Annotated in this window: 54 protein-coding genes (2 of these 54 running past the window's edge); 28 read left to right on the forward strand and 26 right to left on the reverse strand. The window is 64.5% G+C overall.

The features are described from left to right. The 5 genes from G5S35_RS29425 to G5S35_RS29445 all read left to right on the forward strand — a co-directional run. A protein-coding gene (locus G5S35_RS29425; protein ID WP_065061587.1) for a PadR family transcriptional regulator crosses the window boundary here: on the forward strand, window positions 1-205 show its 3' portion. Its footprint begins 137 nt before the window's first position; 205 of the gene's 342 nt are visible here — the last part of the coding sequence; the start codon falls outside the window, past its left edge; it ends in the stop codon at window positions 203-205. Next, window positions 202-1,332 carry a DUF1700 domain-containing protein gene (locus G5S35_RS29430; RefSeq protein WP_183039650.1) on the forward strand — a complete coding sequence of 377 codons (1,131 nt, stop codon included), beginning with the start codon at window positions 202-204 and terminating at the stop codon, window positions 1,330-1,332. Before G5S35_RS29425 ends, G5S35_RS29430 begins: the two co-directional genes overlap by 4 nt. A 14-nt stretch (window positions 1,333-1,346) precedes the next feature. After that, entirely contained in the window at window positions 1,347-2,102 is a 756-nt protein-coding gene (locus G5S35_RS29435; protein ID WP_237181582.1) for a hypothetical protein, read from the forward strand. Between the two features lie 64 nt (window positions 2,103-2,166). After that, window positions 2,167-2,853: a signal peptidase I gene (gene lepB / locus G5S35_RS29440; protein ID WP_183039651.1), complete on the forward strand. Its 687-nt coding sequence runs from the start codon at window positions 2,167-2,169 to the stop codon at window positions 2,851-2,853. A gap of 182 nt (window positions 2,854-3,035) precedes the next feature. Further along, a complete protein-coding gene (locus G5S35_RS29445; protein WP_420874539.1) occupies window positions 3,036-3,509 on the forward strand; it encodes a GNAT family N-acetyltransferase in 474 nt (157 codons plus the stop codon). Window positions 3,510-3,550: 41 nt separating this feature from the next. Here the strand turns inward: G5S35_RS29445 and G5S35_RS29450 are convergent, their stop codons facing one another. The 12 genes from G5S35_RS29450 to G5S35_RS29505 form a co-directional block, all read right to left on the reverse strand. Then, window positions 3,551-4,969, reverse strand: a complete 1,419-nt coding sequence (locus G5S35_RS29450) for a DEAD/DEAH box helicase (protein ID WP_183039652.1) — start codon at window positions 4,967-4,969, stop codon at window positions 3,551-3,553. A 107-nt stretch (window positions 4,970-5,076) separates the two neighbouring features. Next, complete coding sequence (locus G5S35_RS29455) at window positions 5,077-5,829, reverse strand: SDR family NAD(P)-dependent oxidoreductase (protein ID WP_183039653.1); 753 nt, start codon at window positions 5,827-5,829, stop codon at window positions 5,077-5,079. Window positions 5,830-5,867: 38 nt separating this feature from the next. Beyond that, the gene (locus G5S35_RS29460; protein ID WP_074983433.1) at window positions 5,868-7,001 is read right to left on the reverse strand and encodes an FAD-dependent oxidoreductase; all 1,134 of its coding nucleotides are present in this window, start codon (window positions 6,999-7,001) and stop codon (window positions 5,868-5,870) included. Between the two features lie 71 nt (window positions 7,002-7,072). Beyond that, window positions 7,073-8,236, reverse strand: coding sequence for an alpha/beta hydrolase family protein (locus tag G5S35_RS29465; RefSeq protein ID WP_183039654.1), 1,164 nt, complete (start codon window positions 8,234-8,236; stop codon window positions 7,073-7,075). Between the two features lie 13 nt (window positions 8,237-8,249). Continuing rightward, the gene (locus G5S35_RS29470; protein ID WP_065061580.1) at window positions 8,250-8,615 is read right to left on the reverse strand and encodes a Rieske (2Fe-2S) protein; all 366 of its coding nucleotides are present in this window, start codon (window positions 8,613-8,615) and stop codon (window positions 8,250-8,252) included. Further along, window positions 8,612-9,544, reverse strand: a complete 933-nt coding sequence (locus G5S35_RS29475) for a VOC family protein (protein ID WP_065061579.1) — start codon at window positions 9,542-9,544, stop codon at window positions 8,612-8,614. The genes G5S35_RS29470 and G5S35_RS29475 overlap by 4 nt, the downstream gene beginning before the upstream one ends. A 59-nt stretch (window positions 9,545-9,603) precedes the next feature. Next, complete coding sequence (locus G5S35_RS29480; RefSeq protein WP_110327490.1) at window positions 9,604-10,548, reverse strand: NAD-dependent epimerase/dehydratase family protein; 945 nt, start codon at window positions 10,546-10,548, stop codon at window positions 9,604-9,606. Next, window positions 10,545-12,410, reverse strand: a complete 1,866-nt coding sequence (locus tag G5S35_RS29485; protein WP_176079960.1) for a phytoene desaturase family protein — start codon at window positions 12,408-12,410, stop codon at window positions 10,545-10,547. Before G5S35_RS29485 ends, G5S35_RS29480 begins: the two co-directional genes overlap by 4 nt. Then, on the reverse strand, window positions 12,407-13,432 hold the full coding sequence (locus G5S35_RS29490) for a fumarylacetoacetate hydrolase family protein (protein ID WP_183039655.1): 1,026 nt from the start codon (window positions 13,430-13,432) through the stop codon (window positions 12,407-12,409). The genes G5S35_RS29485 and G5S35_RS29490 overlap by 4 nt, the downstream gene beginning before the upstream one ends. A gap of 38 nt (window positions 13,433-13,470) precedes the next feature. After that, a complete protein-coding gene (locus tag G5S35_RS29495) occupies window positions 13,471-14,241 on the reverse strand; it encodes an SDR family NAD(P)-dependent oxidoreductase (protein ID WP_183039656.1) in 771 nt (256 codons plus the stop codon). After that, on the reverse strand, window positions 14,238-15,320 hold the full coding sequence (locus tag G5S35_RS29500) for an SMP-30/gluconolactonase/LRE family protein (RefSeq protein ID WP_065061574.1): 1,083 nt from the start codon (window positions 15,318-15,320) through the stop codon (window positions 14,238-14,240). Before G5S35_RS29500 ends, G5S35_RS29495 begins: the two co-directional genes overlap by 4 nt. Window positions 15,321-15,414: 94 nt before the next feature. After that, window positions 15,415-15,879, reverse strand: a complete 465-nt coding sequence (locus G5S35_RS29505; RefSeq protein WP_183039657.1) for a VOC family protein — start codon at window positions 15,877-15,879, stop codon at window positions 15,415-15,417. Window positions 15,880-16,032: 153 nt separating this feature from the next. On the opposite strand from G5S35_RS29505, the gene G5S35_RS29510 reads away from it, so the two are divergent. From G5S35_RS29510 to G5S35_RS29525, 4 genes are all read left to right on the forward strand, one after another. Further along, window positions 16,033-16,974, forward strand: coding sequence for a LysR family transcriptional regulator (locus tag G5S35_RS29510; protein WP_074983445.1), 942 nt, complete (start codon window positions 16,033-16,035; stop codon window positions 16,972-16,974). A gap of 182 nt (window positions 16,975-17,156) precedes the next feature. After that, window positions 17,157-18,386 carry an MFS transporter gene (locus tag G5S35_RS29515; RefSeq protein WP_074983447.1) on the forward strand — a complete coding sequence of 410 codons (1,230 nt, stop codon included), beginning with the start codon at window positions 17,157-17,159 and terminating at the stop codon, window positions 18,384-18,386. Between the two features lie 17 nt (window positions 18,387-18,403). Further along, the gene (locus G5S35_RS29520) at window positions 18,404-19,210 is read left to right on the forward strand and encodes an SDR family NAD(P)-dependent oxidoreductase (RefSeq protein ID WP_183039658.1); all 807 of its coding nucleotides are present in this window, start codon (window positions 18,404-18,406) and stop codon (window positions 19,208-19,210) included. A gap of 109 nt (window positions 19,211-19,319) precedes the next feature. Further along, entirely contained in the window at window positions 19,320-20,801 is a 1,482-nt protein-coding gene (locus G5S35_RS29525; protein ID WP_183039659.1) for a carbohydrate porin, read from the forward strand. 252 nt (window positions 20,802-21,053) lie between these two features. On the opposite strand, the gene G5S35_RS29530 is transcribed toward G5S35_RS29525, so the two are convergent. The 3 genes from G5S35_RS29530 to G5S35_RS29540 all read right to left on the reverse strand — a co-directional run bounded on the left by G5S35_RS29530 (window position 21,054) and on the right by G5S35_RS29540 (window position 22,725). Then, window positions 21,054-21,518 carry a pyridoxamine 5'-phosphate oxidase family protein gene (locus G5S35_RS29530; RefSeq protein ID WP_074983452.1) on the reverse strand — a complete coding sequence of 155 codons (465 nt, stop codon included), beginning with the start codon at window positions 21,516-21,518 and terminating at the stop codon, window positions 21,054-21,056. A 69-nt stretch (window positions 21,519-21,587) separates the two neighbouring features. Continuing rightward, complete coding sequence (locus tag G5S35_RS29535; protein WP_065061568.1) at window positions 21,588-22,004, reverse strand: GFA family protein; 417 nt, start codon at window positions 22,002-22,004, stop codon at window positions 21,588-21,590. Window positions 22,005-22,071: 67 nt separating this feature from the next. Next, complete coding sequence (locus G5S35_RS29540; protein WP_237181585.1) at window positions 22,072-22,725, reverse strand: glutathione S-transferase; 654 nt, start codon at window positions 22,723-22,725, stop codon at window positions 22,072-22,074. Window positions 22,726-22,869: 144 nt separating this feature from the next. Here G5S35_RS29540 and G5S35_RS29545 point away from each other — a divergent pair, with 144 nt between their 5' ends. Further along, window positions 22,870-23,445 carry a TetR/AcrR family transcriptional regulator gene (locus G5S35_RS29545; RefSeq protein ID WP_183040042.1) on the forward strand — a complete coding sequence of 192 codons (576 nt, stop codon included), beginning with the start codon at window positions 22,870-22,872 and terminating at the stop codon, window positions 23,443-23,445. A gap of 20 nt (window positions 23,446-23,465) precedes the next feature. Here G5S35_RS29545 and soxR read toward each other — a convergent pair whose 3' ends face one another. Further along, window positions 23,466-23,951: a redox-sensitive transcriptional activator SoxR gene (gene soxR, locus G5S35_RS29550; protein WP_110327484.1), complete on the reverse strand. Its 486-nt coding sequence runs from the start codon at window positions 23,949-23,951 to the stop codon at window positions 23,466-23,468. Window positions 23,952-24,036: 85 nt separating this feature from the next. Here soxR and G5S35_RS29555 point away from each other — a divergent pair, with 85 nt between their 5' ends. Continuing rightward, window positions 24,037-25,041, forward strand: coding sequence for a questin oxidase family protein (locus G5S35_RS29555; protein WP_183039661.1), 1,005 nt, complete (start codon window positions 24,037-24,039; stop codon window positions 25,039-25,041). Between the two features lie 23 nt (window positions 25,042-25,064). On the opposite strand, the gene cyoE is transcribed toward G5S35_RS29555, so the two are convergent. After that, window positions 25,065-25,958: a heme o synthase gene (gene cyoE, locus G5S35_RS29560; RefSeq protein ID WP_074983458.1), complete on the reverse strand. Its 894-nt coding sequence runs from the start codon at window positions 25,956-25,958 to the stop codon at window positions 25,065-25,067. A gap of 329 nt (window positions 25,959-26,287) precedes the next feature. On the opposite strand from cyoE, the gene G5S35_RS29565 reads away from it, so the two are divergent. Both G5S35_RS29565 and G5S35_RS29570 read left to right on the forward strand, forming a co-directional pair. Then, window positions 26,288-27,679, forward strand: coding sequence for a hypothetical protein (locus G5S35_RS29565; protein ID WP_183039662.1), 1,392 nt, complete (start codon window positions 26,288-26,290; stop codon window positions 27,677-27,679). Between the two features lie 11 nt (window positions 27,680-27,690). Continuing rightward, on the forward strand, window positions 27,691-30,597 hold the full coding sequence (locus G5S35_RS29570; protein ID WP_237181587.1) for a tetratricopeptide repeat protein: 2,907 nt from the start codon (window positions 27,691-27,693) through the stop codon (window positions 30,595-30,597). Between the two features lie 9 nt (window positions 30,598-30,606). Here G5S35_RS29570 and G5S35_RS29575 read toward each other — a convergent pair whose 3' ends face one another. The 3 genes from G5S35_RS29575 to G5S35_RS29585 all read right to left on the reverse strand — a co-directional run bounded on the left by G5S35_RS29575 (window position 30,607) and on the right by G5S35_RS29585 (window position 33,016). Continuing rightward, the gene (locus G5S35_RS29575; protein ID WP_110327481.1) at window positions 30,607-30,945 is read right to left on the reverse strand and encodes a DMT family transporter; all 339 of its coding nucleotides are present in this window, start codon (window positions 30,943-30,945) and stop codon (window positions 30,607-30,609) included. A 190-nt stretch (window positions 30,946-31,135) separates the two neighbouring features. Further along, window positions 31,136-31,927: an MHYT domain-containing protein gene (locus tag G5S35_RS29580; RefSeq protein WP_183039664.1), complete on the reverse strand. Its 792-nt coding sequence runs from the start codon at window positions 31,925-31,927 to the stop codon at window positions 31,136-31,138. Window positions 31,928-32,242: 315 nt separating this feature from the next. Next, a complete protein-coding gene (locus tag G5S35_RS29585; protein ID WP_183039665.1) occupies window positions 32,243-33,016 on the reverse strand; it encodes an AraC family transcriptional regulator in 774 nt (257 codons plus the stop codon). Between the two features lie 64 nt (window positions 33,017-33,080). Between G5S35_RS29585 and G5S35_RS29590 the strand changes: the two genes are divergently transcribed. Genes G5S35_RS29590 through G5S35_RS29600 form a run of 3 tightly spaced genes read left to right on the forward strand, consistent with a single transcriptional unit; the run spans window position 33,081 to window position 37,364 of the window. Further along, window positions 33,081-34,610 (forward strand): efflux transporter outer membrane subunit, encoded by a 1,530-nt coding sequence (locus tag G5S35_RS29590; RefSeq protein WP_237181589.1) that lies wholly within the window; start codon window positions 33,081-33,083, stop codon window positions 34,608-34,610. 37 nt (window positions 34,611-34,647) lie between these two features. Next, window positions 34,648-35,772, forward strand: coding sequence for an HlyD family secretion protein (locus G5S35_RS29595; protein ID WP_065062520.1), 1,125 nt, complete (start codon window positions 34,648-34,650; stop codon window positions 35,770-35,772). Beyond that, window positions 35,769-37,364, forward strand: coding sequence for an MDR family MFS transporter (locus G5S35_RS29600; RefSeq protein ID WP_183039666.1), 1,596 nt, complete (start codon window positions 35,769-35,771; stop codon window positions 37,362-37,364). Before G5S35_RS29595 ends, G5S35_RS29600 begins: the two co-directional genes overlap by 4 nt. A gap of 19 nt (window positions 37,365-37,383) precedes the next feature. Here G5S35_RS29600 and G5S35_RS29605 read toward each other — a convergent pair whose 3' ends face one another. Together G5S35_RS29605 and G5S35_RS29610 are read right to left on the reverse strand one after the other, a co-directional pair. After that, the gene (locus tag G5S35_RS29605; protein WP_237181591.1) at window positions 37,384-38,598 is read right to left on the reverse strand and encodes an MFS transporter; all 1,215 of its coding nucleotides are present in this window, start codon (window positions 38,596-38,598) and stop codon (window positions 37,384-37,386) included. Beyond that, the gene (locus tag G5S35_RS29610; protein WP_074983469.1) at window positions 38,595-39,128 is read right to left on the reverse strand and encodes a MarR family winged helix-turn-helix transcriptional regulator; all 534 of its coding nucleotides are present in this window, start codon (window positions 39,126-39,128) and stop codon (window positions 38,595-38,597) included. The genes G5S35_RS29605 and G5S35_RS29610 overlap by 4 nt, the downstream gene beginning before the upstream one ends. A gap of 268 nt (window positions 39,129-39,396) precedes the next feature. On the opposite strand from G5S35_RS29610, the gene G5S35_RS29615 reads away from it, so the two are divergent. From G5S35_RS29615 to G5S35_RS29630, 4 genes are all read left to right on the forward strand, one after another. Next, a complete protein-coding gene (locus G5S35_RS29615) occupies window positions 39,397-40,116 on the forward strand; it encodes a gluconate 2-dehydrogenase subunit 3 family protein (protein WP_074983471.1) in 720 nt (239 codons plus the stop codon). A 76-nt stretch (window positions 40,117-40,192) separates the two neighbouring features. After that, the gene (locus G5S35_RS29620) at window positions 40,193-41,962 is read left to right on the forward strand and encodes a GMC family oxidoreductase (RefSeq protein WP_065062551.1); all 1,770 of its coding nucleotides are present in this window, start codon (window positions 40,193-40,195) and stop codon (window positions 41,960-41,962) included. 5 nt (window positions 41,963-41,967) lie between these two features. Next, a complete protein-coding gene (locus G5S35_RS29625) occupies window positions 41,968-43,281 on the forward strand; it encodes a cytochrome c (RefSeq protein WP_183039668.1) in 1,314 nt (437 codons plus the stop codon). A 201-nt stretch (window positions 43,282-43,482) separates the two neighbouring features. Beyond that, the gene (locus G5S35_RS29630; protein WP_065062512.1) at window positions 43,483-45,039 is read left to right on the forward strand and encodes a methyl-accepting chemotaxis protein; all 1,557 of its coding nucleotides are present in this window, start codon (window positions 43,483-43,485) and stop codon (window positions 45,037-45,039) included. A gap of 61 nt (window positions 45,040-45,100) precedes the next feature. On the opposite strand, the gene G5S35_RS29635 is transcribed toward G5S35_RS29630, so the two are convergent. After that, the gene (locus tag G5S35_RS29635) at window positions 45,101-46,006 is read right to left on the reverse strand and encodes a LysR family transcriptional regulator (protein ID WP_065062510.1); all 906 of its coding nucleotides are present in this window, start codon (window positions 46,004-46,006) and stop codon (window positions 45,101-45,103) included. Window positions 46,007-46,077: 71 nt separating this feature from the next. Between G5S35_RS29635 and G5S35_RS29640 the strand changes: the two genes are divergently transcribed. Next, complete coding sequence (locus G5S35_RS29640; RefSeq protein WP_082992110.1) at window positions 46,078-47,316, forward strand: MFS transporter; 1,239 nt, start codon at window positions 46,078-46,080, stop codon at window positions 47,314-47,316. A gap of 13 nt (window positions 47,317-47,329) precedes the next feature. Here the strand turns inward: G5S35_RS29640 and G5S35_RS29645 are convergent, their stop codons facing one another. After that, window positions 47,330-48,247 (reverse strand): LysR substrate-binding domain-containing protein, encoded by a 918-nt coding sequence (locus G5S35_RS29645; protein ID WP_183039669.1) that lies wholly within the window; start codon window positions 48,245-48,247, stop codon window positions 47,330-47,332. Between the two features lie 162 nt (window positions 48,248-48,409). Between G5S35_RS29645 and G5S35_RS29650 the strand changes: the two genes are divergently transcribed. Then, on the forward strand, window positions 48,410-48,955 hold the full coding sequence (locus G5S35_RS29650; RefSeq protein ID WP_183039670.1) for a sugar ABC transporter: 546 nt from the start codon (window positions 48,410-48,412) through the stop codon (window positions 48,953-48,955). On the opposite strand, the gene G5S35_RS40345 is transcribed toward G5S35_RS29650, so the two are convergent. Continuing rightward, window positions 48,910-49,455, reverse strand: coding sequence for a hypothetical protein (locus tag G5S35_RS40345; protein ID WP_420874540.1), 546 nt, complete (start codon window positions 49,453-49,455; stop codon window positions 48,910-48,912). The genes G5S35_RS29650 and G5S35_RS40345 overlap by 46 nt on opposite strands. Between G5S35_RS40345 and G5S35_RS29660 the strand changes: the two genes are divergently transcribed. Beyond that, entirely contained in the window at window positions 49,432-50,172 is a 741-nt protein-coding gene (locus G5S35_RS29660; RefSeq protein WP_420874541.1) for an MBL fold metallo-hydrolase, read from the forward strand. The genes G5S35_RS40345 and G5S35_RS29660 overlap by 24 nt on opposite strands. A gap of 17 nt (window positions 50,173-50,189) precedes the next feature. Here G5S35_RS29660 and G5S35_RS29665 read toward each other — a convergent pair whose 3' ends face one another. Next, entirely contained in the window at window positions 50,190-52,391 is a 2,202-nt protein-coding gene (locus G5S35_RS29665; protein ID WP_183039673.1) for a TonB-dependent receptor, read from the reverse strand. 263 nt (window positions 52,392-52,654) lie between these two features. Between G5S35_RS29665 and G5S35_RS29670 the strand changes: the two genes are divergently transcribed. From G5S35_RS29670 to G5S35_RS29690, 5 genes are all read left to right on the forward strand, one after another. Beyond that, on the forward strand, window positions 52,655-53,302 hold the full coding sequence (locus tag G5S35_RS29670; RefSeq protein WP_080180517.1) for a helix-turn-helix domain-containing protein: 648 nt from the start codon (window positions 52,655-52,657) through the stop codon (window positions 53,300-53,302). Window positions 53,303-53,312: 10 nt separating this feature from the next. Beyond that, entirely contained in the window at window positions 53,313-53,804 is a 492-nt protein-coding gene (locus tag G5S35_RS29675) for an Lrp/AsnC family transcriptional regulator (RefSeq protein WP_183039674.1), read from the forward strand. 284 nt (window positions 53,805-54,088) lie between these two features. Further along, window positions 54,089-54,886, forward strand: coding sequence for a transporter substrate-binding domain-containing protein (locus G5S35_RS29680; RefSeq protein ID WP_074983488.1), 798 nt, complete (start codon window positions 54,089-54,091; stop codon window positions 54,884-54,886). A gap of 73 nt (window positions 54,887-54,959) precedes the next feature. Next, window positions 54,960-55,607, forward strand: a complete 648-nt coding sequence (locus tag G5S35_RS29685; protein WP_237181593.1) for an ABC transporter permease — start codon at window positions 54,960-54,962, stop codon at window positions 55,605-55,607. Further along, window positions 55,604-55,993: the 5' portion of an ABC transporter permease gene (locus tag G5S35_RS29690; RefSeq protein WP_183039676.1), read on the forward strand. 303 nt of this gene lie beyond the right edge of the window; only the first 390 of its 693 coding nucleotides appear in the window; its start codon is at window positions 55,604-55,606; its stop codon lies beyond the right edge, outside the window. Before G5S35_RS29685 ends, G5S35_RS29690 begins: the two co-directional genes overlap by 4 nt.

Below are 55,993 nucleotides of genomic sequence, written 5' to 3' on the forward strand. Positions count from 1 at the left end.
GATGCGCCGCCTGCAGGCGGAAGCCTGGGTGTCCACGTATTTCGTCGAGTCGAGTTCCGGACCGCCGCGCAAGTATTACTCGCTGACGGCGGCGGGGCGCAGCAGCCTCGCGAGCATGGAAGAGGAATGGCGCAGTTTCGTCGATGAAGTCAACGGTGTGCTCGGGTTGCCGGGCGCGCCTCTCAAAACAGGGGGCAAGCAATGACGCAGGACGCATTCATCCAGCAGTTGCGGCATGAACTGCGAAGTTTGCCGAAGCATGTCGTCGACGACATCGTCGCCGACTATCGCGAGTACATCGGTGACGCACTCGCGGCCGGACGCAGCGAAGCCGACGTGATTGCGGCGCTCGGCGATCCCGTGAAACTGGCGCGCGAACTGCGTGCGCAGGCGAGCTTCCGGCAGTGGGAAACGCGCCGCTCGTTCGGCAATCTGCTGCGCGTGATCGTGTCGATCGCGGGCCTCGGACTCGTGCAACTGTTTCTGCTCGTGCCGTTCATTTTCTACCTGACGCTGCTCACGTGCGGCTACGTGCTCTCGGCGACGATGCTCGTCACCGGGCTCGCGACCGTGGTGCTGCTCAGCAGTCATCACGCGTTCGGCTGGCCGTCGACGGACCGCATTCCTTTCAGCTTTCAGGGCAGCAGCCAGGACAGCAGCGAGAGCGCGGACGATGGCGCCGAATCGCAGCGTCGGGCGGATGGCGACGCCGCGATGCTCAAGCGCGTCAACGTGCCGGACTTTCGCGTCGACGGCGATCGCTTCGTGCTGCAACCGCAGCCCGGTACGCACATGTCGATCGTGACCACATCGGGCAACGTCGAATTGCGCAACGAAAACGGCAAACTGCACGTCACGTCGACGGGCGGCGCGACGGCCGGGTTCGACGTGAAGGGCGACGTGTGGACGATTCCGCGTGCCAACGTCGTCGCGCTCGACATCGGCACCGGAAGCGGCGACACGCTCTCGGCCGCGCGAATGGGCGGCAGCGCGGGCGATATGGCGTGGGAAGTCAAGAGCGACGGCGAGCACGTGTCGTTTGTCGAGGGCGGCAAGGACGGCCCGCGACTCGCGGTGCACAGCGAAGGCGACTCGGTGGTGATCGACAAGAATCACGTCGCCATCGATAGCGGCGACGATCACGTGCTCATCGTCGGTCCGCATGGATCGAGCATCGGCGCGCTGCTTTACGGCGTCGCGATGCTGGCGGGCGGCGCGCTCGGTTTGTGGCTCTGCGTGTGGCTCACGCGCTTCACCTGGCGCGGCCTCGTGCGCTATGTGCGGCGTCACGCCGAGCGCATCGCCGAACGTCTCGAACACGGCGCGGCCTGACGCACGCGAGCGCAGTGAACATCGACAACGCAGTCTTTTTCTTCGAACAGGACATCGTCATGAATCTGCACTTTCTCTCCAGCACCGCGCCGGTTGCGCGCGCCGATCACCATCGCATTCGTCGCGTGCAGGCCGCGCGTTGTTTTGCCTGGCTTGCTCAAGGTTTTGCGGTCGCGCGTCTGCGGCCCGTGGCGTGGCTTTTCGCGCTGCTTGCTTGCGCCGATCTTGTCACGCTGTTCGAACTCGCGCCGCGTCTGAGCGTGCTGGCGCCGCTCGTCGCGCCGCTGGCGATGGCCATGTTCGTGCTGATGCAGGAGCGTGCCGATCACGCGCGTCCCTGGACGTTCGGCGAGACGTGGGGCGCGGTCGATGAGCATCGCGATGCCTTGCTTGCTGTCGGCGTGGCGGCTGCGGCGATGGCGAGCGCCGGTTATTTCGCGGCAACCATGCTGGCGCACATGCATGGGCTGCGCGCGTGGGCCTGGCTGGCTGCGCTGCCGTTCTATGGGGTTGCGTTCGCGTCGTTCTGGTTCGCGCCCGCGTTGATCGTGCTGCGCAACCGCACGCCGCTCGACGCGATGATGACGAGTGCGCGCGCCGTTGCGCGCAACTGGCCGGTCGCGTTGATTTACGCGGCGGTGATGGGGGCTTATGCGTTCGCGGTGTCGGCGATGCCGATGACGTTGAGCGGCGTGGTCGTTACGCCGGTGCTGGCTGTGTTGATCTTGCTCGGCGCGTATGCGAGCTATCGCGATCTGCTGGGTGAGTGAATGCGGTGTCGGTTTGCGGCTTCATGTCCTGTTGTGTTGAGCTGTCTTATGGAGGCGAAAGTCCATGCGTCTGATCGGAAAAGTTTGGAAAGAACATAAAGGCTTCGTTGCGTTTCTGCTGCTGATGACGGTTTTCCGGAGTGCCATTGCGGATTGGAATGTGGTGCCCAGCGGCTCGATGCTCCCGACGATTCAAGTGGGAGATCGAATTCTCGTGGACAAGATGGCGTACGACATTCGCTTTCCGCTGACGCATTTGAGTCTTGTGCGCCTTCATAATCCCCAGCGAGGCGATATCGTCACGATCCAGTCGGCGGCAGCGCACGAATTGCTGGTCAAGCGCGTCATTGGACTGCCGGGCGACACCGTTGCCATGCGCGATAACGTCCTCTTTATCAACGGTTCGCGCGTGAGCTACCGGGAGATTCAGCTCGATGAGCACGCGAATGATGCGACGTCGCGCGGCGAGTACTACACGGAAGTGATCAGCGGGGCTGCGCACACTATCCGTCTGTCACCGGATGCACCGAGTCCTCGCGATTCATTTGGGCCGCTTGTCGTGCCACCCGGAAAATATCTGATGCTAGGTGACAACCGGGACTACAGCGCCGATTCCCGATACTTCGGTTTCTTCCCGCGCGAGGAAATCATGGGCAAAGCGGAGCGCGTCGCTTACTCGTTGAATCCTGCACATTATTTTTTCCCGCGCTACGACCGTTTCGGCAGGCCGCTCGACGCACCACAAGGATGAACGTTGCGTGGTGGCAGTGTCCGGCGGCTGACCAATTAGCAGGAAGCGAGCTCACTAAACCACCTCACCGAGTCGCCCATTGCTTAAAGCCAATCGCCGATGCCATGCCGCTTCCCACATTTCACACCGACCGTCTGACACTCCGGCCGCGTACGCTACAGGACTTCGACGCGTGCCTCGCGATGGATCGCGATCCCGAAGTCGTTCGATTCGTCGTTGGCCCGTGGAGCGATCTTCAGGCGCACAAGCGCTTTCTTCACTCGCGCATTGAAGCGCGTTTCGGCGAGGGACTGGGTTACTGGTCGATTTTCGCGAAGCGCGATCCCGAGCGCTTTCTCGGCTGGGTCTTGCTCATCCCGTACGATGCCGTCGGCCCCGAGTTTGAAATCGGCTGGCGTTTAAACCGGGCGGCGTGGGGGCAGGGATATGCGACGGAGGCCGCACGTCCCGTCCTCATTCACGCGCTTCGCACGCTCGCGCTGCCGGAGATCGTCGCGGACATTCATCCGGAGAATCGCGCGTCGATCCATGTCGCGTCGAAGTTGCGGATGACGCATCGCGGCGATGGCATCGACGACGGCGTGCCGTACAGCCGCTACGCCATCACGCGAGACGAATTTCAACGGGAGAGCGACGGCGGCACGAACCGCCTTTAACTCAGCCGCACGATACGCCGATCCATCGATCTGCGCTGGAATCAGCGCTTCCCACGCCCACCGGCAGGTTTCCCCGAAGGCTTACCGCCGGTTTTCCCCACAGGCTTACGCGCCCCACCCGAACCCGCCGCAGACTTCTTGGCAGCAGGCTTGGCGCGCGGTTTCTGCGTGCTGAACGGATTCACCCAGCCCGGGCCCGGACCGTCGCCCGGCTGCGCCTGTTTGCCCGGCAGAACCCCGGCGACCACCTGCGGCACCTTGGCTTTCTTCGGTTTTTTCGGTTTCTTGAGGATTTCCCCGCTCGCGCTGGTTTCCGGCACGCGATGATCGGCGAGGAAGCCCGGTTCCTCTTCGCGACGCAGCGTTTGTCTAATCAGCGCTTCGATCGCGGCCAGTTGCGGCGCTTCATCGGCGCACACGAGCGACACCGCCACGCCGCTGGCGCCCGCGCGGCCGGTCCGGCCAATACGGTGCACATAGTCTTGCGCGACGATCGGCAGATCGACGTTGATCACCAGCGGCAGATCGTCGATATCGAGTCCGCGCGCGGCCACATCGGTGGCCACCAGCATCTGCACTTCACGCGCCTTGAAGCGCTCCAGCGCGCGCAGACGCGCCGGTTGCGGTTTGTCGCCGTGAATCGTATCGACCGAATAGCCGGCTTTTTCCAGCAAGGTCGCGAGGTAATCGACACCGTTGCGCGTCTTGACGAACACCAGCGCGTTCTGCCACTTGTTGCGCGCCACGAGGTGCATGAAGAGTTCGGGCTTGTTGCGCTTGTCGACCGTCACGACCCATTGCTTGATCTTGCTGGCCGTCGCATTGGGCGGGCTGACGCTGATATCGACCGGATTGCGCAGAATGCCCGCCGCCATGGTGCGGACTTCCTCGCTGAAGGTCGCGGAGAACAGCAGCGTCTGGCGTCTCGCGGGCACCGCTTCGAAGACCGCGTTCAGTTCGCGCGCAAAGCCAAGGTCGAGCATGCGATCGGCTTCATCGAGCACGAGCGTCTGCACCTGATCGAACTGCACGGCGTTCTGACGATGAAGATCCAGCAGACGGCCAGGCGTGGCGACGAGCACGTCCACGCCTTTGCGCAGCTTCATCATCTGCGGATTGATGCTCACGCCGCCGTAAGCGGCGAGGAATCGCAGGTCGAGGCCTTTGCCGTATTCGATAAAGCCCTGCACCAGCTGCTCGGCGAGTTCGCGCGTCGGCACGAGCACCAGCACGCGCGCGCGATTGCTCGACACCGCCGGGCCGTTCTGCACCAGCCGTTGCAGCAGCGGCAGCGCGAAACCGGCCGTCTTGCCGGTGCCGGTCTGCGCGGCGGCCACGACGTCCTTGCCGCTGAGCACGGCGGGAATCGCCTTGACCTGCACCGGCGTGGGCGTCTGGTAATTGAGATCCCGCAGAGTGCGCTGCAAGGGATCGATCAGGCCTAGCGTGGCGAAGGACATGGGGCAGTTTCCGGACTAAAACCGCAATTCTAGCGGTTACCGCGCCGATTGCGACGCGCGCCGCGTATCGACGCGCATCGCGCATGCCGTTTTTTGCGCCGTCGCCCTCAGAAGCCGAAGCCGCCGCCATCCACGTTCAGCACCTGGCCGGTGACGAAGCGCGCGTCGTCGGAAACGAGAAAGGCCAGTGCGCCGGTCAGGTCGTCGGGTTCCTCGGTGCGCGGAATGAACTGTCGCGCCCGCACCGCTTCGAAGGCTTCGGCGGGCAGATTCGCCGCGCTGCCGGGATGACGCGTCAAGCCCGGCGAAATGGCGTTCGCGGTCACGCCGTGCGCGCCGAGTTCGGACGCGAGCGCGCGCGTGAGGCCGATCACCGCCATCTTGCTGCTCGCGTAGGCGCTCATGCCGGGCGGCGGTCCCCACACGGTGCTCGACGCGAGATTGACAATGCGGCCCCAGCCGCGCTCGACCATCCCGGCCGAAAAGGCCTGGGCGAGCAGGAAGGGCGCGTCGACGTTGACGGTCATGATCTGCCGCCACAGCGAGGCGGTGATGGTGGCGAGCGGCGCCATCGGCATGAAGGCCGCGTTGTTGACGAGCACGTCGACCTTGCCGGTGCGCTCGATCACTTCGGCGGCGAAGCGGGCGATGTCGTCGGGTTCGCTCAGGTCACAGGCGAGCGCGATGGCGCGGCCACCGGCGGCGTCGATGCGCGCGGCCAGCGCATCGCACGGCGCGCGATCGGTCAGTACGAGTGTGTGGCCGCTGGCGGCGAGGCGCCACGCGAAGGCTTCGCCGAGGCCGCCGGCGGCGCCCGTGACGACCGCCACGCGGCCGTTTTCGGGTGAAAAATCGCTCATGGTGAATTCCTTGGTTTCAAGCGGGCAGATGACGTGATTCACAACGGATCGCGCAACGCCTGCTGCGCCGCGACCATGATGCGCGTGTGCTCGTCGCGCGAGCCGCCTTCGCGCTCGATCTCGCCCAGCCGCCCCGACGCCGACACAACGAGCCGCGCGCGGTCGTAATGGCGGCCCGCGTAGGCGAGCAGCGCGCCTTCGAGCGAATGGCGCCGGCGCAGTTCGTCGGCGAGCACGAGCGCGCCTTCCACGGCGATGCCCGCGCCCGAGGCGAGATGCGGCGTGGTCGCGTGCACGGCGTCGCCGAGCAGCACCACGCGGCCGCGATGCCACGGTCCCTCGATCATATGCCCCGCGAGCGGACGATACAAAACGCGGTGATCGTCGAGCGTGCCGTCGAGCAGCCCTTCGCGCAGCCTCGCGAGCGGGCCGTCGAATTCTTCGAGCAGATCGGCGAGCAGTTGCGGCCACTTGTCCGGCGCGAGGAAATCCATGCCTTCGCGTTTGTCGAGCACGAACAGATAGCACTGCGTCGCGCTGATCGGATTCATGCCCGCCTTGGTGGTCTTGCCCATGTAGATCGTCGAGTTCTCGCGTTCGCGCGGCACCACCGCGCGCCACGATCCCTGGCCCGTGAAGCGCGGCCCCGCGAAATCGGGCTTGACGTGGCGGCGCACCGCGGAATTGACGCCGTCCGCGCCAATCACGAGGTCGTAACGCGCGCGCGTGCCGTCCGTGAAGACGACGTCGACGCCTTCTTCATCCTGCGCGAGCGTTTCGAAACTCACGCCGAGGCGCACGTTCGCGCCCGCGCGCTGCGTGGCGTCCGCGAGGATCGCGGCGAGCGCACTGCGCATGATGCCGGCCGCGCCCGGCAGATCGTCCGCGCCGTGCGCCGAGGCGATCGGCACGGTGGCCGTGAGCTGACCGCTTGCGTCGCAGATATCGACGGCGCGCCACGAACCGCCCACGCGCAGCACGTCGGCGACCACGCCGACTTCGCGCAGCGCCCGCAGCGTCGGTCCGCTGATGGTGATGCCCGCGCCGTCGGGCGCCCACTGCGGATTGAGTTCGACGAGATCGACCTCGATGTCCTGGCGGCGCAGCATGATCGCCGCGCACATGCCGCCGATGCCGCCTCCCACGATCAAGACCTTGTTGACGAGTGCCATGGTGTCTCTCTGTGTTTTATCGTTGCGTAATGACTGGATAGGTCTGAATGGAGCGACGAAGAACGCGCGCCTCAGGCGAGCGTGCCGCCCAGTTGTTCCGCGAGCCAGTCCGCGATGCGGTTGCCGGCGTTGAGCGGATTGTCGAGCGAGCTGTGTTCGACGCCGCCTTCGCGCGCGGTGAAAACGAAGAGATCCTTCTTCGGGCTGTTGATCAACTGATCGAAGGTTTCGTGCGCATATTTGAGCGGAATCTGGCGATCGTTTTCGCCGTGCGTCACCAGAAACGGCACGCGAATGCGATCGAGCACGCCGTTCAGATGCATGAATTCGGCCTTGGCGAAAAAGTCATCCTGATCCTTCGCGCCGAACACCCATTGCACGTGCTTCCAGTAATGCGGCACGGGATTTTCGCCTTCGCGTTTCAGACGTGCGTGCTGCACGGCGCGCCAGTCGTGATTGGCGCCCCAGACCGCGCCGCACGCGAAGCGCGGCTCGAACGCGACCGCGCGCGGACAGTAATAGCCGCCCAGCGACACACCGAGTGCGCCAATGCGCTGCGGGTCCACTTCCTCGTGCGCTTCGAGCCAATCGACGATCGGCGCGGCCCAGACCTCCGTGTTGTGCACGGCAGGCAGTTCTTGCAAACGCAGCGCTTCGCCCGTGCCCGGCTGATCGACGAACAGCGCGGAGAGGCCGCGTCGCGCGAACATCGTGCCCATCACGCTCTTTTGCAGCATCTCCTTGGTCGAATCGAGTCCGTTCATGACGACGACGATCGGCGCGCGCTGGCCCGCTTGCAGCCCTTCGGCGCGCACGTAGAGCGCGGCAAGATGCGTGTCGCCATACGGGATGTCGACGCGCACGCAATTCTCGCGGCCGAGCGTGCGGCCGCGTTCGAACTGTTCGAGCGAACGCTGATAGATCGCGAGGCGCGCTTCGAAACCGTGTGCCTGCATGCGTTCGGCGATGCCGTAATACAGGCCCGCACGCGCGTATTTTTCGCCGGCGGACAGCGTGTGGCCGCGCGCGAGATCGTCGTCGGCGAGGGCGCTGAGCTGATCGGCGCCGGCCTTCCACGCTTCATAGAAAGCCACCGTGCCGGGATCGTCGCCCGCGAGCGCCGCGTCGCGCAGCGGCGCGCACATGGCGTCGACTTCGCCGATATTGCCGCCGTGCGTGAGCGCGATCATCGTCGAAAGGCTCCACACGTAATTGGTCGGAAAGTACTGGAACATGGTGATAGTCCGTTTAAATGTCGAAGACCGAGGGCAGGTCGGCGGCGATCCATACTTCGCCGTCGACAACGCGCGCGGGTACCTTGATGAGCGACTTGCCGGTGCACGGCCCGGCGAAACACAGGCCCGTGCGGATGTCGAAATGCGCGGAGTGCGCGTAGCAGACGATGTGCTGTCCGTCGCCGGACAGAAAGCGGTCCTGGCGATATTCCATCGGCCGATGTTCGTGCGGGCAGTCGTTGAGCCAGACGAATACTTCGTCGCCCTGACGCACGACGCACAGACGATCGTCGAAGCCTTCGCGCAGCATGCCGCGCGCGCCGCCGTCGGGCAGCGCGTCGAGCGTGCAGAGCAGGCGCTCTCCGGCGTGCGTGGTCATTCGCCGGGCGCCCACTTGTTGCGGGCGTCGAACAGGAAGATCTGCGAGTTGTCGGAACCCGGATCGACGGCGCGCGGCGTCCAGCTCGCGTCGTGCAGGTCCATGTCCGCGTCGAACTCGATCGTCGCGCCGAACGGGCTGTTGAAATACCAGAAGAAGTTGCTGCCCAGAATATGGCGGCCCGGCCCCCAGAAGCTCTTGTAGCCCTTCTTCACGAAGTTCCAGCCGTGCTGCAGCACTTCGGCGGGCGAGCCCAGATGGAACGTGAAGTGATTGCAGCCGATCATGTGATCGTTCTGGCTTTCGATCATGAAGAGCGTGTGATGATCGTTCGTGCCCGCCGGCCGCATGAACGGGCCGAGATGATTGAAGCGGTCGGTCACGACGAAACCAAGGCGCGCATAGAACGCTTCCGCCTTCTGCACGTCGTCCACGAAATACACGACGTGCGAGAGCGTGCGCGGCTTGATGACTTCATCGGGATTCGCAGCGCAGTCGTTGGGCGCGCGACCGGCGGGTTGCCCCGGCACGTTGAAGCCCAGATAGCGCGCGTCATAGGCGCGGCGTTGCGTGACCATGAAGGCGACGCCGAAGCCCGCATCGTCCATGCAATGCACGGTGCCGTCGGCGTCCATGCGCACGTCGCGCTCCGCTTCGAGATGCGCGCGGATCGTGGCGAGCGTGTCCGCGTTGTCGACGCCGTAGACCGTTTCGCGCAAACAAGGCGTGGCGGCTTTCGGCGGCAGCGGCGGCAGGCGCGGGTCGTCGGCGGGGCGCATGACGAGGCCCGTGCCGTCGAGTGCGGTGAAGACGCCGCCGTGCGCGGGATCGTATTCGACTTCGTCGAGACCATAGTCGTGCAGGTACTGGCGGGCTCCCGCCATGTCGTCGATGCCGAAGACGAGATATTCGAGTCCAACGATCTGCATAATCAGGAATCCTTTTCATTGGTATCGCAGCGATTCAGTGGCGCAGCGATGCCGGGTATTCAATGGGCGATGGCGCGGGCGATCAGTTGTTCGACCGTGCCGTCGTGGCGCAGGCCGAGTTGTTCGGCTTCGGGCGTCAGCAGCGGCGGATAGGCGGCGAACAGCCGCTCGATGAACGGGTCGGGCGCGTAGGTCACGAGCGCCTTGCGTGACTCGCCGAAGCGCGCGGCGAGCGCGTCGACCACTTCGGCGATGGTGAGGCGCAGCACCGGCATCTGATAGCTGCGCCGCGCGTTGAAGCGTTCCGCGTCGACGGTCGCCGCATGCAGCAGATTGTCGACGCACGCGCCCACCGAGATCCACCACGCCACGCCTTCGGGCGAGACCGGCACCGTGATCGCCTCGTTGGCGGCGAGTTTCCAGAACAGCTGGCTCATGAACGCCGACATCATGCCCGCGCCGTCGCCCGGTCGCGCCACCACGCCGGGCAGGCGCAGCGAGCAGCCCTGCACCCAGCCGAGGCGCGTGGCGTCGGCGACCAGCGCTTCGCCCGTCAGCTTGTGCGCGCCGTAGCTCAATGCGGGCGCGGGCAGCGTGCGTTCGTCGACGACCTCGGGCAGTTGCTCGCCGTAGACGGCCACCGTGCTCGCGAAGACGAAGCGCGGCGGCCGGGCCTGACCGCGCAGATCTTCGAGCAGGCCGAGCGTGGCGTCGAGATTGATCGTGCGGCCGAGCGCGTAGTCGCGTTCCGCCGCGCCGCCGGGAATGCTCGCGAGATGGAACACGGCATCGACGGGCGCTGCGTAGGCTTGCGCGCGCACGCTCGCGTCGGCGATGCTGCCCGCGAGTTGCGTCACGCGTGCATCGGCGTGCGGCGCATCGAATGCGATATCGAGCAGCGTGAGTGTCGACACCGCGCGTGCGCCGAGGCCGTCGGCGAGCAGACGTTTGACGAGCGCGCGCCCGACGAACCCCTGTGCACCGGTAACGACGACATGGCTCATTGCGCGTCTCCCTTGCGGAACGGCAGCGTGGCGAGGAACGCCAGGCGCGTGGCGCCGAGCATCTTGAGGCCCGCGCGCGCGGAAGACGCGTCGAGGCGCGCTTCCATCGGCATGGTGCCGAAGCTCTTGCCCTTGATGACGAGTTCGTTGCCGACGCGTTCCAGCGACTCCACGTGCATCAGTTCCTCGTCGGCGGGACCGCGCAGCACCATGCCGGCTTTCTTCGGCGCGTGGCCGTTCGCCGTCGCGGGCACGCCGCTGTCCTGGCGCGCGCCCTTCGCGACGCTGCCGAAGTCCATGCCGAGCTGCTCGAACATCTTGATGGCGGTGGCGCGGCCCGCGCCGTACACGCCGCCGCCCGGATGCTGGAACGGTCCCGCGAGATAGAGGCGCTCGACGCCCGGCACGGTGAACTGGCCGAGGTCCGGCGTGGGGCGATGCCCCGCGCTTTGATAGAAGTAGGGCGCCACGCCGTGCAGATCGCCGCGCATCATGCTGTTCGGGCTCGAGCGTTCGAGATCGACAGGACTGACGATGCTGCGCGCGACGATGTTATCGCTCGTCAGGTTCGAAACGAACCGGCGGTAATGCGCGAGCGAGAGATCGCCGATCTCTTCCTTGAACTCGTCCCAGTGACGCTCGGACCAGCGCGTGTCCTTCACGTTGTACGGCGCGAACGTGATGCCATGGAACATGCCCTTGCCCGCGGGCACGCGCGTCTTGTCGCCGATGCTTTCGTCGCCGCCCGCGCACAGACGGCGCTCGGTGATGAGACCGCGCTTGAGGTCGTCGAAATCGGCGAGCATCTCGTCGAGCTTGTCCGTGGCCATGAATTCGAGCATGGTCGCGTAGCCCACTTCTTCGCCCGCGTAATAGCGCGCGTTTTCCTTGAGATCGTAGTGGCTCACCATGATCGAGAACGGCGCGAGCGTGGCGCGTTCCGCGCGCTTCAACACGGGCTCGGGCACGCCTTCCACGAAGCGGCGGATCACATGCGGATGAAGCGCGCCGATCACGGCGTCCTTCGCCACGATGGTCTCGCCACTCGCGAGCTGCACGCCGCTGGCGCGACCCGCGCTCGTGAGAATCTTCGCGACTTCGGCGTTGCAGCGCACTTCGCCGCCATACGATTCGATGCAGCGCACCAGCGATTCGGTGAGCTTGCCGCTGCCGCCGATCGGCTGCGAAACGCCGTACGTATGGATGATGCCGGGCATCAGCAGCACGCCCATGCCGGTGCCGAGTTCGTTGGGCGCCTGCAGGTTTTCGCTCACGAGACGCAGCAGATGAATCTTGATCTTGTCGCTCTCGTAGAGTTGATTGACGAGATCGAGGCAGTCGCGGTTCATGTAGTCGAGCATGAGGCGGCCTTCGTCGCTGCGGTCGAGCATGGCGACGAGTTCGCCGAGCGGCGGCGGCGGCGAGTAGAGGCCGGGCATGAACATCTGCAGGACCTGCTGGCTCATCTTCACGAATTCGCGGTACGTGTCGGCGTCTTTCTGCGAGACCTTCGCGAAGCATTCGCAGGTCTTGTCGAGATCCTTGTACGTGAACAGCACCGATTGATCGGGAAAGATCGTGGCGTGCGGCACCGGCGAATAGTGGTATTTCAGGCCATGTTCCGAGAGCAGGCCGAGTTCGTCCTGGCGCAGCATCGGATTGCCCTGAATCATGATGTGCACGCTCGAGTGCTCGTCGTGCCAGTAGCCCGGCGTGTTCAGCTCGCGCGTGCTCACGCCGCCGCCCGGCCACGCCTTGCGTTCGAGCACGAGGACTTTCTTGCCGGCTTTCGCGAGATACGCGGCGGCGACGAGGCCATTGTGGCCCGCGCCCATCGCGACGATGTCGTATTGCGTGGTCATGCGCCTGCTCCTGCAATGGCGTGGTGGGCGGACTGCTGAACGTAGTCCGCCTGAATGTAGCGATGATCGATGGCGCCGAAGATCGATTGACCGTCGTGGCCCTTCATGTCGAAACGCAGACGTTCGCCGAAACGCATCCACGGCGTGCGCGATTCGCCGTGTTCGAGCATTTCGATCGCGCGTTGCTCCGCGAGGCAGGCGGAACCCGTCGCGTGATAATCGACGTTCGAGAAGGTGCCCGAACCGAGCAGCATGCCCGCGCGCAGATTGCGGTTGTACGCGATATACGCGATCAATTCGTGAAAGCCGAAGCTCATTTCGCGGCCATTCGGCGCGCCGAAGCGCTCGCCGTTGCGCGCGACTTCCATGTCGAGCTGCACGCGGCCGTCCTGCCAGGCGTCGCCGAGTTCGTCGGGCGTGACGGCAACCGGCGCGAACGCCGTGGCGGGCTTGGCGAGAATGAAGCCGAAGCCCATGCCCAGCTCGCGAAACAGATGCTTGCGCATGCTCACGTCGTTGAAGAGCACGACGAGGCGTACGTGGGAGAGTGCGTCGGCGGCGCGCGTGCCCATCGGCACGTCGCCGAGAATCACGCCCACTTCGCCTTCGAAGTCGCATTGATCGGCTTCGTCGGGGAACGCGTAGTCGCCGTGCGGGCCCACGAAATCGTCGGCCTGACGCTGGATCAGCACGGGAATCGACGGGTCCGACTTCTTCTCCGGATGGTAGGCCTGCGTCATGATGCGGCCGTGATTGAGGAACGCGGAGGCGTCGATGAAGTGATGCGTGCGCGGCAGCGGCGCGCTGCACGCCTGCGCGTCGAAGTCGAACGCGTTCGCCGCGCGGCCGGCGTTGAGCGCGTCGTAAAGCGCCTGCAATGCGGCTTGCGTGTGCGCCCAGTCGTCGAGAGCGGCGCGCAGTGTCGGCGCGATGGCGTCGGCGCGAACCGCGCGGCGCAGATCGCGCGAGACGACGATCAGCGCCCCATCGGGATGACCGTTGTTGAGCGACGCGAGTTTCATGGTGTCTGTCTCCTTCGATGTCTTGTCGGTTGATGCGATCAGCGCAGCGGGCGGCCGCCGTCGACGGGCAGCACGCAGCCGGTGGTGAAGCGCAGATCGCGCGCGGCGACTAGCACCGCCTGCGCGATTTCCTGCGGGTCGGCGAGGCGGCCGAGCGGCGTGCGCGCGGCCTGCTCGTCGCGCCACGCGGTGTCCATCGACTTCACGAATTCGGTGTCGACGAGTCCCGGCGACACCGACACCACGCGGATGCGCGGCGCGAGCGCACGCGCCAGCGACTTCGTGAGATTGTCGAGCGCGGCCTTCGAGGCGCAATAGATCACGTTGCTGCCCATCGCGGTCTGCGCGGCGATCGACGAAATATTGACGACGACCGCGCCGCCCGCGAGCGTGCTGCGGTCGAGCAGCGGACGCAGCGCGCGCACCATCGCGAACGGGCCGCGCACGTTGGTGGCGAGCACGTCGTCGATGAGCGCGTCGGGCATGCCGTCGAGGTCGTCGTGCGCGACGAAGCGCGTGGTGCCCGCGCAATTCACGAGCACGTCGCAGCGGTTGTAGCGCGTGGCCACGTCGTCGGCGAGGCGCTTGAGCGCGGCGGTGTCGGTCACGGGCGCGGCGAGGGCGCTATGGCCTTCGCCGTCGAGTTGCGCGACGAGCGCATGCGCCGCGTCGGCCGAACTGCGATAACCGGCGACGACGGCGCAACCGGCGAGCGCGAGCGAGCGGCAGATCTGCTCGCCGAGGCCGCCCGTCGCGCCGGTGACGAGCGCGACGGGGCGCTCGCCGTTAAGGGTGGTGAACTTCGTCATGACGTTGCGTGCTTGTCGTGTGTGTCGTGCGTTTCGTGCGTAGCGTTCGTCGCCGAACGGTTCCAGTGCGCGAGCGGCAAACCCGGCACCGGCGAGCGGAAGCTCGCCAGCGTCGTGCCGCCGAGGCTGCCGAGATACACCGTGCGCAGATCGGGGCCGCCGAACGTGAGGCTCGCCATCATCGGCGCGAGCGTGCCGCGGCACGCGCCCATCAGCTCGGGCGTGGTCGTGCCGTCGCGATAGTGCGTTTCGTAGCGCGCGAAAGCCTCGGGATTGCCGTCGTCGAGCAGCGTGAGCACTTCGCCTTCGGGCGTGAGCGCAATGAGCTTCTCGTTGAGGATCAGCGTGATCCAGAGATTGCCGTGCGCGTCGAACGCGAAGCCGTCGGGAAAGCCGCCGAGATCGGGCGGCCCGTAGATCTCGCGATCGGTGAGCGAGCCGTCGTCCTGCACGCGCAGACGCGAAATGCGGCGCGCGTTGGTTTCGACCACGTAGAGCCATGCCTCGTCGGCGTCGAGCCGGATCTCGTTGGTGCCCACGAAGCCGTCCGCGACGATGCGGATGCCGTGTTCGTCGATCAGGCCTACGTAACCGTCGGCGGTCTTCTCGTTGATCGAGCGCGTCCACGGCACCTGGCGCGTGGTCACCGTGAACCAGATACGGCCGCGCGAGTCGGTTAGCACGAAATTGGTCTTGCCGAGCGGCGCGCCGTCGAGGCGGTCGTAGAGCGTGCGCGAAGCGCCGTCGCGCGTCATCAGTTCGATGGCGTCGGTGCCGAAGTTGGCGATCACGATATGGCCTTCGGCGTCGAACGCGAGACCGTTGGGCAGCGTGCCGCCCATCACGAGTTGCTGGGCGTCGCCGGACGCGGGCGCGGTGTTCTGCGTGCTGTGCTGCGCGATCAGTGTTTGCGTGCCGTCGGGCGCGATGCGCATGACGCCGCCGCGCGCGTCGGCGGTCCAGAGCGTGCCGTCGGGTTCGGCGAGGATGCATTCGGGGCGCAGCAGATCGCGGCCAACCTGGCGAATCTCGTCGCGGTTGACTTGCCAGCCGTGCAGCGGATTAGTCGATGTCGTCATGGGTGCGTGAATACGTCAACGTGTCAGCAAGATTGGGTAAGGCAGCGCGATCCGGCCCGCAGCGTGAACGCCGGCGCGCATGCAAATTCAGCGTTCAGCACGCGTTACGATTGATGGCGATCGGGGCGAACGGTTCGAGCAACTCGATCAGATTGCCGCCCGCGTCGCGAATAAAGGCCGTGGGATTGCCGTCGACGTTCAGTTCGAACGCGATATCCGCGCCCGCTTCGCGCAACGCGGCCACCGCGCCCGGCACGTCGGGTACTTCGAAACACATGTGCTTGTTGCCGTGCGTGCGCAGATCGAGATTGGGCACGCGGCGATCGTCGGGCAGGGGCGCGGCGCCCGGCACTTCGAAGATCTCGATGCGGTATTGCTCGCGGCGCACGAAAGCGATACGCGCGGGAATCTTGTCGATGTAAAGCTGCTGTTCGAGCGTGAAGCCGAGCATGCGGCCGTACCAGGCGACGGCGGCGTCGAGATCGGGCACGCTGATGCCGAAATGATGGGGTCGCAACGAGGAAAGCAGCGGCTGCTGCGTGCACGGCGCGGTCTGCATGCGGGTTGTCTCCGGCTTGTTGCCGGCCGCTCGGGGCGGCACGGCGAATCGTTTGTATAGCCGTACTGTAGAGGGATTCAATTGTCGAAACCATCAATTCCTAGTGGAAACACGCATTGATGGGATCGGATGCTCGCGGGATAGTCACGCCCCATGAGACTGGGTCACTTCGACATGAATCTGCTGGTCGCGCTCGATGCGCTGCTCGACACGCGCAGCGTCACGCGCGCGAGCGAGCGGCTGCACATTGGCGCGTCGGCAACGAGCAGCGCGCTGGGCCGCTTGCGCGAGTATTTCAACGATCCGCTGCTGATGCAGGTGGGGCGGCGCATGGAACTCACGCCGCTGGGGCGCAGTCTTGCGCAACCGGTGCGCGAGATTCTGCTGACCGTGCAATCGACGGTGGTGGCGCGGCTCGAATTCGATCCGGCGCAGGCGCGGCGCAACTTCGTGATTCGCGCGTCGGACTATCTCACCACGGTCTTGTTGATCGACGTGGTGCAGCGTCTGCAACGCGAAGCGCCCGGCATTACGCTGCACATCGCCAACATGGCCGACGACGTGCCCGAGCGCCTCGATCGCGGCGAGGTGGATTTCGTGATTTATCCGAGCGTGTCGGTCAATCCCGATCATCCGTCCCAGGCGCTGTTCGAAGAGACGTTCAGCTGCGTGGTGTGGGAAGGCAATCCGCTCGTGGGCGAGACGCTCACGCCGCAGCAATACGCGGAATTGGGGCACGTGGCCGCCACCTTCGGCGACAGCCGCAGCGCGAGTTTCGAAGGCTTCGTGATGGCCAATCGCGGCATCTCGCGCACGATCGAAGTGACGACCACAAACTTCAACACGCTGCCGCAACTCGTGATCGGCACCACGCGCATCGCGACCGTGCATACGCGGCTCGCGAAAATCTACGCGCATTTCCTTCCCTTACGCGTGCTGCCCTTGCCGATGGAGCTGCCGCGTCTCGTCGAAGTCATGCAGTGGCACGCGATCAACAACGGCGACCCCGCGCACGCGTGGATGCGCCGCGTGTTGCAGGAACAGGCGCAGGCGAGTGCGGACGCGCCGGGCGCGGCGCTGCTGCAACGCGGCTGAAGCCGGTACGCGTCGATTCGACGGCATCAAATGGTCTTGTCGACGCAATCTGATTGTGTCGTAACGTCGCGGCCGGAATCATTCGTCTCACACAAACAGGAAGTTCGCGGTTCTGCCGGACGCGCCATGCGCGCACGGCTCGACATCGCGGACTCTATTCAAAGAGAAACGGAGACGACCCCATGCATGTGCAAACTCCAGGCCGCGACGGCGCGCCGGTGCGCCGCGAAGCCCACTTCCTTCATGCGCTGATTCTGCTGAGCACGGTGATTTGCGGCACGCTTGCGCCGACCGTGATTGGCCCCGTGCTGCCCGCGATGCAGCAGCATTTCGCCAACGTGCCCGGCATCGAAACGCTGGTGCCGGTGGTGGTGACCATGCCGATGTTCGTGCTCGGCGCGCTGGCGATGGTGATCGGCGCGGTCAGCGACAAGATCGGCCGCAAGCGCGTGCTGGTCGGCGCGCTGGTGCTCTACGCGATCGCGGGCACCGCGCCGCTGTATCTCGACTCGATCCAGGCGATTCTCGCGAGCCGCGCGCTGGTCGGCCTGGCCGAAGCGGCGGCGATGACCGTGAGCACGTCGTTTATCGGCGACTATTTTACGGGCGCGAAGCGCGACCGCTACGCGGCGTTGCAGGTCACGGTGGCCTCGACTTCGGCGTTCGTCTTCAATCTGATGGGCGGCGTGCTGGGCGCGTATGGCTGGCGTGCGCCGTTCGTCGCGTACGCACTGCCGTTGCTGCTCGCGCCGCTCGTGCAGATTTTTATCTGGGACACGCAGGGCGGCCGCGATCTGCGCGAAGCCCACGCGCATGCCGCCGACGAGACCACGTTCCGTCCGTGGCTGCTCGCGCTGATCTGTCTCGCGGCCTTTGGCGTGGGCATGGTGTTCATGGTCGTGCCGGTGCATCTGTCGTTCATGCTCGTGCAACTCGGCGTGCATTCGACGGGCGCCATCGGTTTTGCGTATGCGATGAACAGCGTTGGCATCATCGCGGGCACGCTCGGCTTCGGCTGGTTTATCGCGAGTCGTTTTTCGGTGCTGCAGCAGTTCGTGCTCGGCACGATCGTCTGCGGGCTCGGCTTCGTCTGCATGGGCACGGCGCACGACCAAACCGTGCTCACGCTGGGCGGCGCGATCAACGGCGTGGGTTGCGGCATCGTGCTGCCCGCGCTGGTGAGCTGGGGTCTGCGCTCGCTGCCGTTCTCGCGGCGCGGCTTCGGGACCGGCGCGTTCACGGCGGCGCAGTTCATCGGCTATTTTTGCAGCCCGATCGTCGTGATGGCGATGGTCATGCACTCGGGTTCGCGCTTCGCCGTCGTGCAGTCGTGGGGGCTCGCGCTGTTCGTGCTCGCTGCGGTGTGCGTGGGCGGCTCGCTGCTGCGCGTGCGTCGTCTGAAGCTCGGTTGAGCGATCCGGAGACGCGCATGACTACCGCTTTCAAACCGGCGCTGCCGATTCAGCGCGGCGAGCGCCTGCGTGGCAAGACCGCGCTGGTGACGGGGATCGGCAACGGCATCGGCAAGGGTTGCGCGATGCTGTTCGCGGCGCAAGGCGCGCGCGTGGTGGGCTGCGATATCGACGCCGACGCCGCGCAATGCACCGTGAACGAAGCGCGCGAACACGGCTGGACGATCGACAGCCTGCATCCCTGCGATCTGACCGCGCCGCGCGAGGCGGGGCGGCTCGTGGAGTTCGCCGTCGAGCGTCATGGCGGCGTCGATGTGCTCGTCAATGCGGCGGCGTTCGGCGCGTTCGCGTGGATCGGCGAAATGGACTACGAAACGCAGTGGCGCAAGACGCTCACGGGCGAACTCGATATCGTGTTTCTGCTGTGCCAGGCCGCGTGGCCCGCGCTGATCGCGCGCGGTGGCGGATCGGTCATTAACTTCGCTTCGGCGAACGCTTCGCATGCGCTCGAAGGGTCGCCCGCGCTCGCGCACTGCGCGGGCAAGGGCGGCGTGCTGGCCATGACGCGGCAGCTCGCGATGGAAGGCGCGCCGCATGGCATCCGCGCCAATACGGTTTCACCCGCGCTCGTCGAAACCGAGGCCACGCGCCGTCACATGCAGGCACAGCCCGAACTGATGGCGCGCGTGCTCGGCAAGCTGATGGCCCGCCGCGTGGGGCAGCCCGAGGACATCGCATGGTGCGCGTTGTTCCTCGCGTCGGACGAATCCGCCTGGGTGACCGGCGCGGAATTTCCCGTCGACGGCGGCGCGACCGCCTGGTAGTGGTCAGGCGGCGATCAGCCTTTTCTAGAAGTTCTCATTGAATCCGGAACGCGCCCGTCACGAGGCGCGACGGAACGCGTTTTGCCACAAAAATCTGGAGACGATAATAATGACGATTCATCGGTTTGGAATCCTGATTAAACGAGAAATCAACGCATGGCGTCTTTCGTCGATGTCGCTCGCGATAGCGGCGATGCTGGCGAGCGGCGCGGTCTTCGCGCAGACGGCACCGACCACGTCAACCGGCCCAGACAGTGCCGACGACGCAGCCCCTTCGGCCAATGCATCGAAGTCAGCGAAACAAGCGACGCCAGCGAAGCCCGCACTGACGCTCGCTGCCAGCGACGGCACGGTCAAACAGGCGTCCACGGATCGGCCGTCGGTGCAGCAGGGCATTCCGTCGACCAATCAACTCGGCGTTTCGCACATCGGCGACGCGGCGCCCGCGCCGGCGTCGAGCCCGCGTCAGGGACCGCTCGCCGGCATCGGCCAGAAGCTCAACGACTGGGGCTTCACGCCCACGCTCAATCTCGTGCAGATGTATCTCACGAACCCGAGCGTCGGCCAGCAAACGGGCAATCACGAAGCGCTGACTTTCATCTCGGTGGGCGGCGATTTCGACATGGAGAAGATCGCGGGCTTTCCAGGCGCGACGATCCACTTTCAGCAGCTCTTCGTGCCGTTCACGAACAATCTCGCGTGGGGCACCCAGGTGGGCGACGTGCTCGCGGGGCAGCCCGGCCCGTACGTGCCGCAGGTTTCGCATCTGGGCATCTTCACGTGGGAGCAGAAGGCGTTTCACGACAAGCTCGATGTGGAGTTCGGCAAGACCAATGCGGGCGCGTATTTCGGCGCGCCGGTGTGCAATCAGGGCTTCGGTTGCCAGAGCGCGATCCTGCAGAACAGCGCGGGGATGAATCCGCCTGTCTACGTGAACTGGGGCGGCCGCGCGCGCTACAACATCACGCCCGCGTGGTCGGTGCAGGCGGGGCTGTTCCGCTCGAATCCCGCGTATCCGTTCACGAACGGCTGGGAATGGACCAACAGCGTGCCCGACAGCAACGTGTGGCTCGCGAGCACTGCCTATCGCACGACATATCAGAGCGATCCCTATCCCAAGAGCTATGAGCTGATGCTCTACTACAACACGCGCACGCAGACGGACCCGCTCACGGAGGAAACGCACAAGGGCACCTCGGGCATGTACTTCGGCGGGCGTCAGGTGGTGTGGCGCGCCGATGGTGGCCTCGCGGGCGCACCGGACCCGACGGCCGTCTCGCTGTTCGCGACGGCCACCGGCAGCTTCGATTCGCGGTCGAGCTACGGCATCGCGATGACCGGCAGTGCGGGCGTGATTGTGGAGGCGCCGCTGCGTAGCCGTCCGCACGACAGCTTCTCGCTTTCGCTGAACTGGGCGACGCTGACGCCGCACGAGCAGGAATATCTGAAACAGGAGAATCTCGCTGCGGGCGGCACGGGCTATACGGTCGGACGCACGCAGTACGGCCTCAAGCTCGACGCCAATATCGCCGTCACGCGCAGCATCATTCTGAGCCCCTATGTCATGCGGACGTGGAACACGAGCACGTAGGGCAATCCGGCCTACGCGGCGACGCCGAAGAACGGTTTCGTGGCGGGCATCGTCGCGGCCGTTTTCTTCGACAAGATGCTCGGCCTGACCGATCACTGATCATTCATCGCGGAGCGGTCTAAGTATCTGAGTATCGACGTATCGATGTATCGGCGGACAGCGGTGCGTGGTGGCGCGCCGGTTGTCCGCCCTGATTCTGCAATCTGCAGTCTGAATGGAATCGCAGAAGCGCCGCGCGTCTTGATCGGCTGTTCAGTCCGTATCCGGTCGCACGCCGTAGCTTTTCATGGCCGACTCGACTTGTCGCGCTTCGGACGTCTCGGGATAAAGCCGATAACTCGGCGCAATAATCGGCTCGACGCAATCAATCTCGATGGCGAAAAGCGAGCGGAAAGGAAAACGCGGTCCGGCGAGTTGCGTCAATGGCAACGCGAGCGTGGCGAATGCCTCATCGCTCTCGTGCAGCAGTCGGGCTTGCCCTTTTAGCTTGAATCCCTTTTGAACAAACGGATCGACAAAGCTCACGCAGACGTTCGGGTTGTGCGCGATGTTTTCCGCGCTGCCCGGCGATGCGAGATTGGCCATCAACACAACATTCGGCCCGTGCGCGCAGAATATTTCCTTGGGCGAGACATTCGGCGCGCCGTTGGCATCGGCGGTCGCCAGCCAGCAGAGCACGCTTTTTTTCATGGAAGCCAGAACCGCGTCGTTCAACATCGTCGACTCCTGTGGGGTGGAAATCGCATTGTCGGCGATACGGGTGGCGACGTCGACGGTTCGGCTGCGTTAGCGCCCGGACGGCCGTTCAGGCTGCCACTCGGGATAACGCGGGATAGCTTCGCCGTCGACCAGCCACGGCGCGTCGTGCGAGGTCCAGATATGCATGGCCGGTTTGTGGCCGGGGTCCTCGTCGAGCGTGGGCACGCGCAGGATCACATGCGGTTGCAGCGGCCGCTCGGCAATGAGATGTGTGCCGCAAGCCGAACAGAAATGGCGAAACTTGCCTGCGGACGATTCGAAACTGCGCAGCAGTGCTTCACCGGCGGTCCAGCGAAAATGATCGCGCGCGACGCGCGCCGTCGTGGCGAACGCGGCAGCGTGCGCCTTGCGGCAAGTCCGGCAATGACAATGTCCGATGGGCGAGTCGAGTGAATCGATTTCGTATTTCACCGATCCGCACAGACAGCTACCTGAAAATGGCATGAAGGCTCCACGTTGGGCGATTGAGTCATCAATCTTTGAATTGTACGTGGAGCGTAGCCGTCCTCGCTCAGTTGTACGCCGGCTGCTTGCTGACACTCGGCCGTTCGCGCATCCTTGCATACCACGCTCGCAGCGCTTCGCACTCGTCGGGTACCGGCAACTTGACGATCGACGCGAAAACCAGACCGCCGATCACTGTGATATCGGCCATCGAAAACGTATCGCCCGCGATAAACGGCTGCGTGGTCAGCACGTCATTGAAATAACGCATGCCTCTCAGTGCTTTGTCGCGCTGACGAAATCCCCATTCGGCGTTTTGATAGTGCTCGACGTCGGGCCCGAGTCCGGGCGTGGCGTGATGGAAATACACGCTGATGGCGTCGAGCAATTCCAGTTCGGCGCGCTTGCTCATCATGTGAATCAGGCCTTTCTCGCGCGCGGTTCTGCCGGTCAGGATGGGTGCTTCGCCTAGCGTATCGAGATATTCGGTGATGGCCGTGCATTCGGCGATGCAGGTGCCGTCTTCGAGTTCGAGAACCGGCAGCGTGCCCGAATAGTTCTTCGCGCGGATGAATTCGGGCCGCTTGTGTTCGCCCGTGTAGAGATCGACCATCACAAATCTTACCTGCGAATCGAGTCCTGTCTCGGCCAGCGCGATACGAACGCGCGTGGGGTACGGACCTTTGGGGAAATCGTAGATCGTCATGGTGCTCGCCGTCATGCTTGCCTCTCGCTGAGTGGGGATAAGGACGCCATCGCTCGTTCTGAAACGATCGCTCTAAAATCTACCTAACGTTTGTTAGGTTTACGATAGAGAGTACAATGCGGCTTGTCAACGGGCATTTCGGATTGCGGAGGCAGGGTGGTGAAGATCGATTCAGGCGCGAATTCGCGGGAGCGCATCCTGGCGGCGGCGACGCAGATTGCACAGGCGCACGGCTACGGCGGGCTGAATTTTCGCGATCTCGCCGAGGCGGTCGGCATTCGGGCCGCGAGTATCTACCATCATTTCGAAAACAAGGCTGATCTCGGCGCGGCGGTCGCGCGGCGCTATTGGGAGGATTGCGCGGCGTCGCTGGAGGCGTCGCTGGCCAGCGCTGCCGAGCCGATCGATTGCCTGCGCCGTTATCCGGACACCTTCCGCAAGGCGCTGAAGAACGACAATCGCATCTGCCTGTGCAGTTTCATGGCCGCCGAATCCGACGATCTGCCGGCAGTGGTGATGCAGGAGGTCAAGACCTTCGCGGACGTGAACGTGGCATGGCTCGGCAAGGTGCTCACCGCTGCACGCGTGGTCAGTCCCGCCGAGAGCGAGGCGCGCGCCCGCGCCATTTTTGCGGCCATCGCCGGGGCGCAATTGATTGCCCGCAGTCGCGGCGATATTGCCGTGTACGACGACCTGATCGCGAGTTATCGCGCCGCGGGTTTATTGCCTGGGTAATTGCCCGTGTAATAGCGCTTTTATTTTTTCTTCGCGTCGATCTCTTCGGCCAGCACGGCGCGCGACGTATCGCCCATCAGATAGCGCGCGCCGCTGCCGCGACGACGCGCGACGTCGTCCGGATTGTAGAGCGAGCACGATTTCAGCGAGAGGCAACCGCAGCCCACGCAGGACGCCAGCTGATCGCGCAAGGCGATGAGCCCGTCGATGCGTTCCTGAATGAGGGGCTGCCACGCACGCGAGAGACGCGTCCAGTCCGCTTTCGTGGGCGTGCGCTGATTGGGCAGCGCGTCGAGCGCCGACCGGATGTCCGCGAGATTCAGGCCAACGGCCTGCGCCGCGCGGATAAAACCCACCCGACGCAGCATGTCCCGTCGATACAGTCGGTGCCCGCCGCCCGTGCGCGTGCTGCTGATCAGCCCTTGATCTTCATAGAAGCGGATCGCGCTGGCCGCTACGCCGGCGCGCTTCGCCAGTTCGCCAATCGTAAGCGTTGTTTCGGTCATGCGTTTTTCGCGCGGAGTTTCTTGACTTCAAGTGTACTTGAACTTTGACAATGCCATTTCCCTTCACGGTTCGAGAGACGTCCCCATGCGCAGCGATTCTGTCCGCAGCACCTTGAACGCATTGCTCGACGCCAATGCGCGCTTCGATCTCGGCGCGAAAGGCACGACCAATCATTGTCCGATGGCGCTCGTTGCGCTCGCGGAAATGGGCGCGTCGTCGGCGCGGCTCAGCGCGTTTTTCGACAGGTGGGCATCCACGTATGCATTGAGCGCGCCGCTGGTGGTGACGCGTATCGATCGGCGGGAATGGAAAACGCATCTGGGAACGCGCGCGGCATTCGGCGCATTGCGCCTGTGTTTTCTCGACTGGATCGCCGATACGGGTCCTGCGTCGGTTATCGCGAGTGTATTAAGCGAAGTGCGTTTCGCGCCTGCAACGCAGGCTTTTCATTCGATCATCCGGCTCGCGTATGGGATCGAAGCCGGGCATGCCGGCGAAATCGCATCGGGACTGGCGTCGTTGATTGCGTCGCATCTGCCGATCGATATTCGCGCCGACTCGAAACGTCGCGAGGCGGCAAGTATCGGCGAAGGATTCGATCAGGTCGGCGAGGCCTTTCGCGGCGTGTCGTTTGCGCAGAACACGATTACCTCGCGCGTGCTGGCAGTTGCCGACGATCCGCGGTTTGCGTCGGCGGTTCTCGCGTTGCCGCTGCGCGCAGGCGTGCTCGATGAGATCGCGCGCGCGACTATCGACGCCTATTGGCGCAGGCCGGATTTCACGCTGCTGCACACGGTCACGGTAACGCGTGCGGCGCGCATCGTCTTTGCGTTGCTGGACGCACGCCTCGTCGAGCAATTGATGCCGGACTTCTGGATCGCGCTCTGCGCCGCTTACGCAACGGTTGGCGAACGCGCGCAAACGGACACGCGCGTCGTGGATCCTCATATCGAATGGCGCGACGTCTGCAAAAAAGCAATCGCATCCGACGACGATCACGTGATCAAAATGAGCTACACGTGTTGGTGCGAAGACCGGCGCGATCCCTCGCCGCTTTATCTCGCCTCGGCGGCGAGGCTGGTGTCGTAGCGCAGCGCGATGCGCCGCCTTCCTCACGTAATCAGTCGATGATCGATTAACAGCACCGCGAACAGAAGCGTCAGATAAATAATCGAATAACGAAACATCGATTTCGCAAGCGCGTCCGAATAATGTCGATAAAGCCGGACGGCATACATGAGAAACGCCGCGCTCAAAATGATCGCGCAAATCAGATAGAGACTGCCGCTCATGCCGGTCAGCCAGGGCATGACCGCGACGGCGCACAGCAGGATCGAATAGAGCAGGATTTGCAGCTGCGTGAAGCGGATGCCGTGCGTGACCGGCAGCATCGGCAGACCGGATTTCCGATAATCTTCGCGGCGATACAGCGCGAGCGCCCAGAAGTGGGGCGGCGTCCAGACGAACACGATCAGCACGAGCAGCCAGGCGTCGGCGGGCAGCGTATTGGTGACGGCCGCCCAGCCGAGCGCGGGCGGCATCGCGCCCGACAAGCCGCCGATCACAATGTTTTGCGGCGTCGCGGGCTTGAGGATCGCGGTGTAGATCAGCGCATAGCCGATGAACGTCGCGATCGTGAGCCACATCGTGAACACATTGGTGCAGGTCGCCAGCAGGAACGCGCCCGCTGCGCCGAGCGTGAGCGAAAACACCGCGATTTCGGCGGGCGCGATCGCGCCTTGCGCGGAGGCGCGATGACGCGTGCGATTCATGCGTGCGTCGATCTTCAGTTCGAGCAGGCAGTTGAACGCGAACGCCGCGCCCGCGAGCAGCCAGATGCCCAGCGTGCCGCCCACGAGCACGCGCCACGGCACCGATCCCGGCGTCGACAGAAACATGCCGATGACGGCGGAGAAAACGGCGAGGTTGGCGATGCGGGGCTTCGTGAGTGCGAGGAACTGCGAAAAGCGGGTCGGAGGGCGTTGGGCGATTGATTCAGATTGCATAGGCGTGGTGTCGACTTCGGCGCGGGTTCGCTTCGAGTTGCGGGTTCGGGACGCGCGGGCGGTCAGGGTCAGGAGGGTTCGGCGACGGCATCGCGATCAATCCTGAAATAGTAAGGAAGGCCGTCTCAAAAGTCTGCCGATGTGCTTTACGCTTGATATTCATCATGCTCAGGCATTGTTGTGGCCGAAAAAGATGAGCAGTTTTGTCGCAGTCGAAGAAAGCCGCACGAAACGCTCAAGTCCCGTCACTCTCCTGCCGATATGCCGTTTGGCCGCCTGCGCGTCGCAGGCCGCTCCCGTTTTATTTCCGCAGCGCACATTCGAACAACATGAAGCTAAAGACCAGACTTTCCGGGGCGATGTTGATTTTCACGGCGTTCAGCGCCCACGCGCTGGACATGCGCAGTGCGCAACCCGCCGCGCCGATATCGGCATCGGAAACGCAGGCCACGCCGACGATTGCCCAGGCCGCCCTGGCCCAGGAGCGTCTGCGCCAGATGCTCGTCAAGAACGGATTCGATCCGGACTCGCCGAAGGGCCAGTCGATGATGAAGTTCTTCGCGCGGCTCGCCACCGACGAAGCTTTCCGCGTCAAGTTCACCCAGTTCACGAAAGCGGGCGACCCGTTCGGCGGCCAGTTGTCGCCCGACGACCGCGTGCGCGTGCTGCGCCTGTTGAGTCACCTGGCGCAGGGTCCGAAGAACGACTGCGCCGTGTTGCAGGCCGACGGGAAGAACTTCATCGTGCTGGCGAACGCGCTCTCCCCGCAGGGTCTCCAGGATCTGCTCGACGCCTTCGAAATCATTGTCGCCGACGACGAGGGCACATCGAGCGACGAACACTACACGCTCGCGGAACTGCTCGACGCCGAAGCCGAAGTCGAATCGGTCCTCGACGCCAAATTGACAGTGCAGCCCGATGTGAAGGAACAGGCCGCCATTTGCCAGGTGATGGGCAGCGGCCTCGACGCAATCAACGACTTGCCTGGCGCATCGCGTGAGCGCGCGACCTACGCGATCTTCCATATGCTGGGCAGCAAGACGTCGCCGCGCGCGAGCGTGCAGGCAGATCCCTTCGCCTATCTCGACGACATGTTCGACGAGCGGCGCATGCCCGACGCCCTGCGCGGCAAACTGCCCGCGAACGGCAGCCATCCGATGCCGTACTCGCGCCTCGTGATCGACGGCGAATGGCGGCATCAGTCGGTGCCCAACCAGCCGTCGCCGTTCACGGACACATACGTGAACCGCCGCAACAACGGCGTCGTGGCCGAAGTGGTGACACCGGTCGTCACGAGCGGTTCGCCGGGCTGGTCGCACTTCTACCTGAGCTACGGCGTTCAGGATCTGCTGACGCAAAACGTCGGCACGCGCGTACTCACGCGCCTCGGCACGCTCAAGGACGGCGCGGCCATCGATGCCGCGAGCCGGCCGATGCTCGAAGGGCGCACGCTGGAGATGCCCGTGCCGCTGCCGTCGGAGGACGGCGAGACCGCGCGCTCCTGCCAGGTCGGCAAGACGGTGCCCGCCTCGACGATCTTCAGGACGTTCGAAGGCGATGCCGTCGATCTGCACTGCCAGTACGTGACGAAGAAGGGGAAGACGACGCGCTACGATGCCGCGCTGCTGATGAGCTACGGCATTCAGTTGTGGAAGTCGTACGACAGCGAAGACGGCCACACCGACGTGGTCATCCGGAACGTGACGATCCAGCAACCATGAAGGCGCGACGATTGAGACGTAAAGCGGCGCGCCGGGAAGCGGGTGCGTTGGGGCTGACTGCGCTTTTTGCCGCGGTCGCCGCATTGGCCACGTTCGCCGGTCAGCCCGGCACGGCGGCGGCGTTGCCCGCGCCGCCGCGCGCGGCGTCGGCGGCGTGGCTGGCGGGCAGCGGTTTTCCGGCGCTCGATGCCGTGCGGGTGGTCGACGATCCCACCACGCCTTGCGTGCTGATGCTCGACTATCGCGCCTGGGCGGCGTCGCTGTTCGACAAGCCGAAGGACGAGCGCGCGCGCTGCATGCTCGAGGCGGCGAACGGCAATCTGTCCGCGCGGGCGATCTACGGCCAGATGGTGGCCTACGGTTACGGCGGACCGCGCGAGACCGATCGCGGTCTCGCGATGCTCGAATCGGCGGCGCTCGACGGCTCGGTGCTCGCGCGCCGCATGCTCGGCAATCTTTATCGCGACGGCAGCGTGGTGCCCGCGGATCTGCCAGGCGCGCGCCGCTGGTTCGAATCCGCCGCTGCGCGGGGCGATGCGATTTCAGCCGACGTGCTCGGCGCGATGAGCGCGAACGGCGAAGGCCAGCCCGTCGACAACGAAAAAGCGTATCGCTACTTCGTGCAGGCCGCGGAAGCAGGCTCGGCGAACGGCGCGGCCAACGCGGCGCAATTCGCCGCCATCGGGCGCGGCGTGCCGCGCGATCCCGAACTCGCGGCTTCGTGGATGATCCGCGGCGCAACCGGCGGCGATCCGCTCGCGCAACTGCTGCTCGGCCTCGCGCTGCTGCAGGGCAACGGCGTGCCGCGTAACCCCGAAAACGGCGTGGGATGGCTGCGCGAAGCCGTGCGTCAAGGCAACGTCGGCGCCGAGGCGGTGCTGGGCGATGCGTATCTGAGCGGCGTCGGCGTGCCGCGCGATGCGCGCCGCGGCTTCGAACTGATGGCGCGCGCGGCGGCTAGCGGCTCGGTCTACGCGCAGCGCCGCATGGGCAATCTTTACGCGGCCGGAACGGGCGTCACGAAGAATCTCGCGCAGGCGCGCGCGTGGTATCGCAAGGCCGCGCTCGAAGGCGATGCCGCCGCGCGCTTCGCCCTGTCGAATCTCTATCGCACGGGCGGCGGTGGTCCCGTCGATCTGGACGCGGCCAACGGCTGGATGCGCGGCGCGGCCGAGGCGGGGCTGGCGACGGCGCAGAACGACCTCGGCGTGATGTTGCGCGAAGGCTGGGGCACGCACAAAGACCCGGCCGAAGCGCGCGTCTGGTTCGAGAAAGCGCGCGCGCAAGGGCTGGGCGTGGCGTCGCTGAATCTCGCGATCTATGCCGCGCGCGGCGTGGGCGAGCCGGTCGATTTCGCGAAGGCGTACCGGCTCGCGAGCGAGGGCGCGGAGCGCGGCAACGCGGATGCGGCGGTCTCGGCGGCCGCGCTGGCATGGATCGGGCGAGGCACGCCCGTCGACAAGGCGCGCGCGATGGCCTGGTATCGCGAGGCGGCGGATCAGGGCAACGTCGAGGCCGCGCGCTGGATCGGCAATCAATATCTCGCGGGCGCCGCGGTGCCGCGCGACGAGGCGCTCGGCCTGCACTATCTCGTGCTCGCGGCGGACGCGGGCGATGCGGCGGCCAGCGTCTCGCTGGGCGCTTATCTGGCGCAGCATCGGCAGACCGCGTCGGGCAAGACGGGCGTCGAATGGCTCGAAGCCGCCGCGAAGCGCCGCGTGCCCGCCGCCTACGGCGCGCTGGGCTACACGTACGCCTACGCAAACGGCGGCGCGGTCAAGCCGGACCCGGCCGCCGCGCTGAACTGGTTCTCGCAGGGCGCGCGGCTCGGCGATCCGGCTTCGCTGGCCGGGCTTTGCAGTCTGTACGCGTACGGCGGTGACGGCGTGGACCGCCGCCCCGATTTTGCGGCGCGCTGGTGTCAGGACGCGTCGCGCGGCGGCAATGCGTTCGCGATGAAAATTCTCGCCGATGCGGACAACCGCATCGCCAGCGACACCAACCGCGCGTACTGGCAGTGGAAACTCGCGGCACAGGGCGATCCGAAATATCAGTCGATGCTCGGCGACAGCTACGATCTCGGCGATGGCGTCGCGCCCGATCTCTCGGCGGCGACGTACTGGTTCCGGCACGCGGCGGAGCAGGGCAATGCATCGGCGCAAGGCTCGCTGGCGTGGCATCTGCTGACGGGACTCGGCGGCCGTGCGGATGCCTACGAGGCGTTCGCGTGGGCGTCGAAAGCCGCGCCCGCGGATGCGGAAGCCAAGCGGATGCTGGGCGTCGATTACGCGTACGGACGCGGCGTCGATCGCGATCCGGCAGCCGCCCGCGTCTGGCTCGAAAAGTCGATGGCCGCGGGCGACGACTGGGCGGCCAGCGACCTCGCGACCTGGTACGAAATCGGGCCGCGCGCGCTGCGTGATCCGGCGCGTGCGCGGCAACTGCATCAGCGCGGCGCGCGTGGCGGCGCGGAGCAATCGCAGATCGCGCTCGCCTTGCAGGCGCTCGCGGCGGGCAACGAAACGCGCCTCGGCAACGACGAGCGGCGCTGGCTGGTGCCGGCGGACGCGGCCGCGAGTCTCTGGCGCGAGGACGGTCTTGCGCCCGCCGGTGTGCGGCGTCAGCGCTGGGATGGCTTGTCGAGTCTGAACGAGGCGCTGCTCGGCAATCCGCTGATGCAGTACGACATCGGCATGCGCTTTCTGACCGGCAATGGCGTCCCGCGCGATCGCGCGCTCGGCGCGGCGTGGATCGCTCGCGCGCGAACGGGCTTCGAGGCGCGTGACGGCGTCCCGGCGTACGCCGCTGCCATCCGCATCGTGGAGGCGCGACTGTCCGAACGCATGGGCGATGACGAGAAGCAACGCGCTCGCGAGATCGCCGCGAATCTGAATGCGACGGTAAGCGAGCTGCCTTGAGGTGACGGCCTACGCGCCGCCGCTGCTGAAGTTCAGCAAGACGATGCCCGAAATCGCCGTCACGAGCCCGATGGCTTTGACGGCGCTCACCGATTCGCCAAACCACAGCATGCCGATGACCGCCGTGAGGGCCGCGCTGCTGCCGGCCCACGCTGCGTAAGCCATGCCCATTTCGATGCTTTTCGTCGCGACCGCCATCAGATAGATGGCCACGGCATAGCACGCGATGGTCAATATCGACGGAAAAAGGCGGCTGAAACCGGCGGATAAATTGAGTGCTACGGTGCCGAGCGCTTCAGCGGCGACACTTGCAGCAAGAATGAGCCAGGCGGCTTGAGTGGAGGGCATGCACGTACCTCGCCAACTCCACGTTTATACCGAACGTTAGAGCAAGCGGAGAGGACGGTACCCCAAGACGAAAAAATACTCGCAAAACAGCGCCCCGTTGTCAACGTCATCAACGGGATTCGATGGCGATGGGGCGCTCAGGCAAGCATGCTTTGCTTTCCGAATCTTTCCGCCGATTCCGGCGACACGATTAGCGCGCCGGATTGCGTCGATTCACATGGTTGTCGAGAATTGCATCGGCCATGGCGCGCGACTTCGCGCTATTGCGTGCGTCGAGCATGGCAATCACGATGGACGCCCCGAAAATCAGCAGGCTGAATGTCACGACGATGCCCGCGAGCCAGGGCACCGGCATATTGCGCAGATCGGCGACCGAGTAACTGCCCGCTTCGAATTGCGCGGCGGCCATGCCGCAGTAATGCATGCCGCACACCGCGACGCCCATCACGATTGCCGAGCCGATCTGCCGGACGCGGCGCATCGTATGGCGGCGGCGCAGGTCGAAAGCCAGCAGCAACGCCGCACCGCTCGCGATGATGGCGATGATCACCGACGCGATCACGAGGCCGATGCTGTAGTGAATGGCCGGGCAGATATCCATCGCCCACATGCCGAGATAGTGCATGCCCGCCACGCCGAGCCCCATGGCAACGGCGGCGCCCGAGAGCAGCGGCCAGCTCAGTTCGTAACGGCACAGCGGCAGAAAACCGATTGCGGACGCGACGATGGCAATCGCCAGCGAAGCAACGGTAATGGGAACGTTGTAGCCGACGGAGATCGGCAGATGGAACGCCAGCATGGCGATGAAATGCATCGACCAGATGCCGAGCCCCATGATGCATCCGCCGAATGCGATCCACGGAAGAAGCGGGCGTTTGCCGATGACATCGAGGCGATCGGAAATATCCAATGCCGTGAATGAGGCAAAGATCGCGAGCAGGCAGGAGAGCACGACAAGCGAGGGATCGTAGTAGCCGGTCATTTTCGTTCAACTCGTGTGAACTGCATGTGGCGAGACTTGGCGTGGACGCGGTTACCACTTCCCCGTGCGTCCATTTCCTTTTAAAAATTGCGTCGAGTATACATAGAAACGTTTGCGCGCAATAGCGAGGCAGAACCCGAATAAACCCGAAAAGGACGCCTAAGAAATGTGGAATGACCCTTGAATGGCGGCTGTAAAAAAATACTCGAATAGCGGCATTCGAATAACGATGCGAATTGCATTTAAATGGCTTTAAAACACGTATGAAAAGGCAAGGGCGCGGCATTTGTTTGCACGCAAGGCAAACTGCTCTGCCTACTTTCGCCGCAGATACTCGCTAGGCGGCATGCCCAGCACCTTGCGAAACATCGCCGCGAACGCGCTCGGACTGTCGTAACCATGCTCGAGCGCGAGTTCGAGTATCGACACTCCGGCGGACAACCTCGGCAAACTGAGCAGCAGGCGCGCGTGCCGCCACCACGCGCCGGGCGTCATGCCGGTTTCGCGCTTGAACGCGCGGGCGAGCGTGCGCTCGGTCATATGCGCCGCGCGCGCCCAGGATTCGAGCGTGACCGGATCGGCGGGCGCGCGGATCAGTTGCGTGCACAGCGCGCTCAACGCGGGATGGCGCGGCATCGGCACATGCAGCGCGAGCGGTGCGGCGATTTCCACTTCGTCGAGGATCAGCGCCAGCACGCGGCCCGCGCGATGGTTGAGGTCGTAGTCGGCGGGCAGGCCGTGCGCGGTCACGATCAACTCGCGCAGCAACGCACTCGCCCCGATCACGCGGCAATCGCGCGGCAGGCTCGGCCGCACTTCGTGAGCGACGAACAGCGAGTGCATGCGCACGTCGCCGGCCATTTCGATTTCGTGGCGCGTGCCGCCCGGCACCCAGACCGCGCGTCCTGGCGGCACGACCCAACTGCCGGCCTCGGCGCGCACGATCATCACGCCGTCGATGGCGAGGATCAGTTGCGCCTGCGCGTGCGTGTGCGCCGGAAACGCAAGGCCCGCGGGCGAATCGGTGGCGATCACGCCGATCTGGCGCGCTTTGTCCTGCGCGTCGAGCGCCTCGAAGAAGCCGTTCATGTGTCAATTTCCCGACGATGAATGCACATTACGCGCGCGATTGACCAAAGGGCTCGACCCTATCATGACGTCGATGTTTCCGCCCGATCGTTTTCCCTTCATCGACTTCACGATGCTGTCCACGTCTGTTCCTCCCGTTTCATTGCGCGTTGCGAGCGCGCTGTTATTGACCGCCGCGGTGTCTGCGCTGGCTGCGCTGACTGCGAGTCTCGCCGCGTGCTCGACCGCCGAGGCTTATCGCGCGCCCGTGGCCGCCGCCGAGCGCACCGCGCCGTTCGACGCCGCCGCTTCGACGCCCAACTCGGTGAGCGCCGCGCCGCCCGATCACTGGTGGCGGCTCTACGACGATCCCGCGCTCGACGCGCTGATCCGCGACGCGCTCGCGCAGAACCGCGATCTCGCCGTGGCCGCCGCGCGCGTCGAACGCGCCCGCGCCGTGCTCGCGCAAACCGACGCCGCGCACCTGCCCGCCACGGAGGCGACGTTCGGCGTCGATTACGGCCGCCACACCGACGACCAGATCGTGGCCGCCGCACGCAACAGCGGCAGCGCGCCGACGCGCTTCGGCTGGGCGCCGGGTTTCGCGCTGTCGTGGGAGGTCGATCTGTGGGGACGCGTGCACGATCTCGTCGCTGCCGCGCATGCCGACGCCGACGCCCAGCAAGCCGCCGCCGACGCCATGCGCGTGAGCGTCGCCGCCGAAACCGCGAGCGCCTACGCGCGGGCCTGTGCGTTTGGCGCGCGTATCGGCGTGGCGATGCGCTCGGAGCAGGTGGCCGAGCGCATCGCCGCGCTCACGGCGCGGCAGCAGGCGCTGGGCCTCGTCGCGCCGATGGACCTCGCCCGCGCGCGCGCTTTCGCCGACGACACGCGCGCGCGTCTGCCCGTGCTCGAAGGCGAGCGCCGCGCCGCGCTCTACGAACTCGCGGTGCTCACGGGTCAGGCGCCGTCCGAGATTCCGCCGGCCGCCGTGCAGTGCCGCACGCCGCCCGCGCTCGCGCAGCCGTTTCCGCTCGGCGACGGCGCGGCGCTGCTGCGCCGTCGTCCCGATCTGCGCGAGGCCGAACGCAAGCTCGCGGCGGCGCATGCCCGCGTCGGCGCGGCGCAGGCGTCGCTGTATCCGGCCATCGTGCTGGGCGGCTCGGTGAACTGGCTGTCGACGACGGGCAATCCCGCATCGATCGGCGACCGGTATGCGGTGGCGTGGGGTATCGGCCCGCTGATTAGCTGGCGCTTTCCGAATCTGGCGGCGAGCCGTGCCGAACTGGGCGCGGCGCGTGCCGACGACACCGGCGCGCGCGCCGCGTTCGATGCGAGCGTGTTGCGCGCCTTGCAGGAAACCGAGCAGGCGCTCGCGCGTTACGGCGCGGCGTGGCGCGAGCGCCATGCGTTGCAGACGGCGCGCGCCGAGCACGCTCGCGCCTTCACGCTCGCCGAGCGCGAGTTCCGCGCGGGCGCGCTCGATTCGCTCGGCGTGCTCGACGCGGAGCGCAGCCTCGTGGACGTGGACGCGGCGCTCGCGCAGTCCGCGCAGCAGGTCTCGCTCGATCAGGTGGCGGTGTTCAAGGCGCTCGGCGGTGGCTGGCAGCCCTGAGCGCGGCTTCATTCATTCTCGAAACAAGATCACAAGCATGAGTACGACTGTCGATACCCAAACTGAAACCGAAGTTAAAAAGATCAGGCATCCGAAACGTGTATGGATCGTCGCGGGCGGCGTGCTCGCGCTGCTGGCGGCCAGCGCGTGGGGCTGGCACTGGTGGCGCGTCGCGCGCTTCGTCGAATCGACGGACGACGCCTATGTGCGCGCCGATGTCGTGACCGTGAGCCCGCGCGTGTCGGGCTACGTGACGCGCGTGGCCGTCGACGACGATCAGCCCGTGCGTCGCGGCGACGTGCTCGTTCAGCTCGACGACCGCGATTTCCGCGCCAAAGCGCAAGCGGCTGCGGCAGCGGTCGCGAGCGCGCAGGCGGCGCTGGGCGAGGCGCAGGCGGCGTCGCGCACGCTCGATGCGCAGATCGCGCAGCAGGCGAGCGCGATCGACGAAGCGCAGGCCGACGTGGACGCCGCGCGCGCCGAATCCGCGCGCCGCAACGCCGACGCGGCGCGCTATCAGGCCTTGCTCGCCGACGAAGCCGCGAGCGGCCAGCGCTGGGAAGCGGCCCACGCCGACGCGCTCAAGGCGAACGCGCAGTATGCGCGCGCGAAGGCGGCGGCGCAGGCGCAGCGCGCGCAGACCGAGGTGTTGCAGCGTCGGCGTGCGCAGGACGATGCGGCGATCGACGCGGCGCGCGCGCGGCTCGCGGCGGCGCAGGCGCAACGCGTGCTCGCGGACCTCGATCTCGACCATACGCGCATCGTCGCCACGCGCGACGGCATGGTCGGACAGCGCAGCGTGCGCGCGGGGCAGTACGTGGAGGCGGGCACGCCGCTGCTCGCCGTGGTGCCGATGCGCGATGTCTACGTGGTCGCGAACTTCAAGGAAACGCAGCTCGAACATATGCGCGACGGCGAGCCTGTCACGCTAGACATCGATACGTTTTCGGGCCGCACGCTGCACGGTCGCGTGCGCGGCATCGCGCCGGGATCGGGTGCGGAATTCGCGCTTCTGCCGCCCGATAACGCCACCGGCAACTTCACGAAGATCGTGCAACGCGTGCCCGTGAAGGTCGCGCTCGATCCGCTGCCGCGCGACGTCGTGCTGCGGCCCGGCATGTCGGTGGTCGCGCATGTGGATACGCGCGAGGCGGCGCGATGACCCCGCAATCGGTGCAATCGGCGCAATCCACACCCGCCGCCGAAGAAACCGTCTCGCTGCGCGCGTGGGTCGCCGTGCTCGGCGGCGTGTTCGGCTGCTTCATGGCGGGCATGAACGTGCACGTGACGAACGCCTCGCTGCCCGACATTCGCGGCGCGCTGGGCGCGAGCTTCGAGGAAGGATCGTGGATCACGACCGCGTATCTCGTCGCCGAGATCGTTGTGATTCCGCTCACGGGCTGGCTCGTGCAGGTGTTTTCCGCGCGACGCGTGCTGCTGGTCGGGGCGTCGGGGTTTCTCGCGTTCTCGCTGGCGTGCTCGCTCGCGCCGACGATCGGCTCGATGATCTCCGCGCGGGCCTTGCAGGGCGCGTTCGGCGGCGTGCTGATTCCGCTCTCGTTTCAGCTCATCGCCACCGAATTGCCGGCGTCGCGGCGCGCGCTCGGCATGGCGCTGTTCGCCGTCGCCAACAATGTCGCGCAGGCAGCGGGGCCGTCGCTCGGCGGCTGGCTCACGGACGCCTATTCGTGGCGCTGGATCTTTTATTTGCAGATTCCGCCCGCGCTCGCGCTGATCGCGGCGATTGCATGGTCGATCAAGCCTGTTCCCGTCGATCTCGCGCGCTTGAAGAATGCGGATTGGTTCGGCATCCTGACAATGGTGGTTGGATTGAGCGCATTGCAGATTGTGCTCGAAGAAGGCGGACGCAAGGACTGGTTCGCCTCGCACGATATCGTGCTGCTGTCGTGCGTGGCGACGCTCGGTCTTGTCGCGTTCGTGGCGATCGAATTAAAGCGCGCGCAGCCGTTCATCAACCTGCGTCTGCTGGGGCGCTACAACTTCGGCGTGGCGAGCCTGATGCAATTCATGTTCGGCGCGGTGGTGTTCGGCGTGGTGTTTCTGGTGCCGAATTATTTCGCGCAGACGCAGGGCTATAGCGCGCGCGATATCGGCATGACGATGATTCCGTATGGGCTCGTGCAGTTCGCCATGTCGTTCGCCACGCCGCCGCTGATGCGCGTCGTCGGGCCGCGAATGGCGATCGTCGCGGGCTTTGCGCTGGTCGCTGTGGGCTGCCTGATGAATATCCATCTCGACGCCGATTCCGCCGCGAACGTAATCGTGCCGTCGCTGATCGTGCGCGGCGTGGGGCAGTCGCTGGTGGTGATCGCGCTGTCGGTGATGGCGGTGGACGGGATCGAGAAGGCGCAGCTCGGGTCGGCCTCGGGCGTGTTCAATATGGTGCGCAACGTGGGCGGCGCGATCGGCATCGCGCTCGCGAGCCAGATCGTGGTCGAGCGGGAGAAGCTGCATGCCATGCGGATCGGTGAATCGATCACGCCTTACGCGAGCGCGTTTCAGGAACGGATGGCAGCGCTCTCGCGGCTCGTGGCGCAGAGGCATCTCGCGCACGCCGACGCGCTGCCGCGCGCGCGCTTGGACGGCGTGCACGAAACGGCGCTCGCGATCATCGAGCAGCGCGTGCTGCACGAAGCGCTGCTGATGGCGTATAGCGATGCGTTTCTGATTGCGGGCGTTGCGATGCTTGGCTGCATGGCCGCTGCGTTTTCGCTGCGCGGTGCGAGTCGATGACGCGGTTTAGCTCGCGGGTTCAGTTGGCAGGTGAAGGCGCGTTGCGCTGGCGGCGTCCTTCGAAAATGCCGAGCGTAAAAACCGTCAGCATGCCGCTCGCGATGGCGAGCGGCCAGAGCAGCACGTCGTTGCCGAGACGCGCCATCGCCGCGCCCGCGATCAGCGGACCGACGATCGAGCTGCCCGTGAACGCGAGCGACACGCGCCGCATGTTGCGCACGAGCGCGTCTTTCTCGCCGGCGGCGGCCGCGTACATGCCGAGCGTGATGAAGGCGCTGTTCATGCCGCCCGCGAGAAAGGCGCTCGCGGCGAAGCGCCAGGACGTGGGCGCGGCGAGCGCGAACGCGACCAGGGCGAGCGTGCTCGTCATCGCGCAGAGGACCACGGTTTTGCCGAGGCCCGCGCGGTCGGCCATCCACCCGACCGGGAATTGCAGCGCCATGCCGCCGAGGCCGACGCAGGCGAGCAGGACGGTGGTCTGGGTGCCGGTCATGCCGCGCGCGGCGGCGTAGAGCGGGAACAGGCCGTAGAGCGCGCCGTCGCTGAGGCCGCCGACGGCGACCACCACCATGCCCAGCGCGACGAGCGCGCTGACCGGCATGGAGCGCGCGTTGCTTTGGCCCGGCGTTTCGCGCGCGGGCGGCGCGACTGCTGGCCCGATGGGCGACCCGGAAGCGGTCAGCCACAGCGGAATCGCGGCGGCCAACGTGAAGGCCAGGCCGGCGACGATCGTCACGGAACCGGCGGGCCCGCACCACGCGGCCAGCGCGGGCGCGACGACGCCCGCCGCCGCGATCAGGGTTTCATGCACGCCGACCACGCGGCCGCTGAGCGCATCCGGCACGAGTCCGTAAAGCCAGGATTCGTTGGCGATCCAGCGCAGGCCGATCCCGAGACCCATCAGCATGCCGGGCGCGATCCACCACGGCCACGCCAGCCACGGCACCGTCGCGAACGCCGCGATGCTGGCCGCGAGCCCCAGCGAGACCGTGTATTTAGCGCCGACGCGCGCGACCAGCGCGGGCGCCGCCATCAGCCCCGCGAGCATGCCGATCCATTGCGACGCCGCGAACAGCCCGGCGCGCGGCGCGTCGAGTCCCTGATGCGCGAGCCAGACCGGCAGCACGATGAAGCCGAGGCCGAACTGGCCGATCTGCGCGAGCGTCGAGACGGCGGTCAGCGCGGCGATCGCGCGCCAGCGCACCGTGGGCGCAGCGGGTGCAGCTTCGTTCACGGCGCGCTCCCGGCGGGCATCGGCAGCCCGGTTTCGCGGCATTCGATCGGACAGCCCGCTTTGAGGCACGGGCCGTCGTCGCAGAAGCGGCAAAGCTGCATCGCCTGCGCGGCGTCGCGTGTTTCGTGCCAGAGCACCTTGATCAGCAGCGCTTCGAGCTGCTGGCGCTCGTTGCCGTCGAGATGGCCGACGATGCGCGTGAGCAGTGCGTCGCGCGCACGTTGCAGGGCCGCGACTTCGCGGCGGCCGGCGTCGGTCAGCGCGAGGGCGACGGAGCGTTTGTCGACGCCGGGGCGTTTTTCGACGAGACCGGCGTCGACCAACGCCGCGACGGCGCGCACCGCCGCCGGATGCGAGAGCGCGACGGCGTCGCGCAACAGTTCGATCGATGCGTCCGGATACTGGCCGATGGCGTTCAGCATCGCCCGCGCGGTGGGGCCGGCGAGTGCCGCCACGGAATCGAGCGCGACCATGTCGTCCATCACCAGCACGGCGAGCGCGCCGAGCAGGTTTTCCGTGCGCTGAGTCATACGTCTCCCAATACATGCAATCTGCACATATGTAGTCTGCACACATTTCGGGAGAAAGACAAGCACAAACAAAAGCCGTCGCGCAAGCGGAGAACGACAGCCGCAGGACCAATTTTGCACACTTGGTATTGATGTACGACAACTTTATGGTATGGTCGCGATCCCAAATATTGAAGCGATGACCGACGCCCCGTTGTGCAGGGGCTTGTAGCGCGTCGGCAATCCGCTCAGACCACCCCGACTCTCGCGACAGCTGAACCAATCGACCATGTTGTCTGACATTTCTGCATCAAGACGTAAATTCCTCCTGACGGCCGTGCTCGCGCTGCCGACGATGGGCGTCTTCGTCAACACGCTGAGCGCCGCCGAGGCCGCCGAAATGGCCGCGCCGGATCTGAAAACCTATCGTCCGGCGTTCTTTTCGGCCGAGGAATGGGCGTTCATGCTCGCGGCCTGCGACCGTCTGATTCCGGCCGACGGACGCGGTCCCGGCGCGCTGGAAACCAACGTGCCGGTTTTCATCGATCAGCAGATGCATGGCGATTTCGGCCGCGAGATTTATCTGCAAGGGCCGTTCAATACGCAGGCGCCGAAAGAGCTCGGCTATCAACTGCCGTACACGCCGCAGCAGATCTATCAGCGCGGCATCAAGCTGACCGATGCGTATTGCCGCCAGAAGTATCACAAGCGTTTCAGCGAACTCGACGCGGCGACGCAGGACGTCGTGCTGAAAGCGCTGCAGGACAACGACATTCACTTTGCCGACGGCGGCGAAAGCGCGCTCAAGGCCAGCCAGTTTTTCGGCGAAATGATTTCGGATTCGAAAAACGGCTATCTCTCCGATCCGATGTACGGCGGCAATAAAGGCATGAAAGCCTGGATTGCCATTGGTTTTCCCGGCGCCCGGGCGAGCTTCCTCGAATGGGTCTCGCAGCACAACGTGAAATATCCGCTCGGGCCCGTGAGCCTGAACGGACTTCGCGCTTGAGCGCAGGACTTTCGCGCGCGTGATCGCGTGACCGATCGCGAAGCACTTCGCGTATTCAGAATCAACGAGGAACACCGTGGCAAAAATAACCAATGACGCAGTCGACGTCGTCGTCGTCGGACTGGGCTGGGCCGGCTCGCTCATGAGCATCGAACTCGCGCAGGCAGGCCTGAAAGTGCGCGCGCTCGAACGCGGCGAAGACCGCAGCAATGCCGACTTCGCGTATCCGAAGCCGGCCGATCAATACGCCTATGGCGTGCGCAACAAGATCATGGTGACGCCGCGCGACGGCGCGCTCACCGTGCGCCATTCGGCGCAGGATACGGCGCTGCCCACGCGTAAGTGGGGCGCTTTCGTGCCGGGCACCGGCGTGGGCGGTTCGGGTCTGCACTGGACCGGCGTGCTGATCCGTCCGACGCCGACCGACCTCAAGCTCAAGACTTACGCCGATCAGGCCTACAAGAAAGGCCAGCTCGAAGACGGCATGCAGGTGCAGGACTTCCCGTTCACGTGGGACGAGATCGAGCCGTACTACGACTTCTTCGACAAGGTCTGCGGCCTTTCGGCGAAGACCGGCAATCTGCGCGGCAAGATCATGCCGGGCGGCGATCCGTTCGAAGGTCCGCGTTCAAACCCGGCGCCGCTGCCCGCGCTCGAAGACACGCTGAACAACACGATGTTCGCCGACGTGGCGCGCAAGCTCGGCTATCACCCGTTTCCGAATCCCTCGGCGAACGTGTCGCGCGCGTGGACGAATCCGTACGGCAATCAGATCGCACCGTGCAATTACTGCGGCTATTGCAGCAAGTATCCGTGCCTGAATTTCTCGAAGGCGTCGCCGCAGACGGCGGTGCTCGACGCGCTCAAGCGCATGGATAACTTCTCGTACCGCGTGAACGCGAACGTGCTGCGCGTGGACATGCACGCCGACGGCAAGACCGCGAAGGGCGTGACCTACGCCGACGCGCACGGCAACGAAGTGTTCCAGCCCGCGAAGATCGTCGTGCTGGCGGGCTTCCAGTTCGTCAACGTGCGGCTGATGTTGCTGTCGGGCATCGGCAAGCCGTATGACCCGGTGAGCGGCAAGGGCACCATCGGCAGAAACTATGCATTCCTGAGTAATGGCGGCGCAACGCTGTTCTTCAAGGACAAGAATTTCAATCCGTTCGCCACGGCGGGCGCGACCGGCCAGATGTTCAACGACATCTCGCCGGGCAATTTCGACGGTCCGTCGCTCGGTATTCTCGGCGGCGCGAAGATTCACAGCTCGCAGTCGAGCGGCGCGCCGATCGGCACCGCGCTGCCGCACGGCACGCCCGCGTGGGGCAAGGGCTGGAAGGAAGGCATGCAGGACTGGTACGGCCATTCGATGAAGATCAGCATCACGACGAGCTGCATGTCGTATCGCGATCACTATGTCGATCTGGATCCGACCTACAAGGACCCGTGGGGGCAGCCGCTGTTGCGTATCACGTTCGACTGGAAACAGAACGAACTGAAGCTGCAGCAGCATCTGCGCAAGATCGTGCTCGATGTCACGAAGGAACTGAATCCGGACAGCTATTCGGAAAGCTTCCTCGCGATGGACTCGCACTGGGACATCACCAAATACGTTTCGACGCACAACGTCGGCGGCGCGGTGATGGGCGATTCGCCGGAAACGAGCGCGCTGAACCGCTATCTGCAAAGCTGGGACGTGCACAACGTGTTCGTGCCGGGCGGCAATGCGTTTCCGCAGAATTTCCAGGCCAATCCGACCGCGACCATCGGCGCGATCACACTGTTCGCCGCTCGCGCGATCAAGGAACAGTATCTCAAGAACCCCGGTCCTCTCGTGCAGGCATGATCGTCATGAATTTCCTCAAGACCTTTACGTCCGCGGCGCTCGTGACGGCCGTGGCGCTCGGTGCGTCGTTGGCCGTGCATGGCGCATCGGCGCAAACCGGCGCTGCCGTGCAAAACGCGCAAAGCACGCAAGCCGCGCAAGCCGCGCTCATCAAGCAGGGCGAATATCTGGCGCGTGCGGGCGACTGCATGGCGTGTCACAGCGCGGCGGGCCGAAAGCCCTATACGGGCGGGCTGCCGATCGTGAGCAACATCGGCACGATCTATTCGAGCAATATCACGCCGGGCAAGCAGAACGGCATCGGCAACTACACCGAGGCGCAGTTCGCCGCCGCCGTGCGTAAGGGCATTCGCGCCGACGGTTCGCATCTGTATCCGGCGATGCCGTATCCGTCGTACGCGAAGGTGTCGGATGCCGATATTCACGCGCTCTACACGTACTTCATGCAGGGCGTCGCGCCGAGCGACGATGCCGCGCCGGAAACCTCGCTGAGCTTCCCGTTCAACCAGCGTTGGGGCATGGCACTGTGGAACTGGGCATTCACGTCGGATAAACCGTTCAGCGGCCCGGACGGCGCGAGCGATCAGGTGCGCCGCGGCGCGTATCTGGTCGAGAGCCTCGGCCATTGCGGCAGTTGCCACACGCCGCGCGGCTTCGCGATGAACGAGAAAGCGCTCGACAGCAGCAACGCGTTGTTCCTCGCGGGCGGCCAGCTCAACGGCTGGAACGTGCCCGCGCTGCGCGGCATGTCGCGCTGGAGCCAACAGGACATCGTCGATTATCTACAGACGGGTCGCAACAGCCAGGCGGCGGTCGCGGGCGAAATGACGTCGGTGGTCTATCACAGCACCTCGCATTTGAGCGACGCCGATCTCAACGCGATTGCGGCGTATCTGAAGACCTTGTCGGCGTCGGAGACCGCGCAAGCGGCAGCGCCCACTGGCGCGAGCGCGACGACTGCTAAATTGACGGCGGCGCAGAATCTGACGCTCGGCGAGCGGCTCTATGTTGACAATTGCAGCGCGTGTCACTTCGTGAACGGCAAGGGCGCGCCGCGCGTGTTCCCGCATCTCGACGGCGCGACCGTGGTGAATGCGAAGGACCCGACCGGTCTTATCAACGTGATTCTCGCGGGCGCGCAAACGCCGTCGACGGCAAAGGCACCGTCGGTGCTGCCGATGCCGGGCTTCGCCTATCGTTTGAGCGACGACGAAGTGGCCGCGCTGGCGACTTTCGTGCGCGGCGGCTGGTCGAATCACGCGGGCGCGGTGGACGCCGGTCAGGTCGCGAAAGTGCGAAGCACAATGCACCACGATTGAGGTTTCAGCGATCCGCAGAAAGCGGCGCCGCGCGATGCGTAGCGCCGTTTTTTTTTAAAGCTTTTCGCACTGTTTCAGGGCATCTTCTGGTTTAAAAAGTCTGATGAAAAGACTTTTTAAACGACCTCTAAAGCAGCGCGCGATTATTGCCGTTATTGCAAGTATCTCAACGACCAATCGGCCACCGCCGGCACCCGCAGCATGCGCAATGTAACCGTACGGGCCAGCCTGCTGGCTGTCCTCGCCATCTTCTCGACGATGATTCTGCTGGGCGGGCTGATGGGCATCACTGCGCTGCATAGCGCGAATGGCAATACGCAATCGTTGCGGGAAATGGCGCGCCAAACCATTCTCGTCAACGATGCCTACAAGGACACCGCGCGCACGCGTTCGGCGCTGATGCGCGCCTACACCGCGCTCAAGGAGCGCAACGATACGGCCGGACGCGACGCCGCGCTCAAGAGCGCACAACGCACGCTGGATCTATCCGCGAGCGAAACGCAGGCGTTTCAGAAGGCCGTGCCGTTCGACGGCATGGACGCAACGCTCAAGGCAAGCCTGATCGATTCGTCGGGGCAACTCGCGACGAATCTCGCGCGTGCCCGCGATGCGCTCGCGAGCGGCGATACCGGCGCGTACGCTATGCTCAACGACAGCGCGATCACGTCATCGGGCGCGGCCTATTCGGCCAATGTCGAGCAATTTCAGCAACTGGCCAATCAGCTTTCCGAAACCGGCCTCGCGAACGCCAACACGCAGTATCAGTGGATCGTCGGCATGGTGGTGCTGGGCGTGAGTCTCGCGATGGCGCTGATCGTCGCCACGCATTTCGCGCTGCGCCGCGTGGTGTCGCAGCCGCTCGCGCTCGCGGCGGACGTGCTCGATCGCATCGCCTCGAACGACCTCACGGTGCAGGTGCCGCAAGCGAGCGGCAACGAAATCGGTCTGCTGTTCGCGGCGATGCAGCGTATGAAGTCGGGACTCACGCAGACGGTGGCCGGCGTGCGCGATAGTTGCGAAGCGATCCATACGGCCGCGCGCGAAATTGCGGCAGGCAATCTCGATCTGTCGAGCCGCACGGAACAGCAGTCGGCGTCGCTCGAAGAAACGGCGGCGAGCATGGAGCAACTGACGTCGACGGTGCGCCAGAACGCCGAGCATGCTCGCGAAGCCAGTACGCTCGCGGGCGGCGCGGCCGATCTCGCGCAGCAGGGCGGCGACGTGGTGAGCCGCGCCGTGCGCACGATGGCGGAGATCAGCGCGAGTTCGAAAAAGATCGCCGAGATCACGGGCATGATCGACAGCATCGCTTTCCAGACCAACATTCTTGCGCTCAATGCCGCGGTGGAATCGGCGCGCGCAGGCGAACAGGGGCGCGGTTTCGCCGTGGTGGCCGGCGAGGTTCGCACGCTCGCACAGCGTAGCGCAGGCGCGGCACGCGATATCAAGGAACTGATCGGCCAGTCGATCAACCGTGTGGAAAGCGGCAATGCGCTCGTGACGGAGGCTGGCAATACGATGGGCGAAATCGTCGGCGCCGTGCGTAATGTGGCGACGCTGATGGGCGAAATCACGACGGCCACGGCCGAGCAAAGCGACGGCATCGAACAGGTCGGCCACGCGGTGAGCCAGATGGATCAGGTGACGCAGCAGAATGCGGCGCTTGTGGAAGAAGCGGCCGCTGCGGCGGGGGCGCTGGAAGCGCAATCGCAGCGCATGCGCGAAGCGGTGTCGGTGTTTCGTCTTGCGCGTGCGTGATTACGCAAATCAGACGATGGCGGCTTAACGGGCTGCAATCGTCCGCGGTGTTTTACGTCGATTAATCGATACGTAATTCATTCGTGAGCAGTTTTAATAGCGCGTCCACTTTTGGAATCAGTTGCCGGCTCGCCGGCCAGACGAGGTAAAGCGGCAAGCCTTCGGTCGCATGCTCGGGCAGAATCTCGACCAGCTCGCCGCTGTCCAGTTCGTGCCGGATCAGCCACGTTGCCAGTTGCGCGACGCCGAGTCCGGATTTCACCGCTTCGACCTGCGCTTCCGCGCTGCCGAGTACCATCCGACCAGGCCGGTCGCGGTGCTCGGCCCCTGCGTTTTCGCTAAATCTCCAGGCGGAAATACCGCCATCCGCGCGCCCGTATAACACGCGGTCGAGTTGCATCAGCGATTCAATATCGCGCGGCACGCCACAACGTTTCAGATACGCAGGCGACGCGCAGAAAATCAGGTGCTCTGTGCCGAGGTGTCGGCGTGCGAGACCATCGGGTCCGTTTTGCGCGACGCCGATACGCACCGCAATATCAATTCCTTCTTCAATCACGTCGACGAACCGATCGGTGAACGTGACGCGCGGCGTCACTGCCGGATAGCGCTGTGCGTAACGCAGCAGCACGGGCATGACGCGGAATCGTCCAAAGGCGACCGGAAGATCGATGCGCAGGCGCCCGATCGGCTCCGATCCATGTGCCGCGAGAACGGCTTCGGCATCGGCAAGCTCTTTGAGCACGCTCGAACAGGTGGCGTAGAACGCGGTGCCTTCATCGGTCAGCGCGAGACGGCGCGTGGTGCGCGCGAACAGCTTGCAATCCAGGCGCGATTCCAGCCGGGCGACGGCTTTGCTGATGGCCGATGTCGTGAGATTGAGGCGGTCGGCGGCGGCGGTAAAACTGCCTGACTCCGCAGCGGCGACAAAGGCTTCGATGCCTTTCAGGCGCTCAGTGGGCAACACGGCAACCCCTTATTGTGGACTCGATGGAAACAATCGATTGAAATATTGCCGCACGACTTTCTGCGACGTCAATGATAGATTTCGAGGCCTTGAAACTGGAGGTGCTCGTGTCCACCACGTCGCGTACAACATCGGCCCAACACGGAACGGCGCCCGCACACGGTGCGCTGGCCGTGCTGCTGCTGGCTATTTCGGCATTCGTGATTGTCACGACGGAATTCATCATCGTCGGATTGCTGCCGGGTATCGCGCGCGATTTCGGTTTGTCCATTGCCAACGCGGGCCGCCTGGTCACGCTGTTTGCTTTCACGGTGATGTTATTCGGGCCCTTGCTTACCGGGCTCGTTTCGCATGTCGACCGGAAGAAGTTATTCGTCGCGCTGCTGGTGCTCTTTGCGTTTTCGAATGCGCTCGTCGCGATGGCATCGAACGTCTGGATCGTGGGCGTGGGCCGCGTGCTGCCCGCGCTCGCGCTGCCGGTTTTCTGGGGCACGTCGAGCGAAACCGCTGCACAACTTGCGGGTCCGGCGCGTAGCGGTAAAGCGGTTTCCAACGTCTATATGGGCATTGCGGCGGCGATGGTGTTCGGCATACCGGTTGGCACGCTCGTCGGCAATGCCGTGGGGTGGCGCGGTACGTTCTGGATTCTTGCCGCGCTTTCGCTGGCCATGGCGGTGCTGCTGTTGTTCGTGATGCCTGTGCTTCAAAAACCGGCGCGCCTTGAACTTGCCCATCAAATGCGCATTCTCAGGAATCCGGTATTTCTCGCCAATCTCGTTCTTTCAGTTTTCGTTTTTACGGCGATGTTCACGTCTTATACGTATCTCGCCGATCTGCTTGAACGCGTGGCGCACATTCCCCGTCACGCCGTGGGCTGGTGGCTGATGGGCTTCGGCGTCGTGGGGCTCGCGGGCAACTGGATCGGCGGACATATGGTCGGCAAGGACCCGTTGCGCGCGACGTTCATCGCGGCGCTCGTGCTGGCAGTCGGCATGGCAGCATCGACGCTGTTGATCGGCAATGCGTTCATGCTCGTGATCGCTCTCGGCGTATGGGGGCTGGCGAATACCGCGCTTTACCCGATTTGTCAGGTTCGGGTGATGCGGGCGGCGGCGCATTCACAAGCGCTGGCTGGCACGCTGAATGTGTCGATGGCGAATGCCGGGATTGGACTCGGTGCGATCATCGGCGGTCTGACGATCAATAAGCTCGGCGTAGCCGATATTGGTTACGTGGCGGCGGCTATTGCTGTCGTAGCGGTTCTAGTGGTGCCGTTGATTGCGCGCATGGGCGGCGAACGCGCTTATTAACAGCGCATCACTTTTAATAAGCGTTCCGATCGCGGTTTTCCATCGCCACGCCTCGGGCTTCTTCAAGCAGCCAGTGTGCAAATGCCTGGAGCGGCCCGTCACTCGATTCGATCGGCTCGGGAAGTACGAGGCAAAAGTTTTTCGCCACACTCCCGGCGTCGGGCCACGGCGCAACCAGACGGCCTTCGGCCAGCTCCGCGCCGATATACAGACGCGGCACCAGCGCTACGCCGAGGCCCGCAAGCGCGGCCTCGATCAGCATCGCATGCAGATCGTAGCGGGCGCCAATCGCCGAATTCGTCAGCTCGATGCCGGACGCTTGCGCGTAGACCTGCCACGCATCCGGATTCTGCCGTCTATGCAGGCGCGGCAGCGCATCGAGCGACGCGTTGTCACCCGCCTCCGCGAGCAGCACCGGACTGCACACCGGCACCAGCACTTCTTCCAGCAAATGATGTCGATGCATGCCCGCCCACGCAGGGTGATCGAAATGAATCGCGGCGTCGAAACCACTGCCTGCGAGCAGAAAAGGCTCCATGCATTCGGCGATATGCACGGTCACATTCGGGTGGCGCTGCTGAAAACGCTTGAGGCGGGGAATCAGCCAGCGCGTGGCGAAAGTCGGAATGGCCGCGATATCGATGCTGGCGCCTTCGGCCGGTTGCCCCATCAGATACAGACTGTCGCGCTCCAGCCGATCGAGAATCTCCCGGACCTGCGCCGCGTAGCGCGTGCCATTGGGCGCGAGCCGAACGCGATTACCCACGCGTTTAAACAGCGACACGCCCAGAAATGTTTCCAGCCGGGCGATCTGGCGGCTGATCGCGCCTTCGGTGAGCGCCAGTTCTTCGGCGGCACGGGCGAAGCTGCCGTGTCGGGCTGCGGCTTCGAAAGCGAGTAGCGCGGAATGGCTGGGAATCTTGCGGCGCACTGAGGTTCTCTCCGTTCTAGCGTGCTGAGGGTGTTGATCGTCAGCTTGATTAAATGTCATTGAAGGCTGACTTTATTTCGTTATCTATGCGGCAGACCCCAGATTACCATTACCAAACCGCAATGAATGCGCGCACGCTAATCCGTTTCGAAGGACCAACCGATGATCTACACCGTGGAATGCAGTTTCGCCGATCCGCATAGCGAGGCCGAGTGGAACGCCTTTTATAGCCTCGACAAATTGCCCGCGCTCATTTCGGTGACCGGCTTTCGCAGCTCACAACGATTCAAGGCGATGAGCGCGGGTTGCCCGGTTTATCTCGCCATGCACACGGTCGACAGTCTCGACGTGTTGACGAGCGAGGAATATCGCCAGAAAGGCGGCGGCAATTTCGCGAAGTGGCAGCAACACATTACGGACTGGCACCGGAATCTCTACAGCGATATTGGCCTCGCGCCCGCAGTGAAAGCCGATGAATGGCTCGTGCTTAGCGCAAACGGCCCGGATCCGCTGATTCAGTTGGGCCGGAAACCCTGGGCGATGCAGGCCGTGGCCCTGGAGAAGTTTCCGGAGAAGCGCTGGCTCGCGGTGCTGCCTCGGAGCAATGCGCCGCGCGCGGAGGATTTGCCCGCAGGCATCTATCTTTACGCACCGATGGCCGATCAATTGACCAGCGCGCGTGCGATATCGTCCGGCCAGAAAGACTGAGCATCGCAATGCCCAACCTGACTTTCCATATTCGCGCGGACCGGATGCCGTCCGATGCGCAGCTTGGCGAACTGTCGCGCGATTGCGTCGAACTCTGCACCGAGAAACTCGAAGTGGAAATCGGCAATGTTCACGTGATTTATTCCGCCGTTCGGCATGGATACGGTCAACCCGTTTTCGCGGAAATCCAGTATCGGCTCAACGCGTTTCGTACTGCAGCGGTCATGGACCGCTTCATGGAAAGTCTCGACGGCGCGATTACCCGGCGTACCGGCCTCAAGGCGCGTATTCGTTGTTTTGGCTATGCGGCTTCGACGATTCACGCACGCAATTAGGCAGTCTGGAGAATCAGGATGTCCACGCAATCTTTTCCCAGTCATCAAGCAGGCGATTTCACGATCCACGCCATCAGCGACGGCTATCTCAATGCCAGCCTCGATTTCCTTTCGAATATCGACGCGACCGAAGCGTCGACAATGCAGCGCGACGCCGGTGAGCAAACGCCGACTGCCGTGCATATCAATTGCTATGTGTTACGTGGAGCCGGGCGAACCATTCTTGTCGACGGCGGCGCTGGCGGCATCAAGCAATGGGGCTGGAGCCTTCAAAATAACCTGTTGCTTGCCGGTATCGAGCCGTCGGCGATCGACACCATTCTGCTCACGCACGCGCACCCTGATCATGTCGGCGGGCTGGTGAATGCCGATGGACGCATGGTTTTTCCCAACGCTGAACTCGTGGTGAACACGCGAGAAATTCGCTTCTGGCAAGACGATGCGAATCTGGCACGCGCCAGCGAACGCGCGCGCGGAAACTTCGAAATCGCGCGCCGCGTATTCGACGCCTATGGCGATATCCGCACGTTCGACGCCGGCGAAGTGCTGCCCGGCATCCGCGCGATGCCGCTACCGGGGCATACGGAAGGGCATACGGGCTATATTGTCGAAGCGCGCGAACGCAGTCTGCTGATCTGGGGCGACGTGGTGCATTTTCCGCATATTCAGATTCAGCGTCCCGATGTGTCGATCGCATTCGATCAGGATGCTTCGCTCGCGGCGAGCACGCGTTCGCGTTTGCTGGACGTGGTCAGTTCGGAAGGGTTGTTAGTCGCCGGGATGCATCTTGGCGAACTCGGCTTTGCGCGCATTGCGCGAAAGAAACGGGGCTATGACCTGCGCTATGAGCGCGAAGCCATGCCCCCGCAAGCGGTTCGGTAAGACGCGCCGAACGCGCTTTAGAAGTTGAATTCCGCCGACATCAGCAACGTGCGCGGCGCGGCATTCGTCACATACGTGCCTTGCTGAATCCAGTAGCGGCTGCCGAACAGATTCTCGACATTCGCACGCAGCACCACGTCCTTGCCGAGCACCTGCATGCCGTAACGCACGCCGACGTCATAACGCGTCCACGCCGGCAGACGCAGCGTATTCGTCGCGTTGTAATACTGCGCGCCCGTATGAATGATGCGGCCGTTCACGCTCAGGCCCGGAATCCACGGCAGATCGTAATCGGCGCCGAGATTGAAGGCGAATTTGGGCACACCCGCCGGATCGTGGCCGTCGTTCGTGCCGCCCGCGGTGCCCTGCAGTTTCGGATCGTAGAACGTCGCGCTCGCCATCAGACGCAGATTGCGGAACACCTCGCCGTACGCGGCCAGTTCGAGACCGCGAACGCGCGTCGTGCCGTCGTAACCGTAGATATTCGTGAGCGGATTCGTCACGCCATTCGGCTGCGAAATCTGGAACACCGACACCGAAGTCAGCACGCGTCCCCAATCGGCTTTCACGCCCGCTTCATATTGATTGGACTTGTAAGGCGCGAACGCCTGACCCGCGTTCGCCGTGCCGGCCGGTGCGGTGCCGCCGTTCGTCAGACCCGATGTGAAATTGCCGTATACGGAGATATTCGACAGCGGCTTGATGACAATGCCCGCGAGTGGCGTGATCGCCTGCTGATCGAGCGTGCTCGTGCGCGCGCCCGTCGACGTGTTGTAGTTGTCGAGGCCAATCGTTTGTCGACGGAAGCCGCCGGTAATCAGCAGCCGGTCGTTGAAGAACGACATCGTGTCGATCACCTGCTGGCTGTTCAGGCGCGTCTGGCTGCTGCGCTGCATGTCGCCGCGCGCGGTGGTCATCGCCGGAAGCGGAGTGGGGCTGTACAGATTCGACGGCACCGCCGAAGACGTTGCGCCCAGCGCGTAGAAATAGCCGATTTCCTGATTCAGGCTCGTGAAGCCCGTGACCAGCGTGTGCTTTACGCCGAAGGTGTCGAAGTGAAAACGCAGCCCGGCGTCCACCGATTTCGTGCGCGTGTATTGGTCGTAATAGCCGTTGCGCACGCTGAACGCGCCGTCGTTCGTCATGCCGCTCGCCGACGGGAAGTTCTGCTCGGAAGTGCCGTAATGCTCGCCCACGGCGCCATACACGGTCACGTGATCGTTGAAGTCGTATTCGGCGCGCGTCATCACGGCCGTGTCGCGCAGTTTGAGCTTCGAGCCGGGATACAGATTGTTGTACGCGGACGGCACGGCGGGCACGGCCGTCGCGGTGCCGAAGCCAATTTGCGAGCGCAGTTCGTCGGTGTTTTCGGAAACGTTATACGCATCGAGCGACCAGCGGAATTGTTTGCTGCGGTAATCGAGCGCCACGGAGCTATCGCCCTGAAGCTGATTGCCGTGCGCGATGCCGGTCTGGCCATCCTTGATCTGGCCGTTCACGCGAATGCCGAACTGGCCTTCGCTGCCGAAGCGGCGTCCAATATCCACCGCCGTGCCGAACTGGCTCTTCGACTGATAAAGCGCGGTGAGACGCGTAAGCGGTTCGTCGTCGGCGCGCTTGGTGACGATGTTGATCGCGCCGCCGACGCTGCCGCCCGGACCCATGCCGTACATCAGCGAGCCGGGGCCTTGCAGCACCTCGACACGTTGCAGCAGATTCACCGGCACGCGCGCGGCCGAGACCATGCCGTACAGACCGTTGAGCGCGACGTCGGTGGCTTGCACCGCGAAGCCACGAATCTCGAACACATCGCCGAAACCGCCGCTGCTCTGTTCGGTGCGCACCGAGGCGTTATTCACCACGAGATCGCCGATCGTGCGCGCCTGCGTGTCCTGAATGAATTGCTCAGTATAGTTAGTCGTGCTGAACGGCTGGTCCATGACATTGGACGTACCCAGCACGCCCAGCCCACCGCCGCGCGCGACCTGGCCGCCCGCATAAGGCGCGGGCAGCGCGCCCGGCGCTGAGCTGCTCTTGACGACCACCGCGGGCAGGACCGCGTTCGCGTCCGCTGAGGCGTCGTCCGGCTTCGTGGTGGTTTGTGCGTGCGCCGCGCCCGATAGCGCGGCCGTGGCGATCACGCCGAAAGCAAGCGTGTGGACTGCGCGAGCGACTGCGGTGCGCTGGCTGCCCGGCGCGTGAAATTCCCGTTGAGACATGGTGTGTCGATTGTTGTTAGAGAAAAAGGGCGCGCCGGCGCGTTGCGCATCAGAATGCGAATCATTATCAATTGTAAGATAGATGCGAGATGAATGCAGCAAATGTTTACAAATATTGTTGTCGATACAACACCGTCGTATGCGCCTTCTTGATGCGCAAAAAGTTGACAATCAGGCGACAAAAGTTGCGTCCGAGTTTATTTTTGACGAAGGAAACTTTCGTGTACTATCAGGACACCTTTTCCTGAATCGACTCATTACGCATGCCGCGAAAACCCGCCACTGCTGCGAAGTCCACGAAAATCCGTGCCGAGGATGAACTCGCCGAAGCCGTGCGCCGACCCACGGGTCCGCTGCGGCCCGTGCGCGACGACATCAATCTTGGCGAGCGGCTGCGCACGCTGCGCAAGGCGCGCGGACTCTCGATCGAGCAGGTGGCCAACAGCGTCGGCGTGACCAAGTCGTTTCTGAGCCGGTTCGAGCGCGACGCGGTGTCGGCGTCCGTCGCCACCCTGCTTAAAGTCTGCGATGCGATCGGCGTGCGTCCGGGCACGCTGTTCGATCCGCCCGCGACCAACCTCGTGCGCGCGGGCGAAGGCCGGCCGATCAGCCTGGGCGGCGAGGGCATGCACGAGTATCTGATCGCGGGCGTGGGCAACGAGCATCTGATGGCGCTGTTGTCCGTCATCGAGCCGGGCGGCGGCTCGGGCCCGGAGCCGTACAAGCTCAACGCCGCCGTCGACTTCGTGCATCTGAAGGAGGGCGAACTCGACATGGTGGTGGACGGCGAACTGTATTCGATGAAAGCCGGCGACACGCTCACGTTTCCGCCGACGCTCGCGCACACGTGGCGCAACCCGTCGCAGACGCAGCCCGCCGTGGCGGTCTGGGTCATCGCGCCGCCGATCTGACGAGTCCGCCATGCGACGACACGCCCCGAACGCGCACGAAAGCGCGAACCTCGACCGCATCGACCACGCGATTCTCGACGTGTTGCGTCGCGACGGGCGCGTGACGTATCAGCGGCTCTCGGAACTCGTCAATCTCACGCCGCGTCCGTGCCTCGAACGCGTGCGCAAGCTCGAAAAAATGGGCGTGATCGCGGGTTACGGCGCGCTGATCGACATGCGTCGCGTAGCGCCGTGCCTCACGCTGTTCGTGCAGGTGGCGCTGTCGAATCAGAGCGGGCGCGCCGCGCAAACCGCCTTCGAAGCCGCGCTCGCGAGCGCGCCGTGGGTGCTCGACGTCTATCTGGTGAGCGGGCAGTTCGATTATCTGATTCGTATGGAGTGCCGCGACATGCATCACTACCGCGAGCTGACCGAAACCTGGCTCGACAACGCACGCTTTCATATCGACAAGATCGCCAGCAGCCCGGAGCTGGCAGCAATCAAGCAAACGCTGGCGTTCTAAGGTTTTTATGGGGCACTCCATTTATTTTTCCGAAGTCATTGATTCGTCATCCGAATTAAATGGCGCGACGGAATCGGTCGTCATGCGCGTAACTGCGACGCAAATGCGCTGCCGTGGCGACGTCCTTCGACATGACTCGCGGTTTATGCGCCGCAATAATTGACGCCGGATTCCAGCGAGAAACCGCTAACCAGATCGATACCGTTAGCACGCCAATACCTGCGCGGTGCGCCTTGATGCGCCGCCCCGAAATCCATCCAGCAAGCCACCTCACGAGACCGACGATGAAACGCTACGCCCGCCTTCTGCTGATTACCGCCGCCTGCGCCACTTTTGGTGCGCCGCTCGCACACGCGAAAGAATGGACCCAGGTGAATGTCGCCACCGACGCCACCTTCCCGCCGTTCGAATCCGTCGCGCCCGACGGCAGCCTCACCGGCTACGACATCGACCTGATTCACGCGCTCTGCGATCGCATGCAGGTGAAATGCAACGTCATCAACGCGGCGTGGAGCGGCATGTTCCCCGGTTTGCTCGGCAAGAAATACGACGCGCTGATCTCGTCGCTCAATATCACCGAGGAACGCAAGCGCGTGATGGCGTTCACCGACGTCTATGAATTTCCGGTCTATCGCTTCGTCGGCCCGAAGAGCGAACATCTGGCGATCACACCCGAGGGACTGAAGGGCAAGACGATCGCCGTGCAGACGGGCACGCCGATGGACAACTTCATCACGCAGCGTTTCGGCAATGTGGCGACGATCAAGCGCTACGAGTCGGGCAGCGAGCCGTATCTCGATCTCGCTTCGGGCCGCGCCGATCTGCACTTTTCGTATCAGGCGCAGATCGATTCGAGCTTTCTCTCGAAGCCTGAAAATGCGCAGCGCTTTGGCCTGATCGGTCCGGCGTACACGGGCAAGGACAGCCAGGCGCTGGGCGAGGGTGTGGCGATCGCCGTGCGCAAACAGGACGACGATCTGCGCCTGAAGTTCAACACGGCGCTCGCGCAACTGCGCAAGGACGGCGAACTCAAGAAGATCAACGACAAGTGGTTCGGCGCCGGTTCGAACGTCACGCAATAACGCTTACTCGTTTTCAGTTTTCATTCAGACCATGATTGCGGAATACACACGCTCGGTCCTGGCAGCCGGTACGGTGACGCTCGCGCTGGCGTTCGCTTCCATCGTGCTCGCCACCGCGTTCGGCATGATCGGCGCGCTCGCCAAACTGTCGGGCAAGCCACGCGTGGTGTGGTTGGCCACGCTCTATACGACGGTGGTGCGAGGTATTCCGGATCTCGTCATCATGTTCATCGTGTTTTACAGCTTGCCGGGCGCGATCAATCAGATGCTCACCGCGCTCGGCAGCGACGCCAATTTCGAATTGAATCCTTTCGTTGCGGGCACGCTCACGCTCGGACTGATTTTCGGCGCGTATATGACCGAGACGTTTCGCGGCGCGCTCCAGCGTATTGCGCGCGGTCAGTCCGAAGCGGGCTACGCCTACGGCATGACCGCGTGGCAGGTGTATCGCCGCATTTTGTTGCCGCAGATGGTACGTCTGGCGATTCCCGGTTTCACCAATAACTGGCTCGTGCTCGTGAAGGGCACGGCGCTGGTGTCGCTGATCGGTTTGCACGATCTGATGTTCCGCGCGCGCGGCGCAGCGGAAGCCACGCGCGAACCGTTCACGTTCTACGTGCTGGCGGGCGTGTTCTATCTGATCGTGACGATCGTTTCGCTGATCGCGCTGCATTATGTGGGGCGTCGTTTCGCCGTCGGAGCACGCGAGGTGCGCGCATGAACTGGGATCTTATCTGGCTCAACGCGCCGATGTTCCTGCACGGCCTGCTGCTCACGCTCTGGCTCGTATGTGCTTCGGTGTTAATCAGTTTCGTGATCGCGGTGCCGCTGGCGATCGCCCGCGTGTCGCGCAATCGCTGGGTCGCGTGGCCGGTTGCGGGCTACACGCTCGTCATGCGCGGTACGCCGCTGCTCGTGCAGCTTTTCATCGTCTATTACGGGCTCGCGCAATTCGCGTGGATGCGCGATTCGTCGGTCTGGCCGTGGTTTTCGAACGCCACGTTCTGCGCGATCTTCGCGTTCGTGCTCAACACCACCGCCTATAGCACCGAGATCTTCGCGGGCGCGATCCGCACCGTGCATCACGGCGAAGTGGAAGCGGCGCAG

The organism is Paraburkholderia tropica (genome assembly GCF_014171495.1).
In the GTDB taxonomy this organism is placed as follows: Bacteria; Pseudomonadota; Gammaproteobacteria; order Burkholderiales; family Burkholderiaceae; genus Paraburkholderia; species Paraburkholderia tropica.

What these genes read in the sequence shown, in the direction of transcription:
- G5S35_RS29430 (WP_183039650.1), top strand. Translation starts at nt 202, where the DNA reads ATGACGCAGGACGCATTCATCCAGCAGTTGCGGCATGAACTGCGAAGT.
- lepB (WP_183039651.1), top strand. Translation starts at nt 2,167, where the DNA reads ATGCGTCTGATCGGAAAAGTTTGGAAAGAACATAAAGGCTTCGTTGCG.
- G5S35_RS29445 (WP_420874539.1), top strand. Translation starts at nt 3,036, where the DNA reads ATGGATCGCGATCCCGAAGTCGTTCGATTCGTCGTTGGCCCGTGGAGC.
- G5S35_RS29450 (WP_183039652.1), bottom strand. Translation starts at nt 4,969, where the DNA reads ATGTCCTTCGCCACGCTAGGCCTGATCGATCCCTTGCAGCGCACTCTG.
- G5S35_RS29455 (WP_183039653.1), bottom strand. Translation starts at nt 5,829, where the DNA reads ATGAGCGATTTTTCACCCGAAAACGGCCGCGTGGCGGTCGTCACGGGC.
- G5S35_RS29460 (WP_074983433.1), bottom strand. Translation starts at nt 7,001, where the DNA reads ATGGCACTCGTCAACAAGGTCTTGATCGTGGGAGGCGGCATCGGCGGC.
- G5S35_RS29465 (WP_183039654.1), bottom strand. Translation starts at nt 8,236, where the DNA reads ATGTTCCAGTACTTTCCGACCAATTACGTGTGGAGCCTTTCGACGATG.
- G5S35_RS29470 (WP_065061580.1), bottom strand. Translation starts at nt 8,615, where the DNA reads ATGACCACGCACGCCGGAGAGCGCCTGCTCTGCACGCTCGACGCGCTG.
- G5S35_RS29475 (WP_065061579.1), bottom strand. Translation starts at nt 9,544, where the DNA reads ATGCAGATCGTTGGACTCGAATATCTCGTCTTCGGCATCGACGACATG.
- G5S35_RS29480 (WP_110327490.1), bottom strand. Translation starts at nt 10,548, where the DNA reads ATGAGCCATGTCGTCGTTACCGGTGCACAGGGGTTCGTCGGGCGCGCG.
- G5S35_RS29485 (WP_176079960.1), bottom strand. Translation starts at nt 12,410, where the DNA reads ATGACCACGCAATACGACATCGTCGCGATGGGCGCGGGCCACAATGGC.
- G5S35_RS29490 (WP_183039655.1), bottom strand. Translation starts at nt 13,432, where the DNA reads ATGAAACTCGCGTCGCTCAACAACGGTCATCCCGATGGGGCGCTGATC.
- G5S35_RS29495 (WP_183039656.1), bottom strand. Translation starts at nt 14,241, where the DNA reads ATGACGAAGTTCACCACCCTTAACGGCGAGCGCCCCGTCGCGCTCGTC.
- G5S35_RS29500 (WP_065061574.1), bottom strand. Translation starts at nt 15,320, where the DNA reads ATGACGACATCGACTAATCCGCTGCACGGCTGGCAAGTCAACCGCGAC.
- G5S35_RS29505 (WP_183039657.1), bottom strand. Translation starts at nt 15,879, where the DNA reads ATGCAGACCGCGCCGTGCACGCAGCAGCCGCTGCTTTCCTCGTTGCGA.
- G5S35_RS29510 (WP_074983445.1), top strand. Translation starts at nt 16,033, where the DNA reads ATGAGACTGGGTCACTTCGACATGAATCTGCTGGTCGCGCTCGATGCG.
- G5S35_RS29515 (WP_074983447.1), top strand. Translation starts at nt 17,157, where the DNA reads ATGCATGTGCAAACTCCAGGCCGCGACGGCGCGCCGGTGCGCCGCGAA.
- G5S35_RS29520 (WP_183039658.1), top strand. Translation starts at nt 18,404, where the DNA reads ATGACTACCGCTTTCAAACCGGCGCTGCCGATTCAGCGCGGCGAGCGC.
- G5S35_RS29525 (WP_183039659.1), top strand. Translation starts at nt 19,320, where the DNA reads ATGACGATTCATCGGTTTGGAATCCTGATTAAACGAGAAATCAACGCA.
- G5S35_RS29530 (WP_074983452.1), bottom strand. Translation starts at nt 21,518, where the DNA reads ATGTTGAACGACGCGGTTCTGGCTTCCATGAAAAAAAGCGTGCTCTGC.
- G5S35_RS29535 (WP_065061568.1), bottom strand. Translation starts at nt 22,004, where the DNA reads ATGCCATTTTCAGGTAGCTGTCTGTGCGGATCGGTGAAATACGAAATC.
- G5S35_RS29540 (WP_237181585.1), bottom strand. Translation starts at nt 22,725, where the DNA reads ATGACGGCGAGCACCATGACGATCTACGATTTCCCCAAAGGTCCGTAC.
- soxR (WP_110327484.1), bottom strand. Translation starts at nt 23,951, where the DNA reads ATGACCGAAACAACGCTTACGATTGGCGAACTGGCGAAGCGCGCCGGC.
- G5S35_RS29555 (WP_183039661.1), top strand. Translation starts at nt 24,037, where the DNA reads ATGCGCAGCGATTCTGTCCGCAGCACCTTGAACGCATTGCTCGACGCC.
- cyoE (WP_074983458.1), bottom strand. Translation starts at nt 25,958, where the DNA reads ATGCAATCTGAATCAATCGCCCAACGCCCTCCGACCCGCTTTTCGCAG.
- G5S35_RS29565 (WP_183039662.1), top strand. Translation starts at nt 26,288, where the DNA reads ATGAAGCTAAAGACCAGACTTTCCGGGGCGATGTTGATTTTCACGGCG.
- G5S35_RS29575 (WP_110327481.1), bottom strand. Translation starts at nt 30,945, where the DNA reads ATGCCCTCCACTCAAGCCGCCTGGCTCATTCTTGCTGCAAGTGTCGCC.
- G5S35_RS29580 (WP_183039664.1), bottom strand. Translation starts at nt 31,927, where the DNA reads ATGACCGGCTACTACGATCCCTCGCTTGTCGTGCTCTCCTGCCTGCTC.
- G5S35_RS29585 (WP_183039665.1), bottom strand. Translation starts at nt 33,016, where the DNA reads ATGAACGGCTTCTTCGAGGCGCTCGACGCGCAGGACAAAGCGCGCCAG.
- G5S35_RS29590 (WP_237181589.1), top strand. Translation starts at nt 33,081, where the DNA reads ATGACGTCGATGTTTCCGCCCGATCGTTTTCCCTTCATCGACTTCACG.
- G5S35_RS29595 (WP_065062520.1), top strand. Translation starts at nt 34,648, where the DNA reads ATGAGTACGACTGTCGATACCCAAACTGAAACCGAAGTTAAAAAGATC.
- G5S35_RS29600 (WP_183039666.1), top strand. Translation starts at nt 35,769, where the DNA reads ATGACCCCGCAATCGGTGCAATCGGCGCAATCCACACCCGCCGCCGAA.
- G5S35_RS29610 (WP_074983469.1), bottom strand. Translation starts at nt 39,128, where the DNA reads ATGACTCAGCGCACGGAAAACCTGCTCGGCGCGCTCGCCGTGCTGGTG.
- G5S35_RS29615 (WP_074983471.1), top strand. Translation starts at nt 39,397, where the DNA reads ATGTTGTCTGACATTTCTGCATCAAGACGTAAATTCCTCCTGACGGCC.
- G5S35_RS29625 (WP_183039668.1), top strand. Translation starts at nt 41,968, where the DNA reads ATGAATTTCCTCAAGACCTTTACGTCCGCGGCGCTCGTGACGGCCGTG.
- G5S35_RS29630 (WP_065062512.1), top strand. Translation starts at nt 43,483, where the DNA reads ATGCGCAATGTAACCGTACGGGCCAGCCTGCTGGCTGTCCTCGCCATC.
- G5S35_RS29640 (WP_082992110.1), top strand. Translation starts at nt 46,078, where the DNA reads ATGATAGATTTCGAGGCCTTGAAACTGGAGGTGCTCGTGTCCACCACG.
- G5S35_RS29650 (WP_183039670.1), top strand. Translation starts at nt 48,410, where the DNA reads ATGATCTACACCGTGGAATGCAGTTTCGCCGATCCGCATAGCGAGGCC.
- G5S35_RS29660 (WP_420874541.1), top strand. Translation starts at nt 49,432, where the DNA reads ATGCAGCGCGACGCCGGTGAGCAAACGCCGACTGCCGTGCATATCAAT.
- G5S35_RS29665 (WP_183039673.1), bottom strand. Translation starts at nt 52,391, where the DNA reads ATGTCTCAACGGGAATTTCACGCGCCGGGCAGCCAGCGCACCGCAGTC.
- G5S35_RS29670 (WP_080180517.1), top strand. Translation starts at nt 52,655, where the DNA reads ATGCCGCGAAAACCCGCCACTGCTGCGAAGTCCACGAAAATCCGTGCC.
- G5S35_RS29675 (WP_183039674.1), top strand. Translation starts at nt 53,313, where the DNA reads ATGCGACGACACGCCCCGAACGCGCACGAAAGCGCGAACCTCGACCGC.
- G5S35_RS29680 (WP_074983488.1), top strand. Translation starts at nt 54,089, where the DNA reads ATGAAACGCTACGCCCGCCTTCTGCTGATTACCGCCGCCTGCGCCACT.